The organism is Nocardia sp. NPDC059177 (assembly GCF_042755165.1).
Lineage (GTDB): Bacteria > Actinomycetota > Actinomycetes > Mycobacteriales > Mycobacteriaceae > Nocardia.
In genome coordinates, this window is sequence record NZ_JBHZBX010000001.1 from 300,728 (window position 1) to 355,989 (window position 55,262).

Below are 55,262 nucleotides of genomic sequence, written 5' to 3' on the forward strand. Positions count from 1 at the left end.
GCCCCCTCGGCAGGCGTCACCGCACCGTTGGTGCCGGCGCCGTCCGTCGGCGTGGCGGACCCGTTGGGTTCCAGGGCGGCCGCGGGGATGACACCGGGATCGGCGACCGGAGTGGTCATCAGGTAGCTGGTGATTCCGGTCGCGATGGCCAGGGCGTGTTTGAGCTGACCTTCGCGCGATTCGAGCAGGGCCGCGTCCTCGGGATTGGCGCCGTTGCCCATCTCGACGAAGACCAGCGGAACGTGCGTCAGGGCCGGGCCGGCGATATCGGCGCGGGTCTGCAGGCCCTCCTGGATGCCCGCGTAGGTGGCCGAGGGGAAATTGGCGGCGCGGTAGGCATTGCGGACCGCGGTCGACGCGGCCAGGCCGGCGCCGGATTGTGCCTGGTCGGCGGCCGGATCGGGGATCGGCAGCTGCGGCACGATCAGGTGGAAGCCGCGCAGGTCGGCGGGCGCGGAGTCGGCGTGGATGCTGACCGCGAGCTCGGCACCGGAGGCGTTGGCGGCGCGGGCGCGATCGTCGACGCACCCGCCCCAGCCGGTGTCGTCGGCGCGGCTGAGCACCACGTCGGCGCCGAGCGCCTGCAGTGCCGTCTTCACCAGCTGGGCGACCTCCCAGTTGATGGTGTGCTCGGGGACGCCGTTGAGCGAGGTCATGCCGGTGGTCTGGCAGTTCTTGGTGCCGCCGCGGCCGTCGTCGACCTGGCGGCTCAGATCCTCGGAATGTGCCGATCCTTGATGACCGGGATCGAGGAACACGGTCTTGCCGAGCAGCCTGTCGCCGGCCTGCCCCGGCGGCGCCGCGTGGGCGGTCACGGGCAGCAGCCCGGACAGCGACACCACGACCGCGGCGGAGACAGCGGAGCAGAGACCGGCGTTGATGATGTTTGGTTGCATATGTTCGGTCGGCACCCCGGGACCGGAGCACCCCTCCCTTCCCATTGGTAACACCAAACCCATTGGTTAACTCTTGTCACGTGAGCAACCACAGAGCAAGCGCCGTTACCGAAATGCAACAGGCCAGGAAGTGAGAAAAGCGCTGGTCAGACGCCCAGATACGGACCGCGCACGGCCGGTCAGGCGACGTCCGGCAATTGCCGCAACGACCGCAGGGCGTAGTGCACCCGGGTCTTCACCGTGCCCACCGGAACCCCGAAATCCGCTGCCACTTCCCGGTATCCGCGATCGCGCAGGAACACCTCGACGACCGCGGCACGCTGGGGCTCGGGCAGCCGCGCGAGCAGCTGGTCGACCAGCAGCCCGTCGACGAGACCGTCCGCGAAATCCGGCCGCCCGCCGGTGACCACCTCGGTGATGTCGTCCCAGCCCACGTCACCGGGGCGCACCGCCCGCGCCCGCACGATGTCGACGAGGACATTGCGCTCGATCGCGGCCAGCCACGCGCGCACTGTGCCTTTACGCTCGTCGAAGTGCCCGCACGCGCGCCAGCCACGCAGCAGCGTCTCCTGCACGGCGTGCTCGGCCAGCCCGCGATCACCGAGGCTGCGGATCGCCCGCCAGTGCAGCAGGCCGCGGTCGGTGGCCAGCACCTCGGCCAGCCCTTCTCTGGTACACAGTCGCGCGCAGTGCGCGCCGCAGGGGATCTCGGTCATATGGGTATATCGCGCCGCGCGCCGCCGATGACAACGCACCTCTTAAGCCGGTCTTCAGAAGACTGCTGGGTGCGCGCGCGACACTTTTCTCGCGAGCCCGGCCGGGCCTGCTCCAGGAGGGGGGAGCAGGGCCGCCGGGCTCGCTCGTTTCCTCAATCCCACCCACGACCCATGCCCCGGCGACGACAATCGCGGCGAGGAGCGTATTACGTGGACATCCATGCATATCCGACCGACGCGCAGACGCCGGTCGACCGGGCCGAGGCCACCCGCATCGCGGCCGATCACCTACCCGCCGACGCGCCGGGCGCCGACCGGCAGATCGTCGAGTTCGCCGGCGGTTTCGCGGTTTTCGCGATCCAGCCGGAGCACGCGCCACCGGATCGGCCGATTCCGGTCGGCGGTTCGGTGTATGTCATCGACAAGGCGAGCGGGGCGGTGTCGGCGTGGCCGACCTATCCGGTGTCGCTGATCGCCGCGCAGTACGCCGCGGCGCGCGTGCTCGTCGCGGACTCCTGGCCCGAACAGGACTGAGCAGCTTCACCACGATCCCCGCCCGAGGCCTAGGCTGGTAACGCCGGTGACCAGCGGCGACAGCCGGTGCGCGACGACGATATTGCATACATAGCGATGTGTGCATACGATAGCTGGCGATCGAACCGCAGGGAGAAGGGGAACGCGATGGGCGCAGGGCACGGGCATGACCACGGGGTGTCGGTGAACAGCGATCGGCGCTGGCTGGCCGGTGCGCTGGCGGTGATCGTCACGTTCCTGATCGGCGAGGTGATCGTCGGCATCATCGCCGGGTCGCTCGCACTGCTCTCCGACGCGGCGCACATGACCACCGACGCGGCCTCCATCGTGTTGGCCCTGGTCGCGATCCGGCTGGCCGCGCGACCCGCCGCGGGCCGGATGACCTTCGGCTGGAAACGTGTGGAGATCCTGTCGGCGCAGGCCAACGGCCTGACCTTGCTGCTGTTGGCGGCCTGGCTGGGGTACGAGGCGATCCGCCGGCTGTTCGAACCGCCGGAGGTGCACGGTTCGCTCGTGCTGATCACCGCGCTGGTCGGTGTCGCGGTGAACGTGCTCGCGACCTGGATGATCAGCCGCGCCGATCGCACCAGCCTCAATGTCGAGGGCGCCTACCAGCACATCCTCAACGACCTGTTCGCCTTCATCGCCACGGCGGTGGCCGGCCTGGTCATCATCCTGACCGGCTGGGTCCAGGCCGATGTGGTGGCCAGCCTGATCGTGGTGGCGCTGATGATCAAGGCGGGCATCGGGCTGATCCGCGCGTCGAGCCGCATCTTCCTCGAGGCCGCCCCCGACTACCTCGATCCCGCGCGGGTGGGGCGCGATATGGCCGCCCGCGACGGCGTCACCGAGGTGCACGACCTGCATATCTGGGAGATCACCTCCGGCTCCCCCGCGCTGTCGGCGCATGTACTGGTGCAGCCGGGTCACGACTGCCACGCGGTGCGCGAGGACATCGCGCACATGCTCGACCACGATCACCACATCGGGCATGTCACCCTGCAGGTCGACCACGCCAACCCGAGCGTGCTCGACATCGGCACCGGTCAGCCCGACGAGGGGCATTGCGGCGAATCGCACGGCCCGAAGCACGTGGCGAGCGCGACGGCACCGCACACGCACTGACCGCACACGCCGAAGGCCCCACACCCGGTTCGGGTGCGGGGCCTTCGTACGGTCACGCGCGTCAGGGCGGACCCGGTCGTCTCATCGACCCGTGGGGCTTGTTCAGCCGCCGAAGGAACCGGTCCACAGGGTGTCCAGGAGGCCGCTCAGGGCGGCGCTGCCGGTGTCGAGGAGGCCGTTCAGGGCAGCACTACCGGTCTCGATGATAACGGGGATCATAGGAGTTCCTCTGCTTCTCGATAGGTTCCAGCCGATGCTGGTTTACGAATGGCATATCGGGCGCCGATCCGCACGAGTTACGCAATTCCCGATACCGTGACGACGGTAACAGTTGAGGCTGAAACCTATCACTACCTGGCCTTTTCGCGTGATACACGACGACTCTGAGAGAAATTTAAGAGCCCCCTGAGATTCGGGACGCATCAACCGATAAGGCAACATTTCCGATGCCCAAGGAAATAGGGGCATATAGTCGCGTCACGTATTCCCACGCCGGCAGCACCGTGGTCACCGACACCTGGCGATGCACCGTCGAGATCACCGGTGCGCCGCTCTCGGACACAATCGAGTCATGCTCGTCGAAAACCCCGTATCCACCCGACCCGCGCTGACCGCGCGGCTGCGCACCCGCTGGCCCCAGATCGCCGAGCGCATGCTCGCCGACGGTCTCGGCGCCCCCGCCCCCGCCGAACTGCCCGCGGGCCACTTCACCGCGGAGGTGCTGCCCGCCGTCTACGCGTGCGGCCGCGCCATGCTCGAGGCGATCGCCGCCGATCGCGAGTTCACCCAGGCCGAGGTCGCCGCCTTCGTGGCGCCGGTCGCCGAGCGGCACGCCGAGGACCGGTTGCCGTTACCGATGCTGGTCGGCGCCATCCACGGCTCGGCCCAGTCGGTGCTCGCCGAAGCGTCCGCGCTGGCCGAGCCGACCGAGATGGCCGAACTGATCGTGGTCGGCAGCCGGCTGCTCGAACTGCTGCGCCACGTCAATATGACCGTGGTGGAGATCTACACCGAGGTCGAGCAGTCGATCTATCACGCCGAGCGCGAGGCGCGCCGCGAACTGTGTTCGGCGCTGGTGCGCGGCCTGCCCGCCGAGCAACTGGCCGCCCGCGCCGACACCGTCCTGGCCGACCAGTACACAGTGCTGGCGATCCACCTGAGCGAACCGGCCCGCACGGGCAGTGCCGCGAACCTGGTCACCCGGCGCCGGAGCCGGGTGCTGCATCGCGCGCTCGACGATCTCACCGGCACCACCACCCCGGCCATCTTCGACGGCGTGAGCGGCATCGCCTTGCTGAGCAACAGCTCCGAGACCGACGTCCTGGACGCGCGCCAGTTCGACGAGCTCGCCGCCCGGCTCGCCGAACAGTTCGGGGTGCCGGTGTATCTGGCCGAGTTCTCCGGTGTCGGCCGCGACGCCATCCCGGCCACCGCCAAGGACGCGAGCGAGCTGACCGAGCTGGCCCGCCTGCGCGGCAGGCCGGGCGGCTGCTACCGCCTCGACGATCTGCTGCTCGAATATCAGCTCACCCGCCCCGGCCCGGCCAGGGAACGCCTGGCGCAGCGCGTGATCCCACTGCTGTCGAGCCCGCATCTGATCGAGGCATTGGAGGCGCACCTACGCCACGGCGCCGACCGCAAGACCGCGGCGCGGCGAATTCACGTACACCCCAACACCTTCACCTATCGGTTGCGCCGGATCGCCGCACTCACCGGCCTCGATCCGGCCGACCCGAAGGACTCACGAATGCTGGCCGCCGCACTCACCGTGTACCAACTCGATTCCGCACAGTGCTGAAAAACGAAAAGACCCGCTATTCGACGTGTGCATCGAATAGCGGGTAATTCGTTTCCCGACAAGGAAAGTCTGGATCAGCGGCGCGCTTTACAGGTAGGCGCTGCAGACGGGCCAGGCGCCGGGTCCCTGCGCGGCCAGCACGTTCTCGGCCACGCGGATCTGCTCTTCGCGGCTGGCGTTGTCGGCGGTGCCGGTGCCGCCGTAGGCCTCCCAGGTGCTCTGCGAGAACTGCAGGCCGCCGTAGTAGCCGTTACCGGTGTTGATACCCCAGTTGCCACTGCTCTCGCACTGCGCCACGGCGTCCCAGTTGTTGGCCGAGGCGGTGGCGGTGGTCAGACCGGCCGGAACGGCGATCATGGCACCGGCGACAGCGGCGAGGCCCAGGGCACGAGTGGTGAACTTGCGATTGAAAGACATAAGGATTCCTACCTGCGCCCACCGACTCGGTGCCGAAAACCACCGCGTCTCTGCCCCTCAGGAATGTCGGGGATCCTCGAACCGCGGGGCAGACTTTCCGGTGTTCAGCGATTCGATTCGGCTCGGGTTGTTGTTCAAGCCGTGATCGAATGTAGCGGTTCCGCCAGCCCGAATCACGTCCAGATAACGAGCGTTTCTGTAGCGGGCTTTGTCCAAAAGAACACCGTTCTTCGCTGGTCCACCGTAATAAATCCGTAATCACACACTTGTGCTTAGTCAGGCATTCAGTGACGGGGATCACCGAATATTTATGGTGGCGGTCACAGGGTCACGCCAGGAAATCGGACACTTCGCCGGGGCGAGCTGCGCCAGCGAGCTCAGGCGAGCAGCCGCCTGGCCGACCCTGGACCGACAGCGCGGCCCGCACCCGGATCACCGGGCGCGGGCCGCGCTGCGGTCAGCCGTCAGCAGGTCAGAGGTTGACGCCGAAGTCGCGGGCAATGCCTTCGAGTCCCGAAGCGTAGCCCTGACCGATCGCGCGGAACTTCCATTCCGCGCCGTTGCGGTACAGCTCGCCGAAGACCATGGCGGTCTCGGTGGAGGCGTCCTCGGACAGGTCGTAGCGGGCCAGCTCCTCACCGTTGCTGCGGTCGACGACGCGAATGTAGGCGTTGCGCACCTGGCCGAAGGACTGGCTGCGGTTCACCCCGTCGTAGATCGAGACGGGGAAGATGATGGAGTCGATCGTCGCCGGGGTATTGGCCAGGTCGACGTTGATCGCCTCGTCGTCGCCTTCGCCTTCGCCGGTCCGGTTGTCACCGGCGTGCTCGATCGCGCCCTCCGGCGACTTCAGGTTGTTGAAGAAGACGAAATGCCCGGCGGAGACCACCTTCTTGTCCGGGCCGAGCCCGATCGCGCTCGCGTCCAGATCGAAGTCCGTGCCGGTGGTGGTGCGCAGGTCCCAGCCGAGACCGACCGCGACGGCGGTCAGATTCGGTGCCGCCTTGGTCAGCGAGACGTTGCCGCCCTTGGACAAACTGACACCCATACGAATATCTCCCATCGATCGAAGGCGGCACGGAAAGCACCGACCAAGCGCACACTAGCACGTGCGACTGTAGGGTTTGCCTCGCGCGAGACCCCGCACGCGGCGGCGAAGACCATACAGTGCCACGTGTTAGTGTGAGGCGCATGCCAGATGGTGAATCCGACGAGGAGGGATCTCGCGCCACGCGCGGATCTCGACAGTCCAGATACCCGACCACTGACCGAACCCACGGCTCGCGCGATGCAGGGGCCCGCGCGTGCTGACCGTGCTGAGCATCATCGCCGGTATCGTGGTCGTTCTGCTCATCACCGCGCTGACCGGGTATTTCGTCGCCCAGGAATTCGCGTATATGGCTGTGGACCGGGCGCGGCTCAAAGCGCGCGCCGAGACCGGTGACGCCGCCGCGGCCCGCGCGCTGACGGTGACCCGGCGCACCTCGTTCATGCTCTCGGGCGCCCAGCTCGGCATCACCGTGACCGGCCTGCTCGTCGGTTACGTGGCCGAGCCCCTGATCGGACGCGGACTCGGCGAGCTGCTCGGCGGGGCCGGGGTGCCGGTGGCGGTCGGGGTGGCGGTGGGCACCGTGCTGGCGATCGTCTTCTCGACCTTCGTCCAGATGCTGTTCGGTGAACTGTTCCCGAAGAATCTCGCGATCGCCCGGCCCGAACCGGTGGCGCGCTGGCTGGCCCGGTCGACCACGGTCTATCTGCGTGTCTTCGGTTGGCTGATCTGGCTTTTCGATCAGTCGGCCAACATCCTGTTGCGGCTGCTGCGGATCGAGCCGGTCCACGATGTGGAGCATTCGGCGACCCCCCGCGATCTCGAACACATCGTCGCCGCCTCGCGCGAGGCGGGCGAACTGCCCAGGGAACTCTCGACGCTGCTGGACCGGATCCTCGATTTCCCCTCGGCCAACGCCGAGCACGCGATGATTCCGCGCGCTCAGGTCGACAGCGTCGCGATCGATGAACCGATCACGCGGGTGCTCGCGCGCATGGGCACCGGGCACACCCGCTACCCGGTGGTCGGCACCAGCAGCGACGACCTGCGCGGCGTCATCCACCTGCACGACCTGCTCGACGGCACCGTGCACGGCACCGCGGGCGACCACATGCGCCCGGCGACGCTGGTGCCCGAGTCGCTGCCACTCCCCGAGGTCTTCGCCCGGCTCAGCGCCGCGCGCGAAGAGATGGCCCTGGTCGTCGACGAATACGGCGGCTTCGCCGGCATCGTGACCGTGGAGGACATCGCCGAGGAACTGGTCGGTGAGATCGCCGACGAACACGACCAGGGAACCGGTGCCGAGATCATCGCCGACGGCGAAGGCTGGCTCGTCGCCGGTGACCTGCATCTGGACGAGGCCGAACGGCTGCTCGACCTCGACCTGCCGCACGGTGACTACGAGACCATCGCCGGTCTGGTGATCAGCGAGTTCGGCGGACTGCCGCAGGTCGGCGACCGGGTGGAGATCACGGTACCGCCCAGCGGCGCCGACTTCCTCGCCGACCAACCTCCGGCGCCGCGGTCGGTGCTCGCCGAGATCCGCGCGGTCGGAAAGCATGTCCCGTCGTCGGTGTCGCTGACGATCCGAGCACAGCGAGGCGAGGATGAGTAGCCCGTGGGTCGTCGTCGCGGTCACGATCGTGTTGATCGCGGCCAGCGCGTTCTTCGTCGCCGTCGAATTCGCGTTGATCGCCGCCCGCAGGCATCGGCTCGAGGACGCCGCACCGACCAGCCGGTCCGCGCGGGCCGCGCTGCGCAGTTCCGCGGAGCTGCCGGTGCTGCTCGCGGGATCCCAGCTGGGCATCACCGTGTGCACGCTGGCACTGGGCGCTGTCACCAAACCCGCTGTGCACCACTGGCTGACCCCGCTGATCGAACGGCTGGGGGCGCCGCTATGGATCGCCGATGTCGCCGGTTTCGTGCTCGCGCTGATCGTGGTGACCTTCCTGCACCTGGTGGTCGGCGAGATGGCACCCAAGTCGTGGGCGATCGCGCACCCGGAGAAGTCGGCCACGCTGCTGGCGATCCCGATGCAGCTGTTCATGACCGTGACCCGGCCGGTGCTGGTCGCGCTGAACCACGCGGCCAACTGGTGCCTGCGCAAAGTCGGCGTCACCCCGGTCGACGAGGTCGACGCGGGCCAGGACCCGGCCGCCCTGCGGCACCTGGTCGAGCATTCGGCCACCGTCGGCACGCTCGACGAGCGGTACCGCGGAAACCTCACCAGCGCACTGGAACTGGAACAGCTCACCGTCGGTGACATCGTCACGCCGAATACGGCCCCGAGCGCGGTCACCCCGGAGGCGGGCACCGCGGCGATCCAGGAGGCCTCCCGCGCCACCGGCCACCTGCGGCTGCTGGTGCGCGACGCCGACGGGATACGCGGGGTGGTGCACGTGCGGGACAGCCTCACCGCGGCACCGGGCACCACCGCCCGGCAACTCATGCGGCCGGTGCTGGAGGTGGCCACCACCGTGCCGGTCTACGAGGCGCTGCGGACCATGCGCGAGACGCGCAGCCACCTCGGCCTGGTCACCGCACCGCAGGACGAGACCCTGGTGGGCCTGCTGACCATCACCGACGTACTGGAACGATTGCTGCAGTCCACCGCCGCCGGTGACGCGGCGGACCAGCAACGGCCGGTCCGATGACGGAAGGTGTCTGAAGTGAGTACCCGATTGACCTGCGCCACGCGCACACACCGCGGCCTGGTCCGCACCGGCAACGAAGACAGCGTCCACGCCGGTCCACGGTTGCTGGCGCTGGCCGACGGCATGGGCGGTCACGCCGCGGGTGAAGTGGCGTCGGCGCTGATGATCGCCGCGCTGACACCACTCGAACACGACCTCGACGGCGAGCTGCTGGACCGCCTCCAGCACGCGGTACTGAACGGCAACGCCGCGATCGCGCAGGAGGCGTCCCGATCAGCCGACCGGGAAGGGATGGGGACGACCTTGACCGCGATGCTGTTCGACGGCACCCGCTACGGGCTGATCCATGTGGGGGATTCGCGCGCATACCGTTTGCGCGACGGCGAACTGTCGCAGATCACCCGCGACGACACCTTCGTGCAGGCTCTCGTCGATTCCGGGCACATCACCAGCGAGGAAGCCCGAACCCACCCCCGGCGGTCACTGATCATGCAAGCCCTCACCGGCCGGCCCGTCACACCCACGCTGGTCGCCGACGACGCCGCGGCCGGGGATCGCTACCTGCTGTGCTCGGACGGGCTCTCCGACGTGGTGACCGAGGACCGGATCGCGGAATTCCTGCGCGCCGCCGACTCGGTCGAAGAATGCGCCGAGCAGCTCGTCGAACTGGCCCTGCAGGGCGGCGGACCCGACAACGTCACCGTCGTCGTCGCCGACATCGCGAACGACGCCTGACCGTCGACACCTACAGGATCGGGATGTCGGGTGGCATCTGCATCGCGACCGCGATGAGCGAATGCACGCGGGTGGCGATGATGTCGATCAGGCCGTGGATCTCCACCGGCGCCGATTCGGTGACCGTCTGCAGGTTCTTCAGATCGTCGTCGATCCGGGCGAGGACCTCGTTCATATCGCGGGAGTGCCCGGCGTTGAGCGCCGTCGCGATCTCCTCGAGCGGGACGCCCTGGGCCTCCAGGCTCTGGATCAGCCGGATACGCTCGGCGTCGCCGGGGTTGTACAGCCGGAAGTTGCCCGCAGTACGCTGGGCCGGGGCCAGCAGGCCCATATTGGTGTAGTGGTCGATCGTGCGCGCACTGACGTCGGCGCGGGCGGCCAACTCGCCGATCTTCAGCAATGCCTCGGTCACGATCGCCTCCTTCCGCGCAGCAGGATAACCATACAGCGGCACGTGCTACCGTCGCGAATGCGACAGTGCGGCGAGCGCCGCAAGCCCTCCGCTAACCATCACGTGGCACGTGCTAGTGTGTGGCACCGCCGACGGTGACCGCAACTTTTCCGATCTCGAGGTACCCACCCATGACATCGCACCCCCTGGCCAGTCCGGTGACCACGGACCTGGCCCTGCTGCCGGGTTTCCTGGACCCGGTGAACCTGCTCAACTCCTTCGGCACCTGGATGCTGGCGGGTCTGCTGCTGGTGGTGTTCATCGAGTCCGGACTCCTGTTCCCGCTGCTGCCCGGCGACTCGCTGCTGTTCACCGCCGGCCTGATCGCCGCGTCGAAGTCGACCGAGATCGCGCCGTTCGCGCCGATCTGGGTGCTGCTGATGCTGGTTCCCGTCGCCGCGATCCTCGGCGATCAGGTGGGGTACGTGATCGGGGCCCGTGGCGGCACCGCGCTGTTCAAAGACAACGACGCGCGATTCTTCAAGAAGCGCTACATCGACGAATCGCACGCCTTCTTCGTCAAACACGGGCCGATCACCATCGTGCTGGCCCGATTCGTGCCGATCGTGCGGACGTTCGCGCCGGTGGTCGCGGGCGCGGCGGGCATGCGGTACCGGACGTTCGCGATCTACAACATCGTCGGTGGTGTGCTGTGGGGCGCCGGTGTCACCTACCTGGGTTATCTGCTCGGCCAGATCGGGATCGTCCGGGACAATGTCGATCTCATCTTCCTGCTCATCGTCGCCGTGTCGGTGCTGCCGATCGTCATCGAGGTCGGCAAGCGCGTCCTCGGCAACAAGCGAACCGAACCCGCCGAGGACACCGCCGATTCCAGCGAGCACATTCGCAGCTGAGGGGTCAGCCCCCGCTCTGCCTGCGGGCCCGCGCGCGCCGTTTGCCTTCGTGCATGGCCTGCACCCGAGCCACCGGGATCGTGTGACCCTCCTCGATCAGGTCGCGCGGAAGTTCTTGCGGGGCGGGCATTTCCGCCCGCCACGGATCGTCGTCGCCGAGCAGTCCTGGCACGGTACGCAGGGTGAAGTCGGCCGGGGTCACGTCGTCGAGGTCCGACCAGCGCAACGGGAACGACACGGTGACGCCTGGCCGGATACGCGGGCTGTAGACCGCGGCCACGGTGGCCCCGCCGGCGCGGGTGGCGTCGAGGAACACCTTGCCGTGGCGGTCTTCTCGAATGAAGGCGGTCGTGCCGACCGTGGGGTCGAGACGTTCGGCGCGGGCCGCGACCGCCCGTGTCGCCGCGGCGGCATCCTCGACATCGATGCCCGCGACCACCGGCACGAAGACATGCAGCCCTTTGGACCCACTCGTCTTCACCGCGCCCGCCAGCCCGTCGGCGGCCAGCGCGTCCCGGATCAGCCGCGCACCCGCCACCGCGTCGGCGAAGCTCTGGCCGGGTGACGGATCGAGGTCGAGCACGAGATGGGTGGGTTCGGGCGCGGATTCGGCGAGGAACAACGTCGGGTGATACTCGACCGCGCGCTGATTGCCGAACCACAGCAGCGTCCGCAGATCATCACAGAGCGCGTAGGCGATCTCCCGTCGCGAACTCTCCGCCCACACCGTCGTCCGCGCCACCCACTCCGGCGTGTACTTCGGCAGGTTCTTCTGCATGAACGGCTCCTGGCCCGGCCGCACCCGCACCACCGACAGCGGCCGTCCGCGCAGCACCCGTAGCAGCCGCTCGCCGGCGAACTCCAGGTAGTCCACCAGGTCCCGTTTGGTTTCCTGGGTCCCGTCGAACAACGGCTGATCCAGATTGGACAACTCGACACCGTGACGCAGCTCGCCTCCAGCCATCGCTCCACGTTCCCGCACCGACCCGTCGAACGTCAATCACCACGGATCCCGACATCTCGCACGCGCTGAGCGCCTCGAGATACCCGATCAGAACCGGGCCCGCTGCTCGCCGCTTCCGTGAGGCGGGCCAGGCGGGTGAGGTCGCCGTGCAAGGCGGTTCGGCGGTCGTGGTGGGCGGGGGTGGAAAGCCAGACCAGGCGGTCGAACCAGATCGGCATGGCGAGGACGCGATAGGTCTGCACGATGCGGGTGCCGGAGCCGGTGGGTTCGAGGGTGTAGCGCCATTCGGTGTGGTCGCCGTAGATGCCGCCGTGGGTTGTCCACGCCAGCTCGCGGGGTGCCCGCAGGACGGTGATCGTGCAGACGCGGCTCCAGCGCATGACACCGGATCTGCTGTCGCCGGTGAATCGCGCACCCACCGACGCGCTGGTGGCGCCGTCGAGCCAGCGCGCACGACGGCATTCGTGGCTCCACTCCCCGACCCGGGTGACGTCGGTGAGGATGTCCCACACGGCGCGCGGCGCGGCCGAGGTCATGACCTCCTGGCGACCACCCAATGATGTCTTCAGCGAGGAGAATTCGCGGGTGCGCCAGCGGCGGAAGGCTTGCCGCCGGTATCGGTGGATCATCAGGTGGACGATGATCCAGCGTGGCAGCGCGGGGACCAGTTCGGTGATCGCCTGACGGTCGGCGCCGTCGAGGCCGTCGAGAATGAACAATCCCTGATCGGACAACTCGATCGGGCCGAGCGGTTTCACGTTGTACTCGTTGTCCCACCGGCGCCATTCCGCATCGCTGAGCGTGTCCGAGACGATCGGCATCATCTCGTTCTCCTCGCGTTCGAGGTGGGGAAACAGCAGCACCCGCAACGCGTCCAGCGCCGCGATCAGTTTCTCGCGTGCGTCCGCGGAGTGCTTGTAGGCCGCGGCTGCCGAGCTCAGCGCCGTCATCGCGGGCAGGATGGATCGGTGGTCGGCGTCCATCCGATCCAGCAGTGGCCGTGCGGCGAGGTTGCGGGCGCGCACGACCGGATAGAGGTGCTCGTCCTCGGACTCGTGATGGTGATGCAGGAAATCCATCAGCCAGACCAGATGGTCGGCCAGCGCACGGCGTTGCTCGTCGAACGGGTACGGCCATTCGGCCAGGACTGCCCCGGCTCGGTCGATGTCACGTCGCATCGCGGTGTGCACGATGCCCATGACGCGGGTGTCAGCGGGGCCGGACAGATCGGTGTCGGTGGTCATGATCGCGCTCCTCGTGGAGGTCGAGCAGCCGTATCACCATGGCGGCCGCCCAGTTTTGATACTGCTCGTGTGTCCATCCGGATCGGTCGGTCAGCAACAGGTACATCTCGTTGCTGAAGATGCCTTGGATCCCGTCCGCTTCGATCTCGGTCAACGGCCGTCCAGCGGCCGCCGACACCAGCGCAGCCCGTGAAATCCGTTCGTCTGCGCGACATTTCGTGTCGAGCTCACGCAGCTCGGCATGACTTTCGGCCGCGACGTCGAGCGTGCGGCGCAGATGGGCGGTGCGCCGGTAGATCGATGCCGCCACCGCGGCGAGTTCGGCGGCGCGATCGGCGAGTGGCCTGTCGCCCTCGATGCCGAACCAGGGACGGTCGGCCAGTGTCAGCACGGCGTCGTCGCCGACGACCGCCTGGTCGATGACCGCTTTCAGCAAGGCTGCCTTGTTGCCGATCCTCGCGTAGATCGTCTCCACCGAGCACCCCGCCGCCTGCGCGATATCACGCATCGACGTGCCCTCCCAGCCGCGTTCGACGAAGAACCGGCCTGCCACCTCGAACACCGCCTGGCGGGTTCGCGCCGCCATGTCCTGGCGCAGCGAGGAGTCGTATCGACGGGAAACCGAAGCACTCACCTCCCCATTATGGAACGTGTCTGTATTGAATACAAGCATGTTTGCCACTGCTAACCTCTTCGCTCCCCCTGCGAAAAAGTGCGGTCACCAGCCGTTTTGTTCGATCGACCAGTCGTGGGCTATCGTATGTTCCGCGCGGTTCACCCTGGTGAGCTGTGGTTCTGGCCCCGTCGTCTAGCGGCCTAGGACGCCGCCCTCTCAAGGCGGTAGCGCGGGTTCGAATCCCGTCGGGGCTACAACGAACTCCCCGGTCATCGCGACCGGGGAGTTTTTTCATGTCCCGGATCGTGCGACATATTGACAGATGTTGCATGTTCCATACACTGAGGGAGATGTTGCACCGGGAGGTGAGATGACCGAGCAGACCGCACTGAGCAGGCGCCTCGACGACCTCGCCGCCCGTCCCGACGCGATCACCGCGTTCAAAGCCGCCAGGTCCGGCTTCCTCGCCGGGCGCAGGCTGGAGATGAAGGAACTCGCCGTCGAACTCGGCGTCAACCGGGCCACCCTGTTCCGCTGGGTCGGTGGGCGCGACGAACTGCTGGCCGAGGTGATCTGGTCGGTCGCCGAACCCACCCTGCGCCGCGCCGTCGCCGCCGCCCCCGGGCACGGCGCGCGCCGGATCGCCACGGTCCTCGGCGATTTCGCGCAGGCGGTCAACTCCTCCGACGCCTTCCGCCAGTTCCTGCGCCGTGAACCCGAACGCGCGCTGCGCCTGCTCACCACCACCGCCGGGTCGGTGCAGCGCCGCTTCGTCGACGTCATCGCCGGCCTGCTCACCGAGGACATCTCCGCCGGTGCCCTCGACCCGCCGCTGCCGGTGCCGGAACTGGCGCTGCTGCTGGCGCGAATCACCGAAACCTTCATCTACGCCGATGTGATCAGCGGCGAGGAACCCGACGCGGCCAAGGTCGTCCAGGCGTCGCTGGTTCTGCTGGGCGAACGGCCCGAACGGTAGAACACGAGAGGAAACCCATGCAGCGCACCATCTACAGCTCCGACCACGAGGCCTTCCGCGCCTCGGTCGCCGAGTTCGTCAAGCGCTCGATCGAGCCCAACGCCGAGCGCTTCGCCGAGGAGCGCGCGATCGATCGCGAGACCTGGCTGGCCGCAGGCGAACTCGGCTACCTCGGGCTCGGTGTGCCGGAGGAGTTCGGCGGCAGCGACGCCGGCGACTACCGGTTCAACGCGGTGCTCGGCGAAGAACTCGCCAAAGCCGGTGCGGCGCTGTCGTCCTCGTTCGGCATCCACTACGACGTGTGCGCGCCCTACCTGGTGGAACTGACCACCGACGAGCAGAAGCGGCGCTGGCTACCCAAGTTCTGTACCGGTGAGATCGTCACCGCGATCGGCATGACCGAGCCGTCCGGCGGCTCGGACCTGGCCGCGCTCAAGACCACCGCGGTCCGCGACGGCGACGACTGGATCATCAACGGCTCGAAGACGTTCATCACCAACGGTTTCAACGCCGACCTGGTCATCGTCGCCGCCCGGACCAGCCCGGAGAAGAAGGCCAAGGGCATCACCTTGTTCGTGGTCGAGAACGGCATGGCGGGCTTCACCCGCGGCCGCAAGCTCGACAAGGTGGGCCAGCCCGAATCCGACACCGCCGAACTGTTCTTCGACAATGTCCGGGTGCCCGACGCCAACCGGCTCGGCGAGACCGACCGCGGCTTCATCGCGATGATGGAGCGGCTGCCGCAGGAGCGCATCGGTGCCGCGATCTCCAATATCGCCCACGCCGCGGCGATCCTGGACGAAACCCTCGCCTATGCCAAGGAGCGCAAGGCGTTCGGGCAGCAGATCGGCAGCTTCCAGTACAACAAGTTCCTTTTCGCCGAGCTGGTCACCAAAGTCGAAGTGACCCAGGCGTTCGTCGATCAGGGTGTGGCCGCGCACGCCGCGGGCGAGCTGTCCGCGGTCGACGCCGCGAAGGCGAAGTGGTGGTCGGCGCAGGTGCAGAACGAGGTGCTCGACGCCTGCGTACAGCTGCACGGCGGCTACGGCTACATGCGCGAGTACCGGGTGGCGCGGGCGTGGATGGATGCCAGGGTCACCAAGATCTGGGCCGGTTCCAACGAGATCATGAAGGAGCTCATCGGCCGCGATCTGGGGCTGTAGAGACGTAAAGCGTCGCGTCCGGCGAATATACCGCCGGACGCGACGCGACGCCGGTCAGTTCAGGATGATCGGCAGCGCGGCCAGATCGTTCTGGGTCAGCACCGGCAGATTGCCGAGCTCGCTGTCGGGCACGGCCAGGCGCAGCTCAGGGAAACGGTCGAACAGCGCGGGCAGCGCGATCGCCGCCTCCAGCCGCGACAGCGCCGCACCGGGGCAGATGTGCGGGCCGAAGCCGAAGGCCAGGTGGCGGTTGGCGGTCGGGCGGGTCACGTCGAAGTCCTCGGCCGTGTCGCCGTGCACCGTCACGTCGCGGCCGATGGCCCGGTAGGACATCACCACGCCCTCGCCCTTGGCGATCACGGTGTCACCGACGGTGATGTCCTCGGTGGCGAAGCGCATCAGCAGGTGCGTCACCGGACCGTTCCAGCGCAGCGACTCCTCGATGACCTGCTTCCATTCCACGTCGCCTGCGAGCACCTTCGCCAGCTGCTCGGGTTCGTTGAGCAGCGCGCGCACGGTGTTGATGATCAGGCTCACGGTGGTCTCGTGCCCGGCGGCGACGAGGGCCTTGATGTTGCCGATCGCCTCCTCCTCGGTGAGCGGCTCGCCGCCCTCCTCGTCGGCCACGACAAAGGCCGAAGTGAGGTCGTCACCCGGGTTCGCGGTCTTGGTCCTGACCTGATCGGTGAAGTAGGTGTCGAGTTCGCCGATCACCCGCAGGCGCTCGTCCTGCGGCGTCATCACCGAGAAGAACTTCTTGTACCACTCGAGCAGCTGCGGATGGTCCTCGCGATCGACGCCCATCAGCTCACCGACCACCCGCATCGGCAGCGGGTAGGCGAAGACCTGTTTGAGGTCGACGGGGGCGCCGTCGGCACCGGCGGCGGCGAGATCGTCGAGCAGCTCGACGGTGAGCCGCTCGATCACCGGGCGCAGTTCGGCGAGTCGGCGCGGTGCCAGGGCCTGCGCGGTCTTGGCCCGCAGCCTGCGATGTTCGGCGCCGTCGACATTGAACATCGACCGGTCGACATCGACCATGCCGATCAGTGGCCACTGGTCGGTCACCTCGCCGTCGGTCCACAGCGCCCAGGCGTTGATGTCCTTGACCAGGCGGGTGTCGGTGGTCAACTGACGGGCCAGAGCATGGTCGGTGATGGTCCACACCGACACCCCGAGCAGGTCGATACGGGTGATCGGGCCTTCGGCGCGTAGCCGGGCGGTCTCTGCGTTGAGGTCACTGACCATGGGGTCGATGGCGAACGGGCAGGTGGCACTCATGACGAACCTCCGACGGGTCGAACTGGTGTGAAACGAACGGGCAGTGACGTCATGCCCCGAAGGAAAGCCGAAGGCCGCCTGGTCAATTGGTCGGCCGGTACGGCCAGGTCGACATCGGGGAGCCGGTCGAGCAGCACCTCGATCCCGGTCCTGGCGATGATCTCGGCGATCTGCTGCGCCGGGAACGGGCAGCGGTATTCGCCGTAGCTGAACGCGAAGTGCGCGTTGTTGCCGGTCGGCACCGTGTCACCGTCGGTGAAGGACTGACGGATGTGCGGGTCGAGATTGGCCGCGGCCAGCCCGAGCAGCAGCATGTCGCCGGCCCGGATGGTCTGGTCGGCCAGCCGGGTGTCGCGCGCGGCCCAGCGCCCGCACAGGATCGAGGTCGGTCCCTCTTCCCAGAGCACCTCGCTCATGGCCTGCCCGACACTGCGCCTGCCGCCGCCGAGCGCGGCGGCGAAGCGGTCGTCGACGAGCATCAGCCGCATGGCGCTGCCGATCCAGTCCGCGCTCGGCAGCTGACCGGCGGCCATGATGGCCATCAGGTCGTTCATGTACTCCTCGTCGGTGAACTCGCCCGGGTCGGCCAGCATGACCGACGCCAGATCACCGGCGGGACGTTGCTTCTTGGTCGCGACCAGCCGGGCCATGTGCTCGGCGAAGCGCGCGTACCCGAGATGGGCGTCGGCGCCGCCGTCGGCCAGCGACTTCATGACCTGGACCAGGTCGGCGGCATCGGTGTCGGCCAGGCCGAGGATGCGGCTGAGCGCGAGCACCGGCAGGGCCTCGGCGAACTCGGCGACCAGGTCGGCGGTCCCGCGTCCGCAGAACTGGTCGATCAGCCCGTCGGCGAGTTCCTCGCAGGCGCGGCGCAGCTCGAAGTGGTCGACCGCGTCCAGCGCGGGCTCCACCATCGCCAGGTGGCGCTGATGTTCGGCACCGGCGGTGAAGTAGATCGACGGCCTCGGCTGCCCGACCATCGGCAGTAGCGGCCAGTCCTCGGGAACTCTCCCCCACTGGTTCCACAGCGACACATCCCGCGGGAACAGCAGCGGATCACTGGTCACCTGGTGCAGCTCGCGGTAGCCGATGATCAGCCAGGCCGGGAAGCCGCCGGGCAGTTCGACCGAGACCACCGGGCCGCGTTCGCGCCGCATCCGGCGATAGACCTCGTGCGGTTCGATATGGAACTCCGGACCGCTCAACGGGATGGCGCCGGTGACCGGGCACGCGCCCGTCGGTGTACTCATGGACTTGATTCCCCCTGCGGGACAGCAGAATACAGGTGTTCGACCAGGGCGATCAACACCTGCTTACTCGATTCGCGCGAGCGCGCGTCACACATCAGCAGCGGCACCGCCGGATCCAGATCCAGCGCGTCGCGGACCTCGTGCGCGGTGTGCGCGTCACCGAAGTCGTTGCAGGCCACCACGAACGGGGTGCCCTGGTGTTCGAGCCGGTCGATCGCGTACCAGGAGTCGGCGATGCGCCGCTGGTCGACCAGCACGATCGCGCCGAGTGCGCCCTGGAACAGCCGATCCCACAGGAACCAGAACCGCTGCTGGCCCGGCGCGCCGAACAGATACAGCACATGTTCGGCGTCGAGGGAGATGCGGCCGAAGTCGAAGGCCACCGTGGTGGTCGACTTGCCCGGCACCGCTGTGGCGTCGTCGACGCCGACTCCCACGTCGGTCATCGTGGCCTCGGTGTCGAGCGGGCGGATCTCGCTGACCGAACGCACCAGGGTCGTCTTGCCGACCCCGAATCCGCCGATCACCACGATCTTCAACGCATGCTTGACCGTGCTGTCCAGCGGCGCCTGCGCGCGTTCTGGCACGACCTCAGAGTTTGCGAAGTCCAACGAGCACCTTCTCGAGGGTGGACAGATCCAGCGTCATCGCGGCCGACAGCGGTGGACGGACGGTGATCTTGCCCGCGTGTAGCAGGTCGGCGAGGATCACGGTGGCGACGCCGACGGGCAGGCGCAGTTCGGCGGCGATCTCCACCACGGCGGTGGGTGCCCGGCACATCCGCAGAATGGCCACCTGTTCGGAGGTCATGCCCGCCGAGGGCGCCGATTCACTGACCACCAGGGTGACCAAGTCGAAGTCCTCGGTCACCGGGGCGCGCCCCCCGGTCAGGGTGTAGAACCGGTCGGGATCGTCGTCGCGGCCGGCCCTGCTCAACTCGGCACCGCCCGTCTCGGCTGGGCCGCCATATGCTCGCCCAGCTGCTCGACCAGCTCGTGCATGGTGTGCCCGACCAGGCCCGCGTCGGCGTCCTCGGCCGCGACCACCGCTAAGTGCGCGCCACGTCCGGCCTCGACGACGAATAGGATGCCGCCGTAGAACTCGGTCATCGACTGGCGGACTCCGCCACGCCCGTCACCGAATTCGACGGAGGCCCCGTGCGCGAGGCTCTGGAACCCGGCGGCGATGGCGGCCAGCTGGTCGGCGCGATCGACGTCGAGTTCGGGGGTATGGCAGATCTTGAGCCCGTCACCGGAGAGCAGCAGGGCGTGCCTGGCGCGTGGGGTGCGGGCCAGGAGTTTCTCGAGCAGCCAGCCGAGATTGGCGGACACGGTCGTCATCAATTCTCCAGAGAGTCGGGCGCAGCGGGGCGGCGGCCCGGCGCGGATCGTTGGAAGGCGCCGAGAGCGGCCGGTTTCGCCGGCGCGGTCTCGGTTGCCGGGGAGCTGGACAGGCCGTCGGGGTGTACCTGGGCCAGTGTGCTGCCGCGGCGCCGTTTGGGCAGTACCGGCGAGTCGGTGGCGGGTGCCGCGTGCTGGCCGGTGGATTCGTGCTGGCCGAGATCGGCGGCGGACGGGGTCGGCCGACCGGCGAGATCCGGGCGCACGACGTCGCCGGCCGCGGGCCTGGCGTGTTGGGGGCGTGGGATCGGGGTGTCGAACTGGCCGAGGTCGGCGCGCGGGGTCTCGACCTGGCGCGGTGGTTCGACCGTGCGCGGTGTGGGGGTGGGCAGTTGGCCCGCACCGCGGCGTTCGGCGCGGGCGGTGAGCTCGCGCGGGATGACGACGACCACGGCGGTGCCGCCGATCGCCGAGGGCCGGTAGGACACGGTCAGGTCGTGTTTGCGCGCGAGGTTGCCGACCACGGCCAGCCCGAGCCGGGTGCCCGAGAGCGAGGCCAGGTCGGCGCCCTTGCCTTTGTGATTGCGGCCCGACACGGCGGCTTCGGCGCGGCGCAGGGCCGACTCGCTCATCACCAGTCCGCTGTCCTCGATGGTGATCACCACGCCCGCGGGCACTTCGGCGGCGTAGACGTGCACCTCGGTGGTGGGCGGGGAGAAGTTGCAGGCGTTGTCGAGCAGTTCGGCCAGCGAGTGCATCACACCTTCGGCCGCGTGCCCGGCGATGCCGACTTCGGCGACCGCGCGCAACCGCACGCGCTGGTAGCCGGCGACGCGGCCCATGGCGCCACGCAGAATCGATTCCATCGCGATCGGTTTCGCCCAGCGGCGGCCGGTGCGGGCGCCGCTGAGCACGGCGATGCTGTCGGCGAGGCGGCCGGTCTGGGCGGTGCGGTGGTCGATGTGCAGCAGGTCGGTGAGCACCCGCGGGTCGGCGTGGCGGTGTTCCATCTCGCGCAGTTCGGCGAGCATGGAGGTGGTCATGGCCTGGATGCGACCGGCCGCGCCGGCGAAGGCCGCCAGGGCCGCGGCGCCACGGCGGCCGTTCTCCTGCGCTTCCCAGGCGAAGGACGCGGTGTGCTCCTCGGCCTGCGCGATGCGCTGGGTCGCCTCGGCGACCGTGGCGGCCAGCTGCTGCTGCGCCTGCGCGGCGGCGGCCCGGTCGAGCTGGGCCTGCGCGCGGCTGCGCAGCGCGACGTACACCGCGGGGAACCCGATGGCGACGGCGCAGACCGCGCCGGTGAGTACCGGGATCCCGATCGCCGCGGGCGCGAACACCGCGGTGACGACAGCGATCACCACGATCGCGACACCAGCCCCCGCGACCACGTACCCGGCCTGTCCGGCCCCGCCGCGATCGCTGTATTCCCCCGTCGACACCTGCTCTGTCGCATGCGCCATCGGCGCGACTTCCGCAGTACTCACAGGCCCCCAACCGCCGATCTCAAGCCCGAACACGCGGCACGACAGCCCGTTTCGATAGTGCATGCGAGCATATCGAGCCCCCGCCGCGACTGCCACTCGAGCAGTGCGGGTTCACTATGTGTTGGCACACACTTCAATACGGTATGGATCACTGATCGCTCGCCGACGCCCTGCCCGCCGGCGACCGATCAGTCGAGCACGGCCGTCGCCTCGACCTCGACGAGCAGATCCGGTTCACCCAGCGCCGCCACCCCGAGCAGGGTGATCGGCTTGACCGGGTCGACGCCGAGCTTCGCCGCCGCACGGGCCACACCCTCGCCGAGCAGCGGGAACTTGTCCGGACCCCAGTCGACGACATAGATGGTCAGCTTCGCGACATCGTCGAAGGTGCCGCCGACCGCGGCCATCGCGGTGCCGATATTGAGATAGGCCTGCTCCACCTGGGCCGCGAAATCACCGGTACCGACCGGGTTTCCATCGGCGTCACGGGCCACCTGCCCGGCCAGGAAGACCAGCCGGGAACCAGTCGCGATCGACATCTGCCGATACACCTCAGGTTTGGGCAGCCCGTCGGGATTCACCAGTTCCACGGTCACGGTCGCTCCTTCTGTCGTCGGATGACCCCGACCCTAGAGGGAGGGTCCGACACTCAACCGGTCACCGAGCTGCGCCGGTCCGGCGCTGATCGGCGCCCATGGCTAGCATCGACTTCCGTGCATGCAGATTCTTCCGGCTCCGGCCGTGTGAAAGTGATCGGCATCGCGGCGGGGGTGCTCGGTGTGTTGCTGGCGGTTCTCGTCCCGCTGCTGCCGGTCCAGCAACACCGCGCGAGCCTGGACTGGCCCCAGCCACAAGCGCTGCAACTCAGCGCGCCCCTGGTGGACTACGTCCCGTTGTCCCTCGAAGCGAGCATTCCGTGCACGGCCCTGCGCGACATGGCAGGCGGCACCGTCCTGTCCACGGTGCCCCCACAGGCCCCGCGCGCCGGTTCGAAGGGCTTGGTCGCCCGCATCGAGGACCGCCCCGAGATCGGACGGACCCTCGCGGTCGTCCTCCGCGATCGCCTCCTGCTGAGCGTGCCACTGACCGACATCGGCGCGCCACCACCGAGCTTCACTCAACCACCCGCCGGTGGTCAGCCGGGTGACAGCACTGGTACGCCACCCGGCACCAACCGACCCGCTGCCGCGCCACCCAGCGGTCAGGCAGGGCCACCCCCCAACGGCGCCACGCCGCTCAACGGGCAACCGAGTGGACCGGCCGGTTCACCCGGCAGCACGCGGCCACCGAGCGGCACGGCGCTGCCGACCGGACAGGCTGGGCCGCCACCGAACGGAATGGCACCGCCGAGCGGACAAGCCGGATTGCCCAGCGTTCCGGCGGGTGCGCCGCCGGGTGGGGCACAGGGGGATACTCCGGCCGCGAATTGTGTTGCGTTCACCGTGGTTTCGACGGCGACGAGGACGACGGTCGAGCTCACGGGGTTGCGGGGGGCCGATGGGGTGCCGGTGCGGAAGACGGTCGAGGGGGATGTGCGGCCGCAGGTGGTCGGGGTGTTCACCGAGATCGATCGGGGGCTGCTCGGGGACGCGCGGCTGCATGCCGAGATCGATGCGCGGTTCTCGTCGAGTCCGAGTGAGTGGAAGTCGGCGGCGATCCTCGGGGCGGTGTTGTGTGCGTTGATCGCGCTGATCTGTCTGCACCGTGGTGATCTCCGGGACGGGCGGCGGTCGCGGCGGGTGCTCCCTGCGCGCTGGTGGCGGTTCACCGGGCGCGACGCGGTGGTCGCGGGCACGCTGGTGGTGTGGCATGTCATCGGCGCGAACAGCTCCGACGACGGCTACATCCTGACCATGGCGCGCGCGTCCCGCGAGGCCGGCTACACCGCCAACTACTACCGGTGGTTCCAGGTCGCCGAGGCACCGTTCGGGTGGCCGTACGAGGTGCTGGCCTGGATGACCCGGATCAGCGACACCGGACTGTGGATGCGGTTGCCCGCGCTGCTGGCCGGAGTGGTGTGCTGGCTGGTGCTCAGCCGGGAAGTGCTGCCGCGCTTGGGTTCCCGGGTGGCATCGAACGGTGCGGCGCGCTGGACGGCCGCGCTGGTGTTCCTCGCGGCCTGGCTGCCCTTCAACAACGGACTGCGTCCGGAGCCGCTCATCGCCGTCGGCGCGCTGCTCACCTGGTGCTCCATGGAACGCGCGATCGCGACCCGGCGCCTGGTGCCCGCCGCGATCGCCGTGCTGATCGCCGCGTTCTCCCTGGCCGCCGGACCGACCGGCCTGATCTGTCTCGGCGCGCTGCTGGCCGGGTCCCGCCCGGTCCTGCGGACGATCATCGCGCGCGCCCGCACCGGCTCCGGCCCCGCGCTGCTGCGCTACGCGGCCCTGCTCGCCCCGATCGCGGCCGCGGGCACGCTGGTGCTGGTCGTCGTCTTCGCCGATCAGACCTTCGCGAGCGTGCTGGAAGCCACCCGGGTCCGTCAGCTCGTCGGCCCCGATATGGCGTGGTTCGAGGAACGCACCCGCTGGGATTCCCTGCTGTCGGTCAATCCTGACGGCTCGCTGGCCCGCCGCTTCGGCGTCCTGGCCATGCTCGGCTGCCTGGTGGTCGGCGTCCTGGTGACCCTGCGCCACGGCGGCCGCATCCCCGCCACCGCCCGCGGCCCGGTCAACCGCCTGCTCGCGGTGGTCTTCCTGGCCCTGCTGCTGATGATGTTCACGCCCACCAAGTGGACCCACCACTTCGGCGTCTACGCGGGCCTGGCCGCCGCCCTCGCCGCAGTGACCGCGGTAGCCCTGAGCCGCACGGTGATTCGCGCCGACTACCTGCGCACTCTCTTCGCCGCCGCGGTCCTGTTCCTGCTCGCCGTCAGTTTCACCGGCTCCAACGGCTGGTGGTACGTCTCCGGCTACGGCGTCCCCTGGCCCGACCGCGCCCCCACCCTCGGCGGCATCGCGGTGTCCTCCCTGTTCCTCACCGCCACCGGCCTGACCCTGCTCTACGCCCTCTGGCAGTACTACCGAAACGCCGGCGACCCGCGCCCCGTCACGGAACCCGTGGACACAGCAGAGATCGGCACGTCCGCCGACGACCGCGCGACAGCACCCGCGAACGCCGGTGCACCCGCAGGCACCACACCCGAAGCAACGGTCGCGACGGGCGACGCCGATCCATCCGCCGACGAACCGGGCGAAAGCAAGGGCGATCCAGCAGGCATCGAGTCGAGCCGACCCACCGTCGACCCGACTTCGGCACCCACCGACGACGACAGCCAGGCGCCCACCGGCGCCACGCTCGGAGACAGCCAAAACGCCTCCCCCGACGACAGCATCGGTGATCTCGCCGAACACCAGGCCGACACCCTGGCAGGCGCGAAGCCGAACCCCCTCGCCGCATCGACCGAATCCCTTTCCGCGACAGCGACAATCGTCGCGTCCGGCACCCTTCCCGCCCCGGGATCCCGTGGCCGCTCCGCCGGACTCCGGTTGCGGCTGCCGGCTGTCGCCCCACTCACGATCGCCGCGGCGGCCATGGTGTTGTTCGAGGTGGGATCGCTTGCCTCGGCGGCGATTTCGCAGTACCCAGCGTACTCGGTCGGCCTGTCCAACCTGCGGACCCTGGCCGGGGACCGTTGCGCGATGGCCGATGACGTGCTCGTCGAGACCAATACCGCCGACTCGCTGCTGACTCCGTACACCGGCACGGTCGCCGACGGTCTCGCCGCCGAGAACACCGGCTTCACCCCCAACGGCGTCGGCAGCCTCATGCCCGACCCAGGCCCCGGCCAATCCTCGGCCCCCCCTTCGGGTTCCGGCCCCGCACCCGGCGGCGCCGCAGGCGGAGGGATGCCGGGCGGCCCAGGTGGAGCCCCAGCGGGCCCCGCCCCCGGCGGACCAGGCGGGCCGAGCGGCACCGGCCCGGCCGGCGGAGGCGCCCCGGGCGCGGCGGGCCCGGCGGTGACCGGCGTCAACGGCAGCACCACGTCCCTCCCCTTCGGCCTCGCCCCCGAACGCACCCCGGTCCTGGGCAGCTACTCGGCCGGCGAACCGCAGCGCTCGCATCTGACCACCCAGTGGTACCGGCTGGATCTCGCTGCGGCACAGCAGAACCCGGCCTATCGCGTGCTGATCCTCACCATCGCGGGACGCATCGAAGGGACCGGACCGGACGGGTCGCCTATGCCCGGTCAGCGGCTCCGGGTCGAGTTCGCGAGCCGGGCCGAGGACGGCACCGTCACCGCGCTGGGCGAGGCGATCCCGCCGACCGTCGGCGGGGCACCGGGATGGCGGAATCTGCCGATCGACCTGGACAGCATTCCGGCGGGCACCAGCGCCGTGCGCCTGGTCGCGGAGTCGGGGGAACCCGATCCGATGCGGTGGCTCGCCGTCACCCCGCCGCGCCTGCCGAGACTGTCGACCTTGAACACCCTGGTCGGCAGCACCGACCCGGTGCTCGCGGATTGGCATGTGGGCCTGGCCTTCCCGTGTCAGCGCCCGTTCGATCACCGCGACGGGGTGGCCGAGCTGCCGATCTGGCGGATCCTGCCCGACAAGCTCAACGCGCAGGTCTCCGAGACCTGGCAGGGTGACACCGGCGGCGGCCCGCTCGGCTGGACCGGCATGCTCATGCGGACCAGCACCATCCCGGCCTACCTCGCCGAGGACTGGACCCGGGACTGGGGCGAGCTCCAGCGCCTGACCCGCTACGTCTCGGCCCCCATGGCGGAGATCGGGGTGCGCACCGAAGCCCGCTGGGGCTGGACCGGCGACAGCCCGATCAAGACGAACTGACCGGAAAACACGAAATCGCCGCTACCCACTGGGTAGCGGCGATTTCTGTTGCGCTAGAGCTTACTTCGGCGGCTCACCGGCGGGCGGCTGACCACCCTCGGGGCCACCACCCGGGGGCGCACCGGCCGGCGGCGCGCCCGCGGGCAGCGGCTTGCCGATATTGCGGGCCATGTCCGGCATCAGCCGGATGGCGACCTGTTCCCAGGTGCCCCAGTTGTGGATACCGATCTCGGGGAAGTCGTAGGTGACGTTGGTGTAGCCGAGTTCGGTCATGCGCTGCTCGAACGAGCGGGTGTTCACCAGCGCGATCGCCTCGAGCGGCATGCCCTGGGTGATCGCGTCGATCGAGGACAGGTCCTGATCGGCCGGTTTGGCGCTGCCCGCGGAGATGTAGAGGCGGGTGTTGTTGGCGATCAGTTTCTCGGCGAACCCGTAGGGGTCCATCCGCTTCCACTTCTCGCTGCCCGCCGGCGCCATCGCCTCGATGTTGTAGCCACCGCTGGCGATCATCGCGCCGGCCAGCGCCTCACGCATCCCCGGCATCGACATGTGCAGGTAGCCCGACAGCGAACCCGCGTAGGTGAACTGCTCGGGATGGTAGGCCGCCATGAGCAGCGCCGCGCTGCCACCGCTGGACAGCCCGACCACGCCGTTGCGGCTGTTGCTGAAGCCCAGCTTCGACTTCAGGGCGTCCGGCAGGGTCTTGGTGATGAAGGTTTCCCACTGATAGGTGTTGGTCTTGCCCTGGGTGTCCTCCCAGCCGCCGACGGCCGACCCGGAGTCGGCGCTGGGCAGCAGGGAACCGTCGGGGTTGACGCCGTTGAAGCTGCTCGGCTGTTCCCAGTCGGCGTAGAAGCTGGACTGGCCACCGACCGGCATCACGACATTGATGTTGAACTTCGCCATCTGCGCCGGAATGGTGGTGTGCTTCTCCCACCCGTTCAGGTCGTTCTCGGCGCGTTCACCGTCGAGCAGGTAGACCACCCGGTCGGTGTTGCCGTCGGCCGCACGAATGATGCGGGTGTTGATGGTGCCCATCGACGAGTCGACCGGGAAGTCGATCGCCGAGGGGTCGGCGTCGGCCGACGCGGGCGCCGCGACGATGCCCCACGGCAGCAGCGCGGCCACCGCCGCGCCTACCACAGTGCGCCGGACCAGGCCGGATCTGTGTCGGCGCTCCTGCGCGCCTCCCCGAATTACGCCACGCATGATCCTGATCAGACCTTTCCGTTGTGCGGCCGCGCCGCTCCCCACGCGATCCGCCATGAACCGGAGGAAAAATCTGTGGGCGGATCCTGCCGGGCAGCATAGCGCGCCCCTGATCCGGGGGGCACATCGAATTGTGATGCGTGGCAGTCGCTCCGGTCGTCGGGCCGGCATCGGCGCAGGCCACAGTTCCCGCCACCCAGCCTCGCCCCGGGCCTGCGGCTAGGCTGGGTGGTCGATTCGTGCCGCGCCCCCGGCGGCCGCTGTCCAGGACGGGACCCCGTGAAGCTCGCTGTACGTCTGATGATGTTCTTGCTGATCCCGGCGCTGCTGTTCGCGCTGCCGTGGTGGACGCTCGTCGCCGCCCCCACCGGCGGCTCCGGCGCCCTGTTCTGGGCGGGCACCGCCGTGTGTGTGCTCGGCTTCCTCGGGTTGCCTGCGGCGATGTTCCTCGGGCACGGCCCGGCCCAGTCGGATCCGGCCCTGATCGTCGGCGACACGATGCTCGGCGTGCTGTGGGTGGTGTTCTCCTGGTCGCTGCTCGGGGTGGTGTTCGGTCGCGGCGCGCTCGCGGTCGCCGGTGTCGACGGGCAGCTGGCCGCGCGGATCGTGGCGGTCGGGGTGCTGGCCGTGGCGGCGGTGCTGGTGGCGTGGGGTGTGTACGAGGCGCGCCGGGTGCCGCGGGTCCGCACCGTCGACGTGGCGATCGACGGCCTGGCCGGGGAACTCGACGGACTGCGCGTCGTGGTCGTCACCGACACCCACTACGCCGCCCTCGACCGGCAGGGCTGGTCGGAACGGGTGGTCGAGGTCGTCAATTCCCTGCAGCCCGATATCGCCTGCCACGCAGGCGATCTGGCCGACGGTTCGGTCGAGCGCCGCCGCGCCCAGGTCGATCCGCTCGGCAAAGTCGACGCACCGCTCGGCCGCTTCTACATCACCGGCAACCACGAATACTTCGGTGACGCGCAGGGCTGGATCGACCACATGGCCTCGATCGGCTGGCAGCCCCTGCACAACGAACACCGCACCCTCACCCATCGCGGCGCCCGGCTGGTGATCGCCGGTATCGACGACCCGACCGGCACCGGCCTGCCCGGCCACGGCCCCGATCTGCCCGCCGCGCTGGCCGGCGCCGATCCCGCGCTACCGGTCGTGCTGCTGGCGCACCAGCCCAAGCAGATCGCCGACAGCGCGGCGGCGGGCGTGGCCCTGCAGATCTCCGGGCACACCCACGGCGGGCAGATCTGGCCGTTCCACTACCTGGTCCGGCTCGATCAGCCCGTCGTCGCCGGTCTGAGCAGGCACGCGAACAACACCCAGCTCTACACCAGCCGCGGCACCGGTTTCTGGGGTCCGCAGCTGCGGGTGTTCGCGCCCAGTGAGATCACCGTGCTCGTCCTGCATCCCGAACTCAGCGGTGCGGCTGGGTGACCTCCGACGGCAGCGGCCCGCTCATCACGACACCGGACCCGGTCCAGGTGTAGGTGATGGCGGCGGGGCCACCCTGGGGCGTGGCGAAGGGTTCGTCCGCGACGAGCCACTTGTACTCGACGGTCACCGCATTGCCGTTCGCGCCCGCGACGTGGGTGAACGCGTAGGGCTCGGCGGTGGCGGTGCCCAGATAGGTTCCGTCGTGGAAGAACAGCACGTGGATGGGCGCGGCCGCCGAGTTGCCGCCCACGGCACGCACCCAGAGCAGCTGGCCGCAGTCACCGGGCTGGTCGGCCGAGGCCTGGTCGGCGACCCAGCCGCCACCGAGTCCGGCCACCGCGTTCTGCACGCCGGTCGAGGACGGGTCGATGCAGCGTCCCGGCCCGCTGATGTCGTCGGCGGGGGTCGTCGGCTCGTCGGTTTCGTCCGGCGCGGGGGTCACGGCGGGTTCCTCGGTGTTCCCGGGCGCCGGCGTCACCGCGGGCGATCCGTTGTCCGGTGCGCCGGTGGGTGCCTCGCTGCCGGTCGAGGTGGGGGCGGCCGTGGTCGTCGCCCGGGTGGTCGACCCGGGCAGTGTCACGACGTCGTCCTCGACGCACCCTGTCGTCAAGGCGGCGGCGACGGCGATCAGCGCACTCATCCGAATGATGTTCTTCATGATTCCTCGATTCCGGGTCCCCAGCGCGCTGTCGCGCGTTCGAAGACTCCATCGGGCCCCTCCGACGGGCTGTTAGGCCGAATCCGGCGATCCTCACCCTAGGGGTGGTAAATCATCACCCTCGCCACCGAAAAGCTTCCGCCCGCCCGCGACCGCCTGCGCGATCGCCGGCTGAACCGCAAGCGCGGCCTCGCCCTGCGCGAACACGGCCTCGGCCTGGCCGCGCTCGACGCCGTCGCCGCCGGCGCGCCGCTGTGGCGGGTGCACGAACTCGTCTTCGCGATCCTGGCGATGGAATCGGTGCCGACCGATCCGCGCCTGTGAGGCCGCTACCGCGTGTGGCTGCCGACTTCGCTGAGATGGGTGAGGGCCTGGACGTAGGACTCGACCAGGCCGGTTTCGCAGTAGGGCACACCGATCTCGGCGCAGTAGGCGGCGACGATCGGCTGGGCCCGGCGGAGGTTGGCGCGCGGCATCGACGGGAAGAGGTGGTGTTCGATCTGGTAGTTCAGGCCGCCGAGGGCGGTGTCGACGAAGAAGCCGCCGCGTACGTTGCGTGAGGTCAGCACCTGCCTGCGCAGGAAGTCGGTGTTGTCGCCCTCGGGCAGCACGGCCATGCCCTTGTGGTTGGGCGCGAAGGTGCAGCCCATGTACAGGCCGAACAGGCTCTGCTGCACAGCGATGAACGCCAGCGCCTTCCCCGGCGACAGCACCAGGAACACCGTGGCGAGGTACCCGGCGAAGTGCGCGGCCAGCAGCGCGCCCTCCCAGCCCCGGTTCGGGATCGGCCAGCGGAACACCGCCCGGATGCTCGAGTAGTGCAGGCTGCCGCCTTCGAGCAGCAGCATCGGGAAGAACAGCGCCGCCTGGTGGCGGAAGACGAAACGGCGCCAGCCCCGGCCCGCCCTGGCCCGCGCACCGGAGAAGGCCAGCACGCCCATGGCGTCGGGATCGGCGCCCTCGGTATTGGGGTGGGCGTGGTGGCGATTGTGGTTGCTGGTCCACCAGCCGATGCTCAGCCCGATCGCGAGATTGCCCGCGATCACCCCGTAGAGGTAGTCGGCGCGACGGGAACCGAAGATCTGCCGGTGCCCGGCATCGTGGCCCAGGAAGGCGATCTGGGCGAACACCGCGGCCAGGAACACCCCGACGAGCAGCGACCACCACGAATCACCGACGACGACCAACGCGACCCACCCGGCCACGAACGCGCCCGCGGTGAGCGCGCTCCTCCACCCGTAGTACCGCGAACGCCGGTCCAGCAGGTCCGCCTGCCTGATCCGACGCAACAGGATCGAGTACTCACTGCCGCGCGCGGGGGCGAGGTCAGACGCGATTGCCACGACATCAGCATGTCCTACCGAGTCCACCGGCACGTGAACAGGGTCACAGATCGCGGCGACATCCCCGTGACGAGACGAGTCGGGACACCGAAAAGCACACCGCGACCGGACGATGACGCCGGTCACGGTGTGCTGGATGCGCGTGACGATACTGCTGTTGTAGCTCAGAACACCTGGGGAATGCTGGAGGGGAAGGCCCAGCCCACGGCCGCGCCGATGCCGGCACCGGCGGTCGCGCCGGCGGCGGCACCCGCCGTGGCACCTGCGGTGCCACCGATCACCCCACCGACAACGCCGCCGATGACGATGCCGGCCGGCACCGTCGCGATGGTGGCCGGGGCGCCCACGACGGTCAGCGCCGGGGAGGCGCCGATCACGCCGCCGATCGCCGCGCCCGCGGCGACCCCGAGCAGGGCGCCACCCACAGCGCCCGCGGCCGTGCCGACGCCGGCACCGATCGCTGCCGCGCTGTCGATGGCTGCCCGTCCACCGTCCTGCATCGCCGGGATCTTCCGCTCTTCGGCGGTGGGGGCGGCGGATTCGGCGATGGGGGTCGCGGATTCGGCGATGGGCGCGGCCGGAGCCACATACGCGGCCGGGATCAGCGGCTGCGCGGCGACCGAGGTGTAGGCGGGTGCGGTGGCGATGCCGACTGGTGTCGCGGCCGCGATCGGCACCGTGTGCGCGGCCGGGGCCGCGTGCACGATGTCGTCGGTGGCCGGGACCGTGTCCAGCGGCGTAGCGGATGCCACGCCGACGGAGGTGATCGCGGTCGCGATCGGCACCGCGACGGCGGTGGACCACATACTTGTTGTCGGCTTGGCGTGACGTCCGGTCATCAGGTTCTGTGTTCCCTCATCAGCAAGTGGATCGTGATCGAGATGTTCTCGAAACTGACTACCGGCCGAATATTAACGCGCAATGAACGGGCTGGGTCGGACAAGTCACCGCCGGCTTGCCGTTCGAGGCTCGCCCGCGCGGCGGCCATGACCTCGGCCACAACCGACGCAGCGGGCTTCGAATTCTCCGCCCCGTCCGCCAGTATTCATCGGAGTGGTTGCTGGCAGTTCACCTGTCGGACAGGTTGCTGCCAAACGATCATGAAGGCGGGGTTATTCCGCCACGGCTCCGGTGATCCGGAGGCGATGTCGATACACCTGATGAGGATTCGAATGAGGGACACCACCAGTCGCCGGAACCGCGGCATGCTCCGCATGCTGACCGTCGCGACGGCTGCAATGATCGGCCTGACCCTGGGGCACGGCGCCGCCACCGCCGAGGTCATCGACAGCCAGGCGCACATCGTCGACGCGGAAAACCGCACGGTCAACGTGATCCAGAAGGACACGCTGATCAGCTTCGTTCCTCCGCTCGACGGCAACCCGACCACCCGGGAATGGTTCCACGACGGCACCGCCGCCTTCCGGATCGACGGCCCCGACGCCGACGAGTTCGAAGGCAAGATCATCATCGGCTACCAGGTCGGCTTCCCGGCTTCGTTCGATGGCAAGCTGACGTTCGGTTGGAGCACGCCCGGCCTGGAGGTCGAGTCCGAGCTGTCCAACGGCGCCGTGCCGTCGGTGACCATCGACAGCTTGATCCCGCAGGCCGGTATCGAGCTCGAGGTCGGTCTCGGCCCCGGTATCGAGACCATCGAAGCCGCCGAGGGCGAGATCTCCGGCGGTGAGGGTTTCATCCGGATGCACGGCTTCCACGGCACCGTGACCGGTGTGGTCGGGCCGACCAACATCCGCCCCTTCGTCACCATCGTCAGCGAGGCCGGCGACCGGGTGACCACCTACGGCCAGCCGTGGACGCTCTGATTCCACGACAACCGTGAGCGGTTCCGGACGGAATCGCAAACAGCGGGCCTGCGCGAAACGCGCAGGCCCGCTGTTGCGTCTCGGACGACTAGAGAATTCAGGCCTGTTCGAGGTTGCCGAAGGGGATGGTCACTTCGATCGGGTCGTCGAGGAGCAGTACTCGACGGTGGACCGTGTGCGCTCGGTACCGGCGACCCGACCAGTCCAGGCGGTACTCCTCGATCTCCTCGATACGCTGCTCCTTCTGATCGAGCCGAACGATCAGGTACCGAGGAATGCCGGCGGCCGCGTATTGGATGCGCTTGTCGGTGATGTCGGTGTCGATCGTCGATTCCGACGTCACTTCGACGACGAGCAGCAGGTGGTCGCGCACGGTGTTCACGTCGTAGGGTTCGCAGTCGCGGATCCAGATATCGGGGTAGCGGATATTGAGCCGCCGGTCCGCGGACGGGGAATCCGCGTCCGCGAACCGCGCGGCGACATCGGAGTCCACCACCATGCACGGTCCGCCATCCCGGCGACCGGCTTCGAGCATCCCCGCCAGGCGCCGAACCACCCGGCTGTGCAGTGGACTCTGCGCCATCAACCGCACGACGAGCCCATCGACGACTTCGATATCACCCAGTTCGTCCGCCGCACCGTCCATGAAACTCTCGGCGGAAAGGCGCAGTTCACGCTGCTGGTCGGGAGTACTCATGATGCCATCATTGCAGGCTCATCCACCGTGGACGATCAAGCCGCCGAGCAGCGAACTGTGCTCTGGCGAAAGCGGTCGGCGGTCATGCGGCGTCATTTCCCGAACCGGCGTTGGCGGCCCGCGTAGGAGCGCAGGGCGCGCAGGAAGTCGATGCGACGGAACGCAGGCCAGTAGCAGTCCAGCCACTGCATTTCCGCGTAGGCCGACTGCCACAGCAGGAAGCCGGAGAGGCGCTGCTCGCCGGAGGTGCGGATGATGAAGTCGGTGTTGTCGCCGCTGGCGGAATACAGGTGCCGGGAGATGTCGTCGACATCGAACTGCTCGATCAACTCGACCGGGTCGCCGCCGGCCGCGATGTGCTGGCGGAACGCGCTTTTCACCGCGTCGACGATCTCCCGGCGCCCGCCGTAGCCGACCGCGACGTCGACCTTGAGACCGCTGCGGCCCACGGTGTCGGCGGTGGCTTCCTTGAGCACCCGGGCGGCGCCGGCGGGGAGCAGATCGAGCGACCCGATCACCTGCACCTCCCATGCACGATCGGGGCCGGTGATATCGCGCACGGTCGCTTCGATGATCTCGATCAGCGGATCGAGCTGCTCGGGCGGGCGGCCGAGGTTGTCATCGGAGAGCATGAACAGGGTGACGTGCCCGATACCGGCGGCGGTACACCACTCCAGGAACTCGGCCACCTTCGCGCCACCGGCCCGATATCCCTCCCGGACATCGTCGTGACCGGCCTCGCGCGCCCAGCGGCGATTGCCGTCGAGCATGATCCCGATGTGCCGGGGCCGCGGCAGCCCGGTCAGCGTGGTGGCGAGCCGACGCTCGTAGACCCGCTCCATCGGTTGGCGTAGGAACAAGGGCAGAAGTCTCATGAACTCTCGCGTCACATGTCGGAGATGGCACCGGGGAACTGGGCATGATGGTATGCCGACCGCGGCGAGGAGAGAACACCGATGGCCGCGAGAGCGGGGTGACGCCCAGCGGTTCCAGCTAGCAGTCGCGGCGGCGTAGCGCCATCCAGCCCACGCCGACGGCCACCGCCGCCCAGCACGCGGCGACCGCGAGACCTGTCCACGGACCGAGTACGCCGGCGGGGTCGGATACCAGGACCTGGCGGCCTGCACGGTCCGGCAGGAACTCCGCGACGCTCCCACCTCGGGTGATATCGCCGAGCATGAACGACAACATCAGGACGAGTGGGATCAGCACGCCCATGGTGACGGCCGAACTGCGCAGCAGGGTGGCGACCCCTGCGGCCATCAGCGCCATCAGCGTCAGGTACACTGCGCAGCCGAGCACGGCGCGCCGGCCGACCGGATCGTCTAGTCCGATCGCGCCGTCACCGATGAGTGACCGGCCGGCGAGCAAGCAGATCGCGGCCGTGACGAGCCCGACGCTGAAAGTCAGTGCGCCGATCACGGTCAGATTGGCCGAGTACAGCAGGCCGCGTCGTGGAACGGCCGTCAGCCATACCCGCATGCCGTTGTCGCGGTACGGTCCGGCCGCGCAGGCCGCACCGAAAGCGATGGCGACGACCTGCCCGAAATTGATGCCGAAGAACGACAGCAGCACCGGATCGAAATCCGATGTGCCCTTTTCCTCGTGCGCGAGCGTGGCGCTGCCGAGCAGCGAGAGTCCGGCCGTCACCACGAACAACAGCACCAGAATGCCGTTCAGCGAGGGCAGCGATCGAGCCTTGATCCATTCCGAGCGAAGTACCGGGGTGAATGTCATTGTCCTGCCTTCTCGAGTGCGGGGGTGGTGGCGACGTATTCGCTGTCGGCCGAGGTCAATTCGAGGTATGCCTGTTCCAGCGATGCCTGCTCATCGGCGAGTTCGAGGACCGGGACGCCCGCGCCCGCGAGCAGCGGTCCGATCCGGTCGAGGCGCTGGCCATGGATGAACCAGCGCCCGGAGTCCTCGATCGCCTCGATGCCGGCACCGGCCAATACCTCGCGTAGCCGCGCTGCGTCGCTGGTCCGCACCCGGACTCGCGGCTGCGCGTGATCGCCGATGAAGGTCTGCAAGGCGGTATCGGCGAGCACCCGGCCGCGACCCAGCACGATCAGGTGGTCGGCGAACGCGGCGGTCTCGCCCATCAAATGGCTGGAGACGAGCACGGTGCGTCCCTCACCGGCCAAGCGGCGCAACGTTTCCCGGATCCAGATGATCCCTTCCGGATCGAGACCGTTGGACGGTTCATCGAGCATGACCACCGGCGGATCACCCAGGAGCGCGGCCGCGATACCGAGACGCTGGCGCATGCCGAGCGAATAGGTGCGGACTCGACGCCCCGCCACCGCCCCGAGCCCGACTTCCTCCAGGACCGCGGTGACCCGGCGGGTCGGAATGCGGTTGCCGGCAGCGAGCGCGAGGAGATGGTTGCGCGCGGTGCGGGCCGGATGGGCGGCTGTGGCATCGAGCAGGGCGCCGACCGTGCGCAACGGCCGGTCGATGTCGCGAAACCGACGCCCGCCGATTGTCGCTGTCCCCGAATTCGGCCGATCCAGGCCGAGGATCAGCCGCATCGTGGTCGACTTGCCCGCGCCGTTGGGCCCGAGGAATCCGGTGACGCGCCCGGGGCGGACCGAGAAATCGATCCCGTCGACAGCCCTGGTGCGTCGGTAAACCTTGCTGAGTTCGCGGACTTCGATACTGGTCATACACACACCATCGCCTGGCTGCGACGCCAGAACTTCCCCACCGAGCGGGTATCACCTCCCCCGCGCGGGGGAATCGCCGGCCACCCGAGCGCTGGCACGATCGCAATGTGTGCAGAACACTGTTGCGACCACTGGCCCGGTCGGTGACCTACACCCGCGGACTGCATCTGGCCCTGCCGATGACCGCGGTGGCCTTGTGGATGTTCATCGACAAGCACAGCCCCTGGATGCCGCTGCTGCTGGCCGTGCCGATCGGCCTGCTCCCGGGAATGCGCCTCGCCGAGGCGATCCAGGCGCAACTGTTTCTCACCCCACACGAACGCGGTGCCACCGATGCCTCGATCGCCGTGGCGCCCGCCACCGACTGGGCGGATCGCTGGCGGACCGTGCTGTGGCTGGAGATCCGATTGCTGTCGAGCGTTGCGCTGTTCGGCGTCGGCGTGCCGGCGATCCTGCTGTGCTCGGATCTCGTGCGAGCGGCGCTGGGAGCCGGGCATACCAGGGACACGCTGTTACACCTCGCCGGTCCGCGGTGGTGGTACGCGCTGGTCGCGCCGCTACCGATTCTGGTGCTGCTCGCCGTACTCGTCGGGCTCGGCGAGCTGGTCACCGCCTGCGCGCGGTGGCTGCTCGGTCCCTCGGCCTCGGCGCGGCTGCACGCGCTGGAAGAACGCACCGAGCGGCTGCTGGAAAACAACCGGATCGCCCGGGAACTGCACGACTCGATCGGTCACTCGCTCACCGCGATGGTGTTGCAGGCCGGCGCCGCCCGCGCGAGCGGTGAACCGGAGTTCACCGGCACCGCGCTCGCCGCGATCGAAGACACGGGCCGCACCGCGTTGGAGGATCTGGAGCGCGTGCTCGCCGTGCTGCGTGACCCGAGCACGCCGGTGGACCAGCGTCCGACGCTGACCGCGGCAGCCCAGCTGTTCGACTCCGCCCGCTCGACGGGTGCCACCATCGACGCCGACATCACCGGCCCGATCGCGCGGGTTTCCGGTCCGATTTCACGCGAGGGCTATCGGATTCTGCAGGAAGCACTCACCAACGCGCTGCGCCATGCGGGCGGTGTCGCCGTGCGGGTTCGGGTGTGCGCCGACGAGCACTGGCTCGAACTGGAGGTGTCGAATCCTGTCCCTGCCGCTGATCGAGCTGTACCGGCCGACCACGGTAGCGGGCTCCGGGGGATTCGGGAGCGTGCCGAACTACTCGGCGGCGATGCTCGCATGGGCTCGGAAGGCGGACAGTGGCGGACATGGGTGCGGCTACCGACCCACGGCCTAGGGTGATTCGGTGACCATCTCGGTACTGCTGGTGGACGACGAGCCGTTGGCGCGGGCGGGGCTGCGGACGATTCTCGATGCGCAAGAGGGAATTACGGTGGTCGGCGAAGCCGCCGATGGGGTGTCGGTGCTCGGCGAGGTCAAGCGGCTGCGCCCGGATGTCGTCGCCATGGACGTGCGGATGCCGCTGCTGGACGGGATCGAAGCCACCCGGGCGGTACTTCGAGCCATCCCGGACCCACCGAAGATCCTGATCATCACCACCTTCGAAAACGACGACTACGTCTACGAGGCGTTACGCGCCGGCGCCGACGGGTTCTTGCTCAAACGCGCGCGCCCCGCCGAGATCGCGAACGCGGTACGCACCGTCGCGCAAGGCGATTCGGTGCTCTTCCCGGCCGCCGTCCGGTCGCTGGCGGCGGGCCGCAGAAACGACAGCGCCCGCGCGATACTGGAGCGCGCCGACCTCACGCAACGAGAAATGGCGGTCCTGCGCCTGATGACGAAAGGACTGTCGAACGCGGAGATCGCGGCCGACCTGTACGTAGGTTCGGAAACGGTGAAAACCCATGTCAGCTCGATCCTGGCGAAATTCGGCGCCCGCGACCGCACCCAGGCGGTCATCGTGGCCTACGAATCCGGATTCGTGTGACAGATCAGCGCGCCGACGCGGGCTCGATGGTGCGCCGCTTGACCAGCAGCACGATCGCCAGCACCGGGTACAGCAGGATCGGCAGCAGCGCACCGAGATAGATGGTCTGCTCGGCCAGGATGACCGTTCCGGTGAGCAGAGTGAAGTCGAACAGGCCGTGCAGCACCGAGTTGGCCACGTTACCGCGCGTGACCCGGCGGGTCAGGTAGAAGAAGTAGCCGGCCAGGCTGACCATGACCGCCTGCGCGATCGCGTTCGCGCCGTGGGTGATGCCGTTGGTCAGATGCACCGCGCCGAACACCAGGCTCGACCACAACGCGACCTTGCCCTCGGCCAACCCGTGATCACGCAACACCACCACACTGATCCCACGGAACATTCCCTCCTCACCCCAGCCGACGAACTGGGTCGCGATCAGCAGCACCAGTGTGAACAGCAGCCCCTTGTCCGCCAGCGCGCTGTAGTGGATGCCGAAGACGATCGCGACGAGGAACACGATCGGCACGATCCGCACCCACGACCGAGTCGGGCGATCGTCGCGCAGGACCGGCCGCATCCAGCCGAGATAACCGATGACACCGTAGGTGAACACCAGGGCGACACCGAGCGGGATGATCATCCCGTAGAACACCGCGCGGGTGGACAGGTAGTCGTCCTCGCCGGTGAGGCGTGTCATCAGCAATCCACCGAGTTGGATGATCGCGAGATAGACGATGACGATCAGGGCGAACATCGGGTAGGTGAGCCGACGGCGGGGGTGGGTGGCCGCTAGCTCGGTTTCAAGCGCGCTCATGGGGGTAAACCTAACTGCTTGCGAGTTCCCGGATGGCGCGAAGCAACTTCCAGCAAACTCCACCTGTGCGGAGCTGGCAATTGTTCGGTTAATTGCGCACGGTGGGTGCCGAATATCCAAAACCGCGAAATCAGAAGCTGTTCAGCGCTGGATCGGCCAGGCGATGCCGAGGCGATCCGCCTCCCAGGCACCACCGAGCGTTCGCGTCGATACTGAACCGCAACGCTCTACGTGGTTCGCCGACCGGATTTCGGCGCCGAGCTGTTCCGCAGAGATCCCCGCCCACCGGACTTCAATCTGAGCCGTCTACCCGCTCTGCGCCTGTTCGGCAATTCGCCGCAGTGCCGCGAGGTGCCCGTCCAGCGCGGCCCGCCCCGCCTTCGTCAGCCCGATCCAGGTCTGGGGCCGGGCATCGCGAGTCTTCTTGGCGCTCCGCACATACCCGGCGTCCTTCAAGATCTTGACCTGCTTGCTGAGCACCGAGTCGCTGATGTCGAGAACCTCTCGCACGACGGCGAATTCGACGAGATCGGCCGCGGCCAGCATGGCACACAACTTCAAACGATTGGGCGGATGGATTATCTCGTCGAATACGGGCCCGGCAGGCGCCATCAGCGGCCGGTCCTTCCCGCACGAAGATCCTCGAGCATCGCCGCGACGATGCGTGGCGAATGGATCAGCGTGAGCCCGAAAACGGCCACCCCGGCCGCGACCATGGCCCAGCTCAGGTCGAATCCCCACTGCAGCACCGCGCCGACGATCACGACCACCGTGCAGGCACCCATGTACTTCCCTGCGGGCGCGACCGCGCTCGGGGTGGTGCGGTAGAAGTCGAGTCCGACCCCTGTCTGCTTGCCCACCAGCCAGCTCAGCGCGAACGGCACCAGGATGAACCCGACCAGCACCAGCGTGGAGGGAAGGTCGCCCCCCATGCTGAACGAGGAGATCGCGAGTCCGAGGCTCAACGCCGTGCCTGCGTGATACCACCACGGAACCGCCGCCCGCTCGACCAGTCGATCCCGGGTCACCGACACCTCGTCCAGAGCCCGTCGCGCCTCTTCAGGCGTGTGCGCCGCCCCCTGCTCCATACTTTCCATAATGGAAAGAGTATCCCCGACTTTCCATCATGGCAAGTAATTGGAGAGCGGTGGCATCGCTCTCGTGTGAACTAGCCTTGGGTGGCGGGTGCGTTCCCGCGTGACTGCGGTAGGAGGAAATATGCCGGCTGTGGATGCCCGCGGTGAACAGCGGCTGACGGCTGAGGAGTTCCTGGCAGCGGACCCCGGCGACCTTGCCGCGCGGTTCGGCGGGCCGTTCGAGCTCGTGGATGGTCTCGTGGTGCGCTGTCAGGCGCAGAGTCGGGCGCATGACCGGGTGATCCACAGGCTCCGCCGGGCGCTGGAGAACGCGCACGCGCCGAACGATCCGTGCCTCGATACCGAGTCCGACACTCCTGTCCGCTTCCCCGACGCGGACAACACGAGCGCAGATCGGCGAGCGAACTTCCGCTTCCCCGACCTTCTGGTCATCGACTGCGGCCGATGGGATGCGACGACCGTCCTGCCGCATATCCGCATGGCGGTGGAAGTGGTCTCCCCCGACAGTATCGGTGGTGATACCGAATACAAGCGGAAACTCTACGCCCGCTCAGGCATTCCCGTGTATCTCGTCGTTCACTTCGCTGATGATTGGGAAACCGTCGAGCGTATCGACGAGTTCCGCCTCGACTGGTCCAACAAGCGGTACGCGCTCCACCACGAGCATTGGGACGAACTCGTCCTGGAGGAGCCGATCAAGATGCGGTTGCCGTTCACCGACATCGATGGTGTCCGCCGCGAAAAGTGATCCGCTGCTCGTCCATCTCGAGCAGAAGGTCGCCGACGACACCTGGTGCGGCGGCGGCCACCGACAGTTCCACGATCGTGGTGTCTCGTTCAGCTATACGCTCCCGCGCAACTGTTCCGGTCCGCGACCGATCCAGAAGTACTGCCACCGCTCCGCCAGGTACTCACGTACTCGCTCCTCGAGCCCCGCCAGGCCAGGTGTGGCACCCGCCGGCGCAGGCAGGAACGGGATGAACGGTTCCATCTCGGTGGGATATCCGAAATCCGCATACAGCAACTCGATCGCCTTGAACGGCTCGTCACCGAAGTCGGCCGGATGCTCGATGATCCAGGCAACGGCCAGGTACACCCACACCGCCTTCTCATCGGGCACGATCTGTTCGATGAGGTCACCCACCTTGTCCAGCTCATCGGACAGCAGCAGCGACAGCGACTCCACAGCCTCGGTGGGTGGCGCTTCGTAGACGATGCCGCTCGACGCCAGCTGCACGACATCCTGGGCGGAAATCCACGTGTTCAGAAACCCGTAACGGAGTTCACGCGGCGTGACTTTTGCTCGCGCGGTTACAAACCCCGCTGAAAGCGGGAATTTCAGCAATTCATCACTCACGACGTAATCGCCTTCCCATTTATCGTCCCGGGGACTGAACCGGACGCCACAGCTGGGATTACAACCACAAGGCGATCCAGCCGAGTGCCCGATCGGCACCCGGACGGTACCCGTCCGGGACGGTCGGCAGGCGCTCGGCGATTACCCTCGGATCGACGAGGCCTGCTCGCAGCAGGGCGTTGACGAAGTTCTGGTCCTTCTCACGGAGGGCGCAAAGTTTCGCGACACACAGGTCTTCCTTGTCGAGGCACCATCCGGTGAACTGAGGTTCGCCCGACGGAGCGGCCGTATTGGGATTGCGCACCTTGACCAGACGGTTTCGCCAGCCGACGGGGAGTGCGGATGTGCTCAGGTCGACTCCGTCGATGCTGAAGCCGTGCATCTCCTCGAACGGAGAGAACTCACCTGCCACGCCTTCGATCAAGTCCGCGAGGCGGGCGGTCTCCTCGTTGTCATCGGCAATCGGCAATATATCGATCTCCATCGACATCGTCGCGTCGGCGGGAAGCTCCCCTTCACGGAAGGTCCCGAGAATCGACTGCGAGCCAACCACGATGACCTCGGGCCGACCGATGATCTGGCACGCGGTGCGGATCGCGTGCTCCAACTGGTGACGGCGCATCAACTCGCCGCACGGAGAACGTCAGCGCGCTCTGCTTGCGCGAGCAATCCACCCATCGGCGAGACCTCACGCATCTCGATCGACTCCCGGTCCAAGCCGGTGAGGACCCGGTGCAGGCCGGGGACATCAGAGCGTTCGATCAGCGACTCCCAGCGGTCGAGATTGCGCAGGTGAGGCTGACCAGTTACTCCGCCTCGAAGCCTTGCGAGGGTGCGTTCGATCCGAGGACGCCATCCCTCGAGACTCGACTGGGTCAGGTGGATGGCCAGCTGCCGATGCAACCGCCAGGAGCGGGCTTCGGAGCGCGTCAACTCCGGGGCGACCGGCCGCCGCACGATTTCGAGACAGAAGCCCAGGCACGCGAGCAGCCGGGAAAGCTGTTCGTCACTCATATTGACTTTGCCGGACAGGAATTGACTGATGCTGGACTGCCGAACACCGCTCAGTCGCGCCAGCTCCGACTGACTAGTGCCCGTTTCAAGCATCACTTCATGGAGTACGTCGCGCCGACTGGACATACCCAACTATAGCATTCAGCACTATAGCTACAAGATCGAGCAGCGACGAAGTAGATGAGACCACGCGGAGGTGACCTGTCGGTGCCGCAGGGCACGATGTCGGCATGTCAGGGAATCGCCCGCGTCGATGCGGCGGTGTCGGACCAGGTAATCGGGGTGTGGGCGTGGCTTCGGACCCGAGTGGTCGACGGGGGCCGAGAGCGGCGCACGATCAAGGCCACCGAAGTCGCCAGTGGGCTCGGATTCCCGCACGCCTGCCTGGTGTTGCAGGTTCAGCGCACCATCACGAAGAAGGGGCCGTGGCACCGCCCCGTCGAGGTCGTCCTGTCACCTTCGACGAAGACCGATCCGCCGTCGGTACCGGCACCGCGCCTGGAGTGATGGCCACGATCGGCAACACCGTCGTCAGCGTCCGCGGCCTGGCCGGCCACGAGGACATCGCCGCCGCGTTGCGGCATCACGGTCGCGACCCACACCGGCCGAACAGAATGGGTTCGTGCCGTGTGCGCACAGACGTGTACAGATTTGGGTACACTATAGGGATGGTGATGGAGACACTGTCGGTTCGAGAGGCTCGCGCCCAGTTGTCCGTCCTGCTGGAACGGTTTCGGCATGGTGATCGCCGGCCGGTACTGGTCGGGTCGCATCGCAAGACCGAGGCGGTACTGGTTCCGGTCGCGGTGTTCGAGGAGCTGACCGCCGAGCGATCCCGATCGTCTGCGCAGGCCGCGACATCTGTGCGGGTGGAAGGCCAAGAACCGAGCCCAGAGGCCTCGGCGATCATGGATCGATGGGCGCGCGGTGAGATCAGTACCGCGCAGATGCGTGAGCAGGTCCGGGCCTTGCACGGCGTGGCGTGACGGCAGACCCGTACGTCGACGCCGACGCGGGAGTCGTGCGGAATCGCCTCGGAATAGTCGATGTAGCGGCGTTGCGTCGGGTCGAGGCGGATTTGAGTCTGGCGGCGCTGGCAGACATGGGTGCACGGATTCTGCCCGGCCGATACGACCTCGACCATCTCTGCGCGTTCCACCGGGAGATCTTCGGCGACGTCTACACATGGGCCGGTGAGGTGCGAGTGGTTGGCATCGCGAAGTCGGATCCGTTCTGCCTTCCGCGACACATCGCAGGATATGCGGGTGAGGTGTTCGCCACGCTCGCGGGCGACCATTACCTGCGTGGACTCGACCGGACGGAGTTCGTGGCGAAACTGACCCACTACTTCGCCGAAGTCAACGCGATCCATCCCTTTCGTGAGGGCAATGGTCGAACTCAGCGGGCCTTCTTCCGTCAGCTCGGCCGGGAGGCCGGGTGGCTGATCGATTGGTCGATCCTGGATGCCGACAACAACATTCGGGCGTCGATGGCAGCCCTGCGCGGCGACAACGGACCTTTGCGGGACCTGCTGGACACGCTGGTCGAGGCCGACAGTCGATTCGGTGACTGATAGTCGCTGACGGTGCTCCGGAAGTATGTAGGACAGATCGGGGGCGAAGGACCATCACAGGACATGAAGAAACCCTCCCCGACTAATGTCGGAAAGGGTTTCTCGAAAGTGGAGCTAAGGGGACTCGAACCCCTGACCCCCACACTGCCAGTGTGGTGCGCTACCAGCTGCGCCATAGCCCCGTGTTCTTTTGTTTCAGCTGCTCTCGCTGCTGCCTGAATGAAGTTACACCATGGTTCTCCGGGAGAACAAATCGGCTGGTAGAGGGCGAAAACGGGGCAGTATGGGGGGTGGTGCCGGTGGGGTGGGGCGGGCGGGTGGGGCGGGAGGTGTGCTGAACCTCACGGGGCGAGGGTGACGACCCAGTTCTCGTCGGACCAATCGATCTTGGTGGTGCCGTCGTAGATGGCGGGGGTGGCGGCCTTGTTGCCGGTGCGGGCGTCGAGGTCGGTGAGGTTCGTGGCCGCGGCGGTGCGGGCGGTGTCGAGCTGGGCGCCGCCGGTGATGCAGGAGGCGACGGATTCGGGGGCGCCGGATTCGGTGGCGATGGTGGCCAGGGCGGGGTTGCTCAGGTCGTCGGCGCCTTCGTCGGGCTGGCGGGTGGTGAAGACGGTTTCGTGGAACTTGCCGTAGATCGGGCCCGAACCGGTCTGGGCGACACAGAGATTCGCGGCGAACGCGCGGGTGGAGTAGTCCTTGCTCTTGGACTCGTCGTCGAGGAATGTGACGAAGTGGTAGTTGATCGCCAGTTTGCCCTCGTCGACCTTCTGCGCGAGTTCCTGGCCGTAGCTGGTTTCCAGCACACCGCAGGCGGGGCAGATCGGGTCCTCGAAGATGTCGATGGTCTTGGCGGCGTCGGGGCGGCCGAGCCGGATCACGCCCGCCGGCGTCGCGCTGACCTGCACTGCCGCGTCGTGGACGGCGCCGTAGCCCTCGTTACGGACCGGCGGCGGACCGTCGCTGCCCCACTGGTAGGCGGCGAACACGATCGCCCCGATCAGGACGAGCGCCACCGCGGCCAGCGCGTAGGTGGTGTTGCTGGAAACGGGACGCGGATTGTGCGGGGACTTGGCGGTGCTCACCCGTCCACTCTGCCTCGAGTCGCGCCCGAGGCGGCGTCCGGGCACCGGGAAATGCCGTTGACCAGGGAATCCGCTCAGTTCTTGTCGAGGCGGCCGGTGGTGGGAATCAGGCCGTCGCGCACCACCGGTACCCCGTCGGGACAGCCGTCGCAGCTGCATTGCGGGTCGATGCCGTCACCGGCGTGATCGGGGTGCGCCGGGTCCTCGGGGTGGCGGATCCGGGAGGGTTCGGGGGTGAGCAGCCAGACCGTGGCCGACACCGCCAGCAGCGAACCGGTGACCGCCATCCCGACCCCGAAGGAGGTGTGTTCGGCCAGCCAGCCGATCACGATCGGGCCTAGCACGGTGCCCAGGTCGGCGGCCATCTGGAAGGCCGCCAGCACCGGACCGCCACGGGCGCGCGTGCCGATCACATCGGCCAGCGCCGCCTGCTGGGCCGGACTGAACATGCCGGAGCCGAGACCGGCGACGAACGAGGCGAGCAGGAACCAGGCCAGCGACGGCGCGAAGCCGAGCGCGCCGGTGCCGAGCGCGCAGATCGCCGAGCCGGCGATCAGGAACGGTTTGCGGCCGAAACGATCCGACAAGCGGCCCGAGGCGAACAGCACCGCGGCATTGCCTGCGGCGAACACCGTCAGCGCCACACCCGCCATGCCGGATTCCTGGTGCAGGGTCTCCACCACGAGCAACGGGACGAAGGCCGTCCGCACGCCGAACACGGCGGCGCCGCCGGCGAAACTCGACAGCAGGACCGCGCGATAGGCGGGTTCGGACCAGGCGTGCCGGAAGGTGAACGCGGGGCCGGCGGCGGCATCGTCGGCGACCAGCACCGGCGAATCCCGCAGCCCGGCGAAGACGATCACACAGACGATCAGCAGCGCCACCATATAGATGACGAACGGCATCCGCAGTCCCAGCCCGGCCAGCCCGCCGCCGACCAGCGGACCGAGCAGCGAACCGATCAGGAAGCTGGTCGAGTACACACCCGAGACCCGGCCGCGCGCCGCGGGCGGGGACACCCGGATGATCAGCGCCATCGACGACACGGTGAACATCGTCGACCCGATACCGCCGAGCGAGCGCAGCACCAGCAACTGCCAGTAGGTCTGGGCCAGCGCGCAGGCGCCGGTCGACAACGCGACGATGACGATGCCGGCGAGATAGACCCGCCGCTCCCCCAGCTTCTGCACCAGCCGCCCGCTGGCCGGGGCGAACAGCAGCCGCATCAGCGCGAACGCGCTGACGATCGCCGAGGCCGCCGCGATGCCGACCCCGAACTGGCGCGCGTACTGAGGGAGCACCGGGGCGACGAGACCGAAGCCGAGCGCGATGACGAAAGCCGCCGCGATCAGTACCCAGATCTCGGCGGGTAGCCGGACTTTGGCCGGAGCGCTCACTCGCTCAGCGCCTGGTTCACCATCTCCTCGGCCGCGGCTTGGACCTGGGTGAGGTGTTCGGGGCCGAGGAAGGACTCGGCGTAGATCTTGTATTTGTCCTCGGTGCCCGAGGGACGCGCGGCGAACCAGGCGTTCTCGGTGGTCACCTTCAGCCCGCCCAGCGGCGCGCCGTTGCCGCGCGCGGTGGTGAGGATGCCGGTGATCTCCTCACCGGCGATCTCGGTGCCGGTGACGGCGTCGGGTGTCAGCCGGGCGAGTTTGGCTTTCTGGGCGCCGGTGGCCACCGCGTCGATGCGCGCGTAGGCGGGGCTGCCGTATTGGCGTTCGAGTTCGCCATAGCGGGCCGAGGGTGTCTGCCCGGTGACGGCGGCGATCTCGGCGGCCAGCAGCGCGAGCAGGATGCCGTCCTTGTCGGTGGTCCAGACGGTGCCGTCCATCCGCAGGAACGACGCGCCCGCGCTCTCCTCGCCGCCGAAAGCCAGGCTGCCGCTGAACAATCCGGGCACGAACCACTTGAACCCGACCGGCACCTCGTGCACGTCGCGGCCCAGCACGCCGACCACCCGGTCGACCATGGAGGAGGTGACGACGGTTTTGCCGATCTTGGTCAGCGCGTCCCACCACATGCGGTTGGCGACCAGGTATTCGATGGCGACGGCGAGGAAGTGGTTGGGGTTCATCAACCCGCCGTCGGGGGTGACGATGCCGTGCCGGTCGGCGTCGGCGTCGTTGCCGGTGGAGATGTCGTAGTCGTCCTTGATCCCGACCAGCGCCGCCATGGCGTGGCGCGAGGACGGGTCCATCCGGATCCGGCCGTCGCTGTCGAGGGTCATGAACCGCCAGGTCGGGTCGACGAACGGGTTGACCACCTCGAGTTCGAGATCGAACCGCTGCCCGATCTCCTCCCAGTAGTCCACACTGGCCCCGCCCATCGGGTCGGCGCCCATCCGGATGTCCGCGCCGCGAATCGCGTCCAGGTTCAGCGCGTTCGGCAGATCGGCGACGTAGTGGTCGAGGTAGTCGTAGCGCTCGACGTGGGTGCTCAGCGCCTGGTCGATCGGCACGCGTTTGACCTCGGCGAGACCGCCGCGCAGCAGTTCGTTGGCGCGGGCGGCGATGGCGTCGGTGGCCTTGGTGTCGGCGGGGCCGCCGTGCGGGGGGTTGTATTTGAAGCCGCCGTCGCCGGGCGGGTTGTGCGAGGGGGTGACGACGATGCCGTCGGCCTGATGCTTGGTGCCGCCCCGGTTGTGCCGCAGCACAGCGTGACTCAGCGCTGGGGTGGGTGTGTAGCGGCCGCGGGCGTCGATCACCGCGGTGACGTCGTTGCCCGCGAGCACCTCGAGCGCTGTGGTCCAGGCGGGTTCGGACAGGGCGTGGGTGTCGCGCGCGAGGTAGACCGGGCCGGTGATCCCGCGGGTGGCGCGGTACTCCACGATCGCCTGCGTGATGGCCATGATGTGGGCCTCGTTGAACGCGCAGTCCACGCTGGAGCCGCGATGGCCGGAGGTGCCGAAGACCACCTGCTGGGTGGAGTCGTCAGGGTCGGGGACGCGGCTGTAGTACGCGGTGACCAGGTGGGCGACGTCCACCAGGTCGGTCGGGCGGGCGGGCCGTCCGGCGCGCTCGTGGGCCATGGCAGGGGTTCCCTTCCGTGTCGGCTGCGCGCGGCTGGTCATGAGGATCATGCGCCCGCGCTCGCGCCGGTCGGACCACCCAGCCGCGCCGGATCGACAATGGTAACCGCCGATCCGCCCGGCGGTGGAGTGGTTTCGCGACGCGCGGGCACCGCCCGGTTGCGGGCGGGCGCCCCGAGCATGCTGCCGACGAACCCGAGCGCAACGCTCATCTGCCGGCCCCCTTCCGTCGTCGCGTTCACGTCGTCCGTCGTGCGATGCCGCCTCGCCCAGCGGGTCGCGATCTGGCCGGGCACCACGGCGCCGGGCGCTGCGGGTCGGGGGGCCGTGGCCGGATCCGCTCCGCTGATGGTCGTTGCTCATGGTATCGACAGCCACCGACATCCGCCGCGTCCGCCTCGGGTCGCCCCACCGCGGCGCGTCCGCGACGCAGCGAATACCAGGCAAACGGCACACAGGCCGAAGGCCCGGACCGTTATCTGGTCCGGGCCTTCGGTTCTCGCCTCAGACGATCAGTGCGCCAGCACCGGCTCGCCCTCGGCCGGGGCGGGCACCGTGTTCGGCATGAGCACCGCGATCACGATCGCGCCGAGCACGAATGAGGCTGCCCCCCACCAGAAACTGGTGGTGTAACTCTCGATCGCGCCCTGCGCCATGGTGAGCGGGCCGGGTGCGTGCGAGGAGACGTAGTCGGTCATCGCCGAGGCCGCGATGGTGCTCAGCAGCGCGGTACCGATCGAACCACCGACCTGCTGGCTGGTGTTGACCATCGCCGAGGCGACACCGGCATCCTCGTGGTGCACACCCGCCGTGGCGCCCTGGAAGGCCACCGACATCGCGGCACCGAGGCCGAGGCCGAGCAGGACCAGCGCGGGCAGGATGTGGGTGAGGTAGCTGGTGTCCAGGCCGATCCGGGTCAGCCAGATCATGCCCACCGCCGCGACGAGGAACCCGCCGCTGATGACGATCTTCGGGCCGACCTTGGGCAGCAGCAGCGAGGGCGCGGTGGTCGAGGAGGCCACCATGCCCGCGACCATCGGCAGGAACGCCAGGCCGGTGACGATCGGGGTGTACTCGAGGGTCAGCTGCATGTAGAAGGTGAGGAACAGGAAGATCGCGAACATCCCGATGCCCATGGTGAACACGGTCAGGTAGGACGCGCCACGGGTGCGGTCGGCCACGATGCGCAGCGGCAGCAGCGGGTGCGCGACGCGGGTCTCGATCCAGACGAACACCGCGAGCAGCACGGCGCCACCGATCAGGAAGCCCAGCGTGACCGGGTCGGTCCAGCTGTGCGACTCGGCGTGCGAGAAGCCGTAGACGATGCCGAACAGCGCGGCGGTGACGGCGATGGTGCCGGGCCAGTCCAGCTTGGGACGGGTGGTCGCGGTGTGCTTGGCCAGCAGCAGCACGGCACCGACCAGCGCCACGGCGGCGAAGATCAGGTTGACATACATCGCCCAGCGCCACGACGCCCACTCGGTGAGCGCGCCACCCAGCAGCAGGCCGATGGCGCCACCGGCACCGGCGACGGCACCGAAGATGCCGAAGGCCTTGGCGCGTTCCTTGGGTTCGGTGAAGGTGACCGTCAGCAGCGACAGGGCGGCAGGGGCGAGCAGCGCGCCGAACACACCCTGGCCGACGCGGGCGGCCACAAGCATCTCGAAGCTGGACGCGGCGCCACCGATGGCGGAGGCCACCGCGAAGCCGATCAGGCCGACGATGAAGGTGTTGCGCCGGCCGAACAGGTCGCTGAGCCTGCCGCCGAGCAGAAGCAGGCTGCCGAAGGCCAGCGCGTAACCGGTGATGACCCACTGCCGGTCGCCGTCTCCGAAGCCGAGATCGGCCTGGGCGGCGGGCAGGGCGATGTTCACGATCGTGGCATCCAGCACGACCATGAGCTGGGCGATGCCGAGGACGGCGAGCACCCACCAGCGCAGGGCGTGCGAACCCCGGCGGCTCGTGCCCGCGTCCGCGGGACGCTTGGTCCCGGTGTCGAGTGTGGTGGTCATAACTCCCCTTGTGCGTCGTCTGCGTGTTGGTCCGGTGGCATAATTGGAGATACCGCCTCCGCTTCACTGAAGCTACCAGATTAACGGAGAAACCACCTCCACTTAATCCCCGGATTGCTAGGATGCACCTGTGAATCACGCCACGACGACCCCAGCACCACCCCGCCGCCTGCGCGCCGACGCCGTGCGCAACCAGCAGCGGATCGTCGCGGCCGCCCGCGAGCTCTTCGCCGACCACGGTCTCGAGATCACCCTCGACGACGTCGCCGAGCGCGCCGGTGTCGGCGTGGGCACGGTCTACCGCCGCTTCGCGAACAAGAAGGAACTCATCACCGAGGTCTTCGACCAGCACCTGGTCGACTTCGCCGAGGCCGCCGAGGCCGCGCTCGACAATCCCGACCCCTGGCTGGGCCTGGTGGAGTTCTTCGAGAACGCCTGCAGGCACCTCGCGGCCAATCGCGGCTTCGGCGAGGTCATGCTCGAGCTCGAGGAAGATCCCGCCCGCTTCGCCGAACTGCGCGACCGCATCCGCCCCTCGGTGACCGCGATCGTCGACCGCGCCCGCGAGGCAGGCGCCGTCCACCCCGACATCACCACGTCGGACTTCTTCGCCCTGATCCACATGGTCAACGCGTTCGCCGAATTCTCGGTGCCGGTGAATGCCGAAGTCTGGCAGCGTTATATGGCCATCACCCTCAACGGTGTGCGCACCGACGCGGTGCCGCGCAGGCCGCTGCTGATCGATCCGCTCACCGACGACGAAGTCGAGGCCGCCAAGTCGGCGGGCTGCATGGGGCGCCGCCGCTGAGGCCGAGCGGCCGGCGCCTGCCGTTTCGGCGACGCCGGCCCTCGCTCACGGAGCGGAGATCGCCGCCGACGGGATCTCGGGAACGATCCGCCGTGAAAAGCCGGTGAGTACCTGGCCGGGACCCAATTCGGTGAGCTGGTCATAGCCGTCGGCGACCGCTCGCAGCACGGTGTCCACCCACCGGACCGGCGCGACGAGCTGGCGGCGCAGCACGGCGCGGATCTGCTCGGGGTCGGTGAGGTAGTCGGCGGTGACCGCGCTCAGCACCGGGATCGCCGGGGCACGCAGCACACACCGGTCGAGTTCGGCACCGAACTCCTCGGTGATCTCCGCCATCAGCGCACAGTGGAACGGCCCGCCCACCTTGAGCCGGACGACCTTGGCCGCGCCCGCCTCGCGCGCGGCCTGTTCCAGCGCGGCGACCGCGTCGACCGCACCGGAGACCACTGTCTGCGTGGGCTGGTTGTAGTTCGCGACCTCGACCAGGCCGGTGTCCACTGCCGCACACAGTGTCTCGACCTGTGCGGCGGGCAGACCGATGATCGCGCTCATCGAGCCACCGGCGCGGGCCGACACCTCGGCCATCAGCTCGCCGCGACGGCGCACCAGACGCAGGACCGATTCCTCGTCGAGCACACCGGCGACGGCGAGCGCGGTGAATTCCCCGAGGCTGTGCCCTGCCACACCGTCGGGCATCACGCCCTGCTGTCTGCGCACCGCCATCAGGGCCAGACTCGTGGCCACGATGGCGGGCTGGGTGACGTCGGTGGCCCGCAACTGCTCGGCCGAACCCTCCACACACAGCTTCCGCAGCGGCAGCCCGAGGATCTCGTCGGCGCGGCCCAGCACGTCGCGTGCGACCGGGTGCTCGGCGATCCAGGCCGCCATACCGGGTCTTTGAGAGCCCTGACCGGGGAAGAGGCCGAGCGTCCTGGTGCCACTCATCGCCCGACCGCCGCGCGCTCGAACTCCTCGGACAGCAGCGCAGGCAGTTCCCGGCTGACCAGTTCGATATTGCGCGCCACCAGGTCGTCGGGCATGCCGGCGATATCGGCCCAGAACAGCAGATGCCGCACCGGCAGGCCCGAGATCCGTTCGTGGATACGCCGTGCCGCTTGTTGCGGGGTCAGGATCTCCAGGTCGGCCCATGAGCCGTCGGCGGGCTGCGCGCGCAGGTCGTCGGGGCTGAGCAGCGGGGGCTCGGGCATGCCGGTGCCCGCGACCGACAGCGCGCGATAGGTGTTCTCCTGATGGACCGCGTGCGGGGCGATGCGCGACCAGGCCTGTTCCGGGTCGTCGGCCAGGATCACCGGCAGCAGGTCCGATACCCGCGCGATCGCCGGGTCGTGCCCGCCCTCCACCAGTCCCTGGTGGTAGTGCGGGAACATCGCGTGCGAGATGTGCAGCAGGCCGATCCCGAGGCGGCCGGCCAGGCGCGCACCACGAGGGCCGTAGAAGCCGCCCCACAGCGGGACCGGGTCCTGGATCGGTCCGGGCGTGATCGCTCCGGTCTGCCACAGCTGCTGCACCTGTGCGATCACCTCACCGGTCCGCGCGAAGCGACGCCGGAAGTCGGTGTCGAACAGTTGATACTCCGGCACCCGGTAGCCCGCGCCGAGTCCCAGCTCGAGACGGCCGCCGCTGATCAGGTCGACGATCGCCGCCTCCTCGGCCAGCTGGGCCGGTTTGCGCAGCGCGGGCAGCACAACGGCGGTGCCGATGCGCACATGCCGGGTCCGGGCGGCGGCGGCCGCAGCGAAGGTCAGCGGCTGCGGCAGGTAACCGTCGTCGAACAGGTGATGCTCGGTGAACCAGACGCCACCGGCGCCCTGCCGATCGGCCTCCTCACAGAACTCGAGGGCGCGCGCGTAGTGGTCCGCCCACGGGCGGTGCCACTGCGCCGGGTTGCGCAAGTCGAAGAGTAGTCCGACGTCCATGGATTCGCTCCGTTCGTCACCGAGTTGTCGTGGTCCACGCGCGGGGGTCGGTGAACCCCGGGCGCCGTTCGAGCCTGCGCCAGGGCGCGACGTAGCGCACAGGTGCGCGGACGACCTCGGCCGCACGCCTCCTGGTGACCAGTAGCGCCGTCAATGCCGCGAGTTCCACCGCGTCGGCCTCGCCTTTCTCCACGCGCAGCCACACGGGCGCTCGGCCGGTCATTGCGGCGGGTTGCCGTGCTTGCGGCGGGGCAGGTCGTTGTCCTTGCGCTGCAGCATCGAGAAGGCGCGGATCAAGACGGTCCTGGTGTCGCGGGGGTCGATCACGTCGTCGATGAGTCCCCGCTCGGTGGCGTAGTACGGATGCCCCAGTTCGCTGCGGTATTCCTCGATCTTCTGCGCCCGGGTGGCCTGCGGGTCGGCCGCGGCGGCGATCTCGCGGCGGAACACCACATCCGCGGCGGCCTCGGCACCCATCACCGCGATCTCGTTGGTCGGCCAGGCCAGCGCGAGATCGGTGCCGATCGAGAGCGAGTCCATCACGATGTACGCCCCACCGAAAGCCTTGCGCAGCACCAGCGATACCCGCGGAACGGTGGCATTGCAGTAGGCGTAGAGCAACTTGGCCCCGCGCCGGATGATGCCCGCGTGCTCCTGATCGACGCCGGGCAGGAAACCCGGCACATCGACGAGGGTCAGCAGCGGGATGTTGAAGGCGTCGCAGAACTGGACAAAGCGCGCGCCCTTCTCGCTGGCGTCGATGTCGAGGACGCCGGCCAGCACCATCGGCTGACTGGCCACCACCCCGACCACCTGCCCGTTGAGCCGGGCCAGTGCGCACACCAGGTTCCCCGCCCATGCCGCCTGCACTTCGAAGTACCCACCGTCATCGACGATCTCGGCCAGCACCTCGCGGATGTCGTAGGGCTGGTTGCCATCCAGCGGCACGATGTCGAGTAGCGCGTCGACTTGCCGATCGACCGGATCGGTGGTGAACGCCGCAGTGGGTAGCTCGCGATTGTTGCTCGGCAGCATCGACAGCAGCAGCCGGACATCGGCCAGGCACGAGTGCTCGTCGTCGTGGACGAAGTGCGCCACACCGGAGGAGCCCCCGTGCACGTCGGCCCCACCCAGTTCGTCATGGGTGACGTCCGCGCCGGTCACCGTGCGCACCACGTCGGGCCCGGTGATGAACATCTGCGAGATATCGCGGACGACGAAGACGAAATCGGTCAGCGCCGGTGAGTAGGCGGCGCCACCCGCGCAGGGACCCAGCATCACACTGATCTGCGGAATGACCCCGGACGCCAGGGTGTTCCGGCGGAAGATCCCGCCGTACTCCACCGCGGCCTTGAGCCCGGGCAGCTCGGCCTTGCTGTTCTCGTCGACGGCGCGCTCGATCCACGCCAGGCCGTCCGGATCGTCATCGCCCGGTAGGCCGACTTCAGCTCGCCCAGGTGCACCTCGCATTCGACCAGCCACGCTCGCGTCACGCCGAGCAGCGACGCGCTCACCCGGCCGGTGAGCAGGGCACGCAGATCGGTGCGGGCGGCGCCGACATCACCGGTACGCATCGCGACTCTGGCCCGGGCCAGCGCGATCACCGCCCGCAGTGGTTCCGGCGCCCGCGGACCCGCGGCGTGCGCCACGCGGTCGCACTGCACCGCGACGTCGGGGAGCCGATCGGCGTATATCAGTACTAGCAGTGCGGCCCAGACCGAGGCCACATCGGCGAGGTCGAGGTCCACGCCGAGCGCGGTCTCGGCGCGGTGCACGACCGCGAGCCGGTTCCCGCCCCGCAACGCCTCGCGGCGCAACGCGATCGCGGGGCGGTCGGCGGCGATACCACCGGAACCCGAGCCGGCGTGCTGGTCCGCCCGGAGCAGGCGCAGCGACCGGCCGGTGGCGATCCCCGGCACCTGTTCCGATCTCCGCTGTCTCAGAGTCTCGTCCACAAAAACCCACCCCATTTCGATACGATCAGATCTTTTGGGCACCTGTCCACACCTGAAATCCCCATCGAATCAACCATGTCGCGTGACCACAGAAAACCACTGTCAGCTCTGCGAATCGCCGACATCGTAGAGTTGTTTACGCCCCCGTTGCCGCATCTCGAACGATCGATGAAGTCGCTCACCATCATATATCGGCGAATTCGACCAGCAGGTTCCGGAGTGGTGAACATCTCACCGCATCGGGGTTGATTAACTTTTGTTCATGGGCACACTGCACACCGCGACCGAGGTCGCCAGATATTTGCCGCCTCCGCGATACCGTCTGCGCACAAAAACGCCCGATCACGCGGCTCGGGGCCGGGTGATCGGGCAAATATGTGCTGCCGTTCGGTGGCGTCAGTTCTTGGTTGCGGTGAAATCGGCGCGGAACGACTCGATCACCGATCCGTCCGCTCGATATTGGGTGGTCGTGCCCGTCGAGGTGAATTTCTGGGAATTATGCAGA

Annotated in this window: 57 protein-coding genes, 2 tRNA genes and 2 pseudogenes (2 of these 61 running past the window's edge); 21 read left to right on the forward strand and 40 right to left on the reverse strand. The window is 68.4% G+C overall.

Translation table 11 applies throughout. The annotated features are described in order from the left end of the window. Together ACFXK0_RS01330 and ACFXK0_RS01335 are read right to left on the reverse strand one after the other, a co-directional pair. Positions 1-896, reverse strand: partial view of an N-acetylmuramoyl-L-alanine amidase gene (locus ACFXK0_RS01330; protein WP_379407643.1) — the 5' end (the start) only. 1,885 nt of this gene lie to the left of the window's left edge; only the first 896 of its 2,781 coding nucleotides appear in the window; the start codon lies at positions 894-896; its stop codon lies off the left edge, out of view. 179 nt (positions 897-1,075) lie between these two features. Then, positions 1,076-1,612, reverse strand: a complete 537-nt coding sequence (locus tag ACFXK0_RS01335) for a sigma-70 family RNA polymerase sigma factor (protein ID WP_379407644.1) — start codon at positions 1,610-1,612, stop codon at positions 1,076-1,078. Between the two features lie 210 nt (positions 1,613-1,822). On the opposite strand from ACFXK0_RS01335, the gene ACFXK0_RS01340 reads away from it, so the two are divergent. The 3 genes from ACFXK0_RS01340 to ACFXK0_RS01350 all read left to right on the forward strand — a co-directional run bounded on the left by ACFXK0_RS01340 (position 1,823) and on the right by ACFXK0_RS01350 (position 5,069). Beyond that, positions 1,823-2,146 carry a hypothetical protein gene (locus tag ACFXK0_RS01340; protein WP_379407645.1) on the forward strand — a complete coding sequence of 108 codons (324 nt, stop codon included), beginning with the start codon at positions 1,823-1,825 and terminating at the stop codon, positions 2,144-2,146. 147 nt (positions 2,147-2,293) lie between these two features. Further along, on the forward strand, positions 2,294-3,271 hold the full coding sequence (locus ACFXK0_RS01345; RefSeq protein WP_379407646.1) for a cation diffusion facilitator family transporter: 978 nt from the start codon (positions 2,294-2,296) through the stop codon (positions 3,269-3,271). 571 nt (positions 3,272-3,842) lie between these two features. Next, on the forward strand, positions 3,843-5,069 hold the full coding sequence (locus ACFXK0_RS01350) for a PucR family transcriptional regulator (protein WP_379407647.1): 1,227 nt from the start codon (positions 3,843-3,845) through the stop codon (positions 5,067-5,069). A 90-nt stretch (positions 5,070-5,159) separates the two neighbouring features. Here the strand turns inward: ACFXK0_RS01350 and ACFXK0_RS01355 are convergent. Then, positions 5,160-5,486, reverse strand: a pseudogene (locus tag ACFXK0_RS01355) (transglycosylase family protein); the annotation flags it as partial. 472 nt (positions 5,487-5,958) lie between these two features. After that, a complete protein-coding gene (locus ACFXK0_RS01360) occupies positions 5,959-6,534 on the reverse strand; it encodes a TerD family protein (protein WP_379407649.1) in 576 nt (191 codons plus the stop codon). A gap of 256 nt (positions 6,535-6,790) precedes the next feature. Here ACFXK0_RS01360 and ACFXK0_RS01365 point away from each other — a divergent pair, with 256 nt between their 5' ends. From ACFXK0_RS01365 to ACFXK0_RS01375, 3 genes and pseudogenes are all read left to right on the forward strand, one after another. Further along, positions 6,791-8,149, forward strand: a complete 1,359-nt coding sequence (locus ACFXK0_RS01365; RefSeq protein ID WP_379407650.1) for a hemolysin family protein — start codon at positions 6,791-6,793, stop codon at positions 8,147-8,149. Next, a complete protein-coding gene (locus ACFXK0_RS01370; protein ID WP_379407651.1) occupies positions 8,142-9,188 on the forward strand; it encodes a hemolysin family protein in 1,047 nt (348 codons plus the stop codon). The genes ACFXK0_RS01365 and ACFXK0_RS01370 overlap by 8 nt, the downstream gene beginning before the upstream one ends. A gap of 15 nt (positions 9,189-9,203) precedes the next feature. Beyond that, a pseudogene (locus tag ACFXK0_RS01375) lies at positions 9,204-9,914 on the forward strand (PP2C family protein-serine/threonine phosphatase); the annotation flags it as partial. Between the two features lie 19 nt (positions 9,915-9,933). Here the strand turns inward: ACFXK0_RS01375 and ACFXK0_RS01380 are convergent. Continuing rightward, complete coding sequence (locus tag ACFXK0_RS01380) at positions 9,934-10,335, reverse strand: MerR family transcriptional regulator (RefSeq protein ID WP_379407653.1); 402 nt, start codon at positions 10,333-10,335, stop codon at positions 9,934-9,936. A 170-nt stretch (positions 10,336-10,505) separates the two neighbouring features. On the opposite strand from ACFXK0_RS01380, the gene ACFXK0_RS01385 reads away from it, so the two are divergent. Then, positions 10,506-11,228 (forward strand): VTT domain-containing protein, encoded by a 723-nt coding sequence (locus ACFXK0_RS01385; RefSeq protein ID WP_379407654.1) that lies wholly within the window; start codon positions 10,506-10,508, stop codon positions 11,226-11,228. Between the two features lie 4 nt (positions 11,229-11,232). On the opposite strand, the gene ACFXK0_RS01390 is transcribed toward ACFXK0_RS01385, so the two are convergent. Genes ACFXK0_RS01390 through ACFXK0_RS01400 form a run of 3 tightly spaced genes read right to left on the reverse strand, consistent with a single transcriptional unit; the run spans position 11,233 to position 14,109 of the window. Beyond that, complete coding sequence (locus ACFXK0_RS01390; protein WP_379407655.1) at positions 11,233-12,192, reverse strand: DNA polymerase domain-containing protein; 960 nt, start codon at positions 12,190-12,192, stop codon at positions 11,233-11,235. A 32-nt stretch (positions 12,193-12,224) separates the two neighbouring features. Continuing rightward, entirely contained in the window at positions 12,225-13,436 is a 1,212-nt protein-coding gene (locus ACFXK0_RS01395; protein ID WP_379407656.1) for a hemerythrin domain-containing protein, read from the reverse strand. Next, complete coding sequence (locus tag ACFXK0_RS01400; RefSeq protein WP_379408054.1) at positions 13,402-14,109, reverse strand: TetR/AcrR family transcriptional regulator; 708 nt, start codon at positions 14,107-14,109, stop codon at positions 13,402-13,404. The genes ACFXK0_RS01395 and ACFXK0_RS01400 overlap by 35 nt, the downstream gene beginning before the upstream one ends. Before the next feature lie 124 nt (positions 14,110-14,233). Between ACFXK0_RS01400 and ACFXK0_RS01405 the strand changes: the two genes are divergently transcribed. From ACFXK0_RS01405 to ACFXK0_RS01415, 3 genes are all read left to right on the forward strand, one after another. Beyond that, positions 14,234-14,306: transfer RNA gene (locus ACFXK0_RS01405), tRNA-Glu, on the forward strand. Between the two features lie 116 nt (positions 14,307-14,422). Further along, positions 14,423-15,028, forward strand: coding sequence for a QsdR family transcriptional regulator (locus ACFXK0_RS01410; RefSeq protein ID WP_379407657.1), 606 nt, complete (start codon positions 14,423-14,425; stop codon positions 15,026-15,028). Positions 15,029-15,045: 17 nt separating this feature from the next. After that, complete coding sequence (locus ACFXK0_RS01415) at positions 15,046-16,191, forward strand: acyl-CoA dehydrogenase family protein (RefSeq protein ID WP_379407658.1); 1,146 nt, start codon at positions 15,046-15,048, stop codon at positions 16,189-16,191. Between the two features lie 54 nt (positions 16,192-16,245). On the opposite strand, the gene ACFXK0_RS01420 is transcribed toward ACFXK0_RS01415, so the two are convergent. The 7 genes from ACFXK0_RS01420 to ACFXK0_RS01450 form a co-directional block, all read right to left on the reverse strand. Then, on the reverse strand, positions 16,246-17,469 hold the full coding sequence (locus ACFXK0_RS01420) for a cytochrome P450 (protein WP_379407659.1): 1,224 nt from the start codon (positions 17,467-17,469) through the stop codon (positions 16,246-16,248). Then, positions 17,466-18,719: a cytochrome P450 gene (locus tag ACFXK0_RS01425; RefSeq protein WP_379407660.1), complete on the reverse strand. Its 1,254-nt coding sequence runs from the start codon at positions 18,717-18,719 to the stop codon at positions 17,466-17,468. The genes ACFXK0_RS01420 and ACFXK0_RS01425 overlap by 4 nt, the downstream gene beginning before the upstream one ends. Continuing rightward, positions 18,716-19,306 carry an ATP/GTP-binding protein gene (locus tag ACFXK0_RS01430; protein ID WP_379407661.1) on the reverse strand — a complete coding sequence of 197 codons (591 nt, stop codon included), beginning with the start codon at positions 19,304-19,306 and terminating at the stop codon, positions 18,716-18,718. The genes ACFXK0_RS01425 and ACFXK0_RS01430 overlap by 4 nt, the downstream gene beginning before the upstream one ends. Positions 19,307-19,310: 4 nt before the next feature. Next, positions 19,311-19,655 carry a DUF742 domain-containing protein gene (locus ACFXK0_RS01435; RefSeq protein ID WP_379407663.1) on the reverse strand — a complete coding sequence of 115 codons (345 nt, stop codon included), beginning with the start codon at positions 19,653-19,655 and terminating at the stop codon, positions 19,311-19,313. Then, positions 19,652-20,059 (reverse strand): roadblock/LC7 domain-containing protein, encoded by a 408-nt coding sequence (locus ACFXK0_RS01440; RefSeq protein WP_379407664.1) that lies wholly within the window; start codon positions 20,057-20,059, stop codon positions 19,652-19,654. The genes ACFXK0_RS01435 and ACFXK0_RS01440 overlap by 4 nt, the downstream gene beginning before the upstream one ends. Next, positions 20,059-21,519 carry an ATP-binding protein gene (locus ACFXK0_RS01445; protein WP_379407665.1) on the reverse strand — a complete coding sequence of 487 codons (1,461 nt, stop codon included), beginning with the start codon at positions 21,517-21,519 and terminating at the stop codon, positions 20,059-20,061. Before ACFXK0_RS01445 ends, ACFXK0_RS01440 begins: the two co-directional genes overlap by 1 nt. Positions 21,520-21,731: 212 nt before the next feature. Next, positions 21,732-22,139: a RidA family protein gene (locus ACFXK0_RS01450; RefSeq protein WP_379407666.1), complete on the reverse strand. Its 408-nt coding sequence runs from the start codon at positions 22,137-22,139 to the stop codon at positions 21,732-21,734. A gap of 117 nt (positions 22,140-22,256) precedes the next feature. Here ACFXK0_RS01450 and ACFXK0_RS01455 point away from each other — a divergent pair, with 117 nt between their 5' ends. Further along, complete coding sequence (locus tag ACFXK0_RS01455) at positions 22,257-26,336, forward strand: arabinosyltransferase domain-containing protein (RefSeq protein ID WP_379407667.1); 4,080 nt, start codon at positions 22,257-22,259, stop codon at positions 26,334-26,336. A gap of 60 nt (positions 26,337-26,396) precedes the next feature. Here the strand turns inward: ACFXK0_RS01455 and ACFXK0_RS01460 are convergent, their stop codons facing one another. Beyond that, positions 26,397-27,533: an alpha/beta hydrolase gene (locus ACFXK0_RS01460; RefSeq protein ID WP_379408055.1), complete on the reverse strand. Its 1,137-nt coding sequence runs from the start codon at positions 27,531-27,533 to the stop codon at positions 26,397-26,399. 312 nt (positions 27,534-27,845) lie between these two features. Between ACFXK0_RS01460 and ACFXK0_RS01465 the strand changes: the two genes are divergently transcribed. After that, on the forward strand, positions 27,846-28,976 hold the full coding sequence (locus ACFXK0_RS01465) for a metallophosphoesterase (RefSeq protein ID WP_379407668.1): 1,131 nt from the start codon (positions 27,846-27,848) through the stop codon (positions 28,974-28,976). On the opposite strand, the gene ACFXK0_RS01470 is transcribed toward ACFXK0_RS01465, so the two are convergent. Then, complete coding sequence (locus ACFXK0_RS01470; protein ID WP_379407669.1) at positions 28,957-29,634, reverse strand: LppP/LprE family lipoprotein; 678 nt, start codon at positions 29,632-29,634, stop codon at positions 28,957-28,959. The genes ACFXK0_RS01465 and ACFXK0_RS01470 overlap by 20 nt on opposite strands. Positions 29,635-29,790: 156 nt before the next feature. On the opposite strand from ACFXK0_RS01470, the gene ACFXK0_RS01475 reads away from it, so the two are divergent. After that, positions 29,791-29,958: a hypothetical protein gene (locus tag ACFXK0_RS01475; protein WP_379408056.1), complete on the forward strand. Its 168-nt coding sequence runs from the start codon at positions 29,791-29,793 to the stop codon at positions 29,956-29,958. Between the two features lie 5 nt (positions 29,959-29,963). On the opposite strand, the gene ACFXK0_RS01480 is transcribed toward ACFXK0_RS01475, so the two are convergent. Both ACFXK0_RS01480 and ACFXK0_RS01485 read right to left on the reverse strand, forming a co-directional pair. Further along, positions 29,964-30,977 (reverse strand): fatty acid desaturase family protein, encoded by a 1,014-nt coding sequence (locus ACFXK0_RS01480; protein ID WP_379407670.1) that lies wholly within the window; start codon positions 30,975-30,977, stop codon positions 29,964-29,966. A gap of 164 nt (positions 30,978-31,141) precedes the next feature. Continuing rightward, positions 31,142-31,816 (reverse strand): hypothetical protein, encoded by a 675-nt coding sequence (locus ACFXK0_RS01485; RefSeq protein ID WP_379407671.1) that lies wholly within the window; start codon positions 31,814-31,816, stop codon positions 31,142-31,144. A 42-nt stretch (positions 31,817-31,858) separates the two neighbouring features. Here ACFXK0_RS01485 and ACFXK0_RS01490 point away from each other — a divergent pair, with 42 nt between their 5' ends. Further along, a complete protein-coding gene (locus tag ACFXK0_RS01490) occupies positions 31,859-32,800 on the forward strand; it encodes an MspA family porin (protein WP_379408057.1) in 942 nt (313 codons plus the stop codon). 97 nt (positions 32,801-32,897) lie between these two features. Here ACFXK0_RS01490 and ACFXK0_RS01495 read toward each other — a convergent pair whose 3' ends face one another. The 4 genes from ACFXK0_RS01495 to ACFXK0_RS01510 form a co-directional block, all read right to left on the reverse strand. Further along, positions 32,898-33,497: a Uma2 family endonuclease gene (locus tag ACFXK0_RS01495; RefSeq protein WP_379407672.1), complete on the reverse strand. Its 600-nt coding sequence runs from the start codon at positions 33,495-33,497 to the stop codon at positions 32,898-32,900. Positions 33,498-33,589: 92 nt separating this feature from the next. Then, a complete protein-coding gene (locus tag ACFXK0_RS01500) occupies positions 33,590-34,372 on the reverse strand; it encodes an isoprenyl transferase (protein ID WP_379407673.1) in 783 nt (260 codons plus the stop codon). Positions 34,373-34,490: 118 nt separating this feature from the next. Continuing rightward, positions 34,491-35,234: a hypothetical protein gene (locus ACFXK0_RS01505; RefSeq protein ID WP_379407675.1), complete on the reverse strand. Its 744-nt coding sequence runs from the start codon at positions 35,232-35,234 to the stop codon at positions 34,491-34,493. Then, the gene (locus tag ACFXK0_RS01510) at positions 35,231-36,163 is read right to left on the reverse strand and encodes an ATP-binding cassette domain-containing protein (RefSeq protein WP_379407676.1); all 933 of its coding nucleotides are present in this window, start codon (positions 36,161-36,163) and stop codon (positions 35,231-35,233) included. The genes ACFXK0_RS01505 and ACFXK0_RS01510 overlap by 4 nt, the downstream gene beginning before the upstream one ends. A 107-nt stretch (positions 36,164-36,270) precedes the next feature. Between ACFXK0_RS01510 and ACFXK0_RS01515 the strand changes: the two genes are divergently transcribed. Then, the gene (locus tag ACFXK0_RS01515; RefSeq protein WP_379407677.1) at positions 36,271-37,452 is read left to right on the forward strand and encodes a sensor histidine kinase; all 1,182 of its coding nucleotides are present in this window, start codon (positions 36,271-36,273) and stop codon (positions 37,450-37,452) included. Between the two features lie 4 nt (positions 37,453-37,456). After that, complete coding sequence (locus tag ACFXK0_RS01520) at positions 37,457-38,098, forward strand: response regulator (RefSeq protein ID WP_379407679.1); 642 nt, start codon at positions 37,457-37,459, stop codon at positions 38,096-38,098. A 4-nt stretch (positions 38,099-38,102) separates the two neighbouring features. On the opposite strand, the gene ACFXK0_RS01525 is transcribed toward ACFXK0_RS01520, so the two are convergent. From ACFXK0_RS01525 to ACFXK0_RS01535, 3 genes are all read right to left on the reverse strand, one after another. Continuing rightward, positions 38,103-38,891 (reverse strand): CPBP family intramembrane glutamic endopeptidase, encoded by a 789-nt coding sequence (locus ACFXK0_RS01525; protein ID WP_379407680.1) that lies wholly within the window; start codon positions 38,889-38,891, stop codon positions 38,103-38,105. A gap of 306 nt (positions 38,892-39,197) precedes the next feature. Further along, positions 39,198-39,446 (reverse strand): transcriptional regulator, encoded by a 249-nt coding sequence (locus tag ACFXK0_RS01530; RefSeq protein ID WP_379407682.1) that lies wholly within the window; start codon positions 39,444-39,446, stop codon positions 39,198-39,200. Between the two features lie 56 nt (positions 39,447-39,502). Continuing rightward, positions 39,503-39,988 carry a hypothetical protein gene (locus ACFXK0_RS01535; protein ID WP_379407683.1) on the reverse strand — a complete coding sequence of 162 codons (486 nt, stop codon included), beginning with the start codon at positions 39,986-39,988 and terminating at the stop codon, positions 39,503-39,505. Positions 39,989-40,109: 121 nt separating this feature from the next. Here ACFXK0_RS01535 and ACFXK0_RS01540 point away from each other — a divergent pair, with 121 nt between their 5' ends. After that, a complete protein-coding gene (locus ACFXK0_RS01540) occupies positions 40,110-40,736 on the forward strand; it encodes a Uma2 family endonuclease (protein WP_379407684.1) in 627 nt (208 codons plus the stop codon). 93 nt (positions 40,737-40,829) lie between these two features. Here ACFXK0_RS01540 and ACFXK0_RS01545 read toward each other — a convergent pair whose 3' ends face one another. The 3 genes from ACFXK0_RS01545 to ACFXK0_RS01555 are packed head-to-tail and all read right to left on the reverse strand — an operon-like array spanning position 40,830 to position 42,485. Beyond that, on the reverse strand, positions 40,830-41,345 hold the full coding sequence (locus ACFXK0_RS01545) for a DUF2247 family protein (protein WP_379407685.1): 516 nt from the start codon (positions 41,343-41,345) through the stop codon (positions 40,830-40,832). A 58-nt stretch (positions 41,346-41,403) separates the two neighbouring features. Beyond that, complete coding sequence (locus ACFXK0_RS01550) at positions 41,404-41,967, reverse strand: DUF6036 family nucleotidyltransferase (protein ID WP_379407686.1); 564 nt, start codon at positions 41,965-41,967, stop codon at positions 41,404-41,406. Next, positions 41,967-42,485 (reverse strand): helix-turn-helix domain-containing protein, encoded by a 519-nt coding sequence (locus tag ACFXK0_RS01555; protein ID WP_379407687.1) that lies wholly within the window; start codon positions 42,483-42,485, stop codon positions 41,967-41,969. The genes ACFXK0_RS01550 and ACFXK0_RS01555 overlap by 1 nt, the downstream gene beginning before the upstream one ends. An 81-nt stretch (positions 42,486-42,566) precedes the next feature. On the opposite strand from ACFXK0_RS01555, the gene ACFXK0_RS01560 reads away from it, so the two are divergent. The 3 genes from ACFXK0_RS01560 to ACFXK0_RS01570 all read left to right on the forward strand — a co-directional run bounded on the left by ACFXK0_RS01560 (position 42,567) and on the right by ACFXK0_RS01570 (position 43,932). Beyond that, the gene (locus tag ACFXK0_RS01560; RefSeq protein ID WP_379407688.1) at positions 42,567-42,866 is read left to right on the forward strand and encodes a hypothetical protein; all 300 of its coding nucleotides are present in this window, start codon (positions 42,567-42,569) and stop codon (positions 42,864-42,866) included. Next, a complete protein-coding gene (locus tag ACFXK0_RS01565) occupies positions 42,866-43,345 on the forward strand; it encodes a type II toxin-antitoxin system prevent-host-death family antitoxin (RefSeq protein ID WP_379407689.1) in 480 nt (159 codons plus the stop codon). The genes ACFXK0_RS01560 and ACFXK0_RS01565 overlap by 1 nt, the downstream gene beginning before the upstream one ends. Before the next feature lie 71 nt (positions 43,346-43,416). Further along, on the forward strand, positions 43,417-43,932 hold the full coding sequence (locus ACFXK0_RS01570) for a Fic/DOC family protein (protein WP_379407691.1): 516 nt from the start codon (positions 43,417-43,419) through the stop codon (positions 43,930-43,932). 109 nt (positions 43,933-44,041) lie between these two features. Here ACFXK0_RS01570 and ACFXK0_RS01575 read toward each other — a convergent pair. The 6 genes from ACFXK0_RS01575 to ACFXK0_RS01600 form a co-directional block, all read right to left on the reverse strand. Beyond that, a tRNA-Ala gene (locus ACFXK0_RS01575) sits at positions 44,042-44,114 on the reverse strand. Between the two features lie 159 nt (positions 44,115-44,273). Further along, entirely contained in the window at positions 44,274-45,014 is a 741-nt protein-coding gene (locus ACFXK0_RS01580; RefSeq protein ID WP_379407692.1) for a DsbA family protein, read from the reverse strand. A gap of 74 nt (positions 45,015-45,088) precedes the next feature. Then, the gene (locus tag ACFXK0_RS01585) at positions 45,089-46,411 is read right to left on the reverse strand and encodes an MFS transporter (protein ID WP_379407693.1); all 1,323 of its coding nucleotides are present in this window, start codon (positions 46,409-46,411) and stop codon (positions 45,089-45,091) included. After that, on the reverse strand, positions 46,408-48,045 hold the full coding sequence (gene pgm, locus ACFXK0_RS01590; protein ID WP_379407694.1) for a phosphoglucomutase (alpha-D-glucose-1,6-bisphosphate-dependent): 1,638 nt from the start codon (positions 48,043-48,045) through the stop codon (positions 46,408-46,410). Before pgm ends, ACFXK0_RS01585 begins: the two co-directional genes overlap by 4 nt. 47 nt (positions 48,046-48,092) lie before the next feature. Continuing rightward, positions 48,093-48,257 carry a hypothetical protein gene (locus ACFXK0_RS01595; RefSeq protein ID WP_375929520.1) on the reverse strand — a complete coding sequence of 55 codons (165 nt, stop codon included), beginning with the start codon at positions 48,255-48,257 and terminating at the stop codon, positions 48,093-48,095. Positions 48,258-48,557: 300 nt separating this feature from the next. After that, the gene (locus tag ACFXK0_RS01600; RefSeq protein WP_379407695.1) at positions 48,558-50,057 is read right to left on the reverse strand and encodes an MFS transporter; all 1,500 of its coding nucleotides are present in this window, start codon (positions 50,055-50,057) and stop codon (positions 48,558-48,560) included. A 130-nt stretch (positions 50,058-50,187) separates the two neighbouring features. Between ACFXK0_RS01600 and ACFXK0_RS01605 the strand changes: the two genes are divergently transcribed. Continuing rightward, positions 50,188-50,865 carry a TetR/AcrR family transcriptional regulator gene (locus ACFXK0_RS01605; protein WP_379407696.1) on the forward strand — a complete coding sequence of 226 codons (678 nt, stop codon included), beginning with the start codon at positions 50,188-50,190 and terminating at the stop codon, positions 50,863-50,865. Positions 50,866-50,910: 45 nt separating this feature from the next. Here ACFXK0_RS01605 and fabD read toward each other — a convergent pair whose 3' ends face one another. From fabD to ACFXK0_RS01630, 5 genes are all read right to left on the reverse strand, one after another. After that, positions 50,911-51,810 (reverse strand): ACP S-malonyltransferase, encoded by a 900-nt coding sequence (gene fabD / locus ACFXK0_RS01610; protein WP_379407698.1) that lies wholly within the window; start codon positions 51,808-51,810, stop codon positions 50,911-50,913. Beyond that, entirely contained in the window at positions 51,807-52,802 is a 996-nt protein-coding gene (locus ACFXK0_RS01615; protein WP_379407699.1) for an LLM class flavin-dependent oxidoreductase, read from the reverse strand. The genes fabD and ACFXK0_RS01615 overlap by 4 nt, the downstream gene beginning before the upstream one ends. Positions 52,803-52,818: 16 nt before the next feature. Then, the gene (locus ACFXK0_RS01620; protein ID WP_379407700.1) at positions 52,819-53,025 is read right to left on the reverse strand and encodes an acyl-CoA carboxylase subunit epsilon; all 207 of its coding nucleotides are present in this window, start codon (positions 53,023-53,025) and stop codon (positions 52,819-52,821) included. Then, positions 53,022-54,272 (reverse strand): carboxyl transferase domain-containing protein, encoded by a 1,251-nt coding sequence (locus ACFXK0_RS01625; RefSeq protein WP_379407701.1) that lies wholly within the window; start codon positions 54,270-54,272, stop codon positions 53,022-53,024. Before ACFXK0_RS01625 ends, ACFXK0_RS01620 begins: the two co-directional genes overlap by 4 nt. 881 nt (positions 54,273-55,153) lie before the next feature. Then, a protein-coding gene (locus ACFXK0_RS01630) for a hypothetical protein (RefSeq protein ID WP_379407702.1) crosses the window boundary here: on the reverse strand, positions 55,154-55,262 show its end. 338 nt of this gene lie beyond the right edge of the window; only the last 109 of its 447 coding nucleotides appear in the window; its start codon lies beyond the right edge, outside the window — the gene reads right to left on this strand; its stop codon occupies positions 55,154-55,156.

Coding starts and splice junctions, on each gene's coding strand:
- ACFXK0_RS01335 (WP_379407644.1), bottom strand. CDS start 1,612: ATGACCGAGATCCCCTGCGGCGCGCACTGCGCGCGACTGTGTACCAGA.
- ACFXK0_RS01345 (WP_379407646.1), top strand. CDS start 2,294: ATGGGCGCAGGGCACGGGCATGACCACGGGGTGTCGGTGAACAGCGAT.
- ACFXK0_RS01350 (WP_379407647.1), top strand. CDS start 3,843: ATGCTCGTCGAAAACCCCGTATCCACCCGACCCGCGCTGACCGCGCGG.
- ACFXK0_RS01360 (WP_379407649.1), bottom strand. CDS start 6,534: ATGGGTGTCAGTTTGTCCAAGGGCGGCAACGTCTCGCTGACCAAGGCG.
- ACFXK0_RS01370 (WP_379407651.1), top strand. CDS start 8,142: ATGAGTAGCCCGTGGGTCGTCGTCGCGGTCACGATCGTGTTGATCGCG.
- ACFXK0_RS01385 (WP_379407654.1), top strand. CDS start 10,506: ATGACATCGCACCCCCTGGCCAGTCCGGTGACCACGGACCTGGCCCTG.
- ACFXK0_RS01390 (WP_379407655.1), bottom strand. CDS start 12,192: ATGGCTGGAGGCGAGCTGCGTCACGGTGTCGAGTTGTCCAATCTGGAT.
- ACFXK0_RS01395 (WP_379407656.1), bottom strand. CDS start 13,436: ATGACCACCGACACCGATCTGTCCGGCCCCGCTGACACCCGCGTCATG.
- ACFXK0_RS01400 (WP_379408054.1), bottom strand. CDS start 14,109: ATGCTTGTATTCAATACAGACACGTTCCATAATGGGGAGGTGAGTGCT.
- ACFXK0_RS01410 (WP_379407657.1), top strand. CDS start 14,423: ATGACCGAGCAGACCGCACTGAGCAGGCGCCTCGACGACCTCGCCGCC.
- ACFXK0_RS01415 (WP_379407658.1), top strand. CDS start 15,046: ATGCAGCGCACCATCTACAGCTCCGACCACGAGGCCTTCCGCGCCTCG.
- ACFXK0_RS01420 (WP_379407659.1), bottom strand. CDS start 17,469: ATGAGTGCCACCTGCCCGTTCGCCATCGACCCCATGGTCAGTGACCTC.
- ACFXK0_RS01425 (WP_379407660.1), bottom strand. CDS start 18,719: ATGAGTACACCGACGGGCGCGTGCCCGGTCACCGGCGCCATCCCGTTG.
- ACFXK0_RS01440 (WP_379407664.1), bottom strand. CDS start 20,059: ATGACGACCGTGTCCGCCAATCTCGGCTGGCTGCTCGAGAAACTCCTG.
- ACFXK0_RS01445 (WP_379407665.1), bottom strand. CDS start 21,519: ATGGCGCATGCGACAGAGCAGGTGTCGACGGGGGAATACAGCGATCGC.
- ACFXK0_RS01465 (WP_379407668.1), top strand. CDS start 27,846: ATGATGTTCTTGCTGATCCCGGCGCTGCTGTTCGCGCTGCCGTGGTGG.
- ACFXK0_RS01470 (WP_379407669.1), bottom strand. CDS start 29,634: ATGAAGAACATCATTCGGATGAGTGCGCTGATCGCCGTCGCCGCCGCC.
- ACFXK0_RS01485 (WP_379407671.1), bottom strand. CDS start 31,816: ATGACCGGACGTCACGCCAAGCCGACAACAAGTATGTGGTCCACCGCC.
- ACFXK0_RS01490 (WP_379408057.1), top strand. CDS start 31,859: ATGTTCTCGAAACTGACTACCGGCCGAATATTAACGCGCAATGAACGG.
- ACFXK0_RS01495 (WP_379407672.1), bottom strand. CDS start 33,497: ATGAGTACTCCCGACCAGCAGCGTGAACTGCGCCTTTCCGCCGAGAGT.
- ACFXK0_RS01500 (WP_379407673.1), bottom strand. CDS start 34,372: ATGAGACTTCTGCCCTTGTTCCTACGCCAACCGATGGAGCGGGTCTAC.
- ACFXK0_RS01505 (WP_379407675.1), bottom strand. CDS start 35,234: ATGACATTCACCCCGGTACTTCGCTCGGAATGGATCAAGGCTCGATCG.
- ACFXK0_RS01510 (WP_379407676.1), bottom strand. CDS start 36,163: ATGACCAGTATCGAAGTCCGCGAACTCAGCAAGGTTTACCGACGCACC.
- ACFXK0_RS01525 (WP_379407680.1), bottom strand. CDS start 38,891: ATGAGCGCGCTTGAAACCGAGCTAGCGGCCACCCACCCCCGCCGTCGG.
- ACFXK0_RS01535 (WP_379407683.1), bottom strand. CDS start 39,988: ATGGAAAGTATGGAGCAGGGGGCGGCGCACACGCCTGAAGAGGCGCGA.
- ACFXK0_RS01540 (WP_379407684.1), top strand. CDS start 40,110: ATGCCGGCTGTGGATGCCCGCGGTGAACAGCGGCTGACGGCTGAGGAG.
- ACFXK0_RS01550 (WP_379407686.1), bottom strand. CDS start 41,967: ATGCGCCGTCACCAGTTGGAGCACGCGATCCGCACCGCGTGCCAGATC.
- ACFXK0_RS01555 (WP_379407687.1), bottom strand. CDS start 42,485: ATGTCCAGTCGGCGCGACGTACTCCATGAAGTGATGCTTGAAACGGGC.
- ACFXK0_RS01565 (WP_379407689.1), top strand. CDS start 42,866: ATGGCCACGATCGGCAACACCGTCGTCAGCGTCCGCGGCCTGGCCGGC.
- pgm (WP_379407694.1), bottom strand. CDS start 48,045: ATGGCCCACGAGCGCGCCGGACGGCCCGCCCGCCCGACCGACCTGGTG.
- ACFXK0_RS01595 (WP_375929520.1), bottom strand. CDS start 48,257: ATGAGCGTTGCGCTCGGGTTCGTCGGCAGCATGCTCGGGGCGCCCGCC.
- ACFXK0_RS01600 (WP_379407695.1), bottom strand. CDS start 50,057: ATGACCACCACACTCGACACCGGGACCAAGCGTCCCGCGGACGCGGGC.
- fabD (WP_379407698.1), bottom strand. CDS start 51,810: ATGAGTGGCACCAGGACGCTCGGCCTCTTCCCCGGTCAGGGCTCTCAA.
- ACFXK0_RS01615 (WP_379407699.1), bottom strand. CDS start 52,802: ATGGACGTCGGACTACTCTTCGACTTGCGCAACCCGGCGCAGTGGCAC.
- ACFXK0_RS01620 (WP_379407700.1), bottom strand. CDS start 53,025: ATGACCGGCCGAGCGCCCGTGTGGCTGCGCGTGGAGAAAGGCGAGGCC.
- ACFXK0_RS01625 (WP_379407701.1), bottom strand. CDS start 54,272: ATGCGAGGTGCACCTGGGCGAGCTGAAGTCGGCCTACCGGGCGATGAC.